The 56,593-nt window shown below is 75.0% G+C and carries 46 protein-coding genes (1 of these 46 cut by a window edge); 27 read left to right on the forward strand and 19 right to left on the reverse strand.

What is annotated here, in order from left to right:
- Positions 1-1,242: 1,242 nt before the first annotated feature.
- The gene (locus AB0469_RS08130) at positions 1,243-2,022 is read right to left on the reverse strand and encodes a DeoR/GlpR family DNA-binding transcription regulator (RefSeq protein WP_366450497.1); all 780 of its coding nucleotides are present in this window, start codon (positions 2,020-2,022) and stop codon (positions 1,243-1,245) included.
- A gap of 183 nt (positions 2,023-2,205) precedes the next feature.
- Here AB0469_RS08130 and AB0469_RS08135 point away from each other — a divergent pair, with 183 nt between their 5' ends.
- The 5 genes from AB0469_RS08135 (at position 2,206) to AB0469_RS08155 (ending at position 8,962) form a co-directional block, all read left to right on the forward strand.
- Positions 2,206-3,108 (forward strand): sugar isomerase, encoded by a 903-nt coding sequence (locus AB0469_RS08135; RefSeq protein ID WP_366450498.1) that lies wholly within the window; start codon positions 2,206-2,208, stop codon positions 3,106-3,108.
- Positions 3,105-3,941 (forward strand): class II fructose-bisphosphate aldolase, encoded by an 837-nt coding sequence (locus tag AB0469_RS08140; protein WP_366450499.1) that lies wholly within the window; start codon positions 3,105-3,107, stop codon positions 3,939-3,941. Before AB0469_RS08135 ends, AB0469_RS08140 begins: the two co-directional genes overlap by 4 nt.
- 708 nt (positions 3,942-4,649) lie before the next feature.
- Positions 4,650-5,729: a hypothetical protein gene (locus tag AB0469_RS08145; protein ID WP_366450500.1), complete on the forward strand. Its 1,080-nt coding sequence runs from the start codon at positions 4,650-4,652 to the stop codon at positions 5,727-5,729.
- A gap of 99 nt (positions 5,730-5,828) precedes the next feature.
- Positions 5,829-7,625 carry an Ig-like domain-containing protein gene (locus AB0469_RS08150; protein ID WP_366450748.1) on the forward strand — a complete coding sequence of 599 codons (1,797 nt, stop codon included), beginning with the start codon at positions 5,829-5,831 and terminating at the stop codon, positions 7,623-7,625.
- 146 nt (positions 7,626-7,771) lie between these two features.
- Entirely contained in the window at positions 7,772-8,962 is a 1,191-nt protein-coding gene (locus AB0469_RS08155) for an acyl-CoA dehydrogenase family protein (protein WP_366450501.1), read from the forward strand.
- A 536-nt stretch (positions 8,963-9,498) separates the two neighbouring features.
- On the opposite strand, the gene lysA is transcribed toward AB0469_RS08155, so the two are convergent.
- Together lysA and AB0469_RS08165 are read right to left on the reverse strand one after the other, a co-directional pair.
- Positions 9,499-10,833: a diaminopimelate decarboxylase gene (lysA, locus tag AB0469_RS08160; protein ID WP_366450502.1), complete on the reverse strand. Its 1,335-nt coding sequence runs from the start codon at positions 10,831-10,833 to the stop codon at positions 9,499-9,501.
- Between the two features lie 17 nt (positions 10,834-10,850).
- A complete protein-coding gene (locus tag AB0469_RS08165; RefSeq protein ID WP_366450503.1) occupies positions 10,851-11,303 on the reverse strand; it encodes an SAV_915 family protein in 453 nt (150 codons plus the stop codon).
- Between the two features lie 260 nt (positions 11,304-11,563).
- Between AB0469_RS08165 and AB0469_RS08170 the strand changes: the two genes are divergently transcribed.
- The 3 genes from AB0469_RS08170 to AB0469_RS08180 are packed head-to-tail and all read left to right on the forward strand — an operon-like array spanning position 11,564 to position 16,520.
- On the forward strand, positions 11,564-12,517 hold the full coding sequence (locus tag AB0469_RS08170; RefSeq protein ID WP_366450504.1) for an oxygenase MpaB family protein: 954 nt from the start codon (positions 11,564-11,566) through the stop codon (positions 12,515-12,517).
- The gene (locus tag AB0469_RS08175) at positions 12,499-14,931 is read left to right on the forward strand and encodes a tetratricopeptide repeat protein (RefSeq protein WP_366450505.1); all 2,433 of its coding nucleotides are present in this window, start codon (positions 12,499-12,501) and stop codon (positions 14,929-14,931) included. The genes AB0469_RS08170 and AB0469_RS08175 overlap by 19 nt, the downstream gene beginning before the upstream one ends.
- Positions 14,928-16,520 carry an NAD(P)/FAD-dependent oxidoreductase gene (locus AB0469_RS08180; RefSeq protein WP_366450506.1) on the forward strand — a complete coding sequence of 531 codons (1,593 nt, stop codon included), beginning with the start codon at positions 14,928-14,930 and terminating at the stop codon, positions 16,518-16,520. The genes AB0469_RS08175 and AB0469_RS08180 overlap by 4 nt, the downstream gene beginning before the upstream one ends.
- Before the next feature lie 33 nt (positions 16,521-16,553).
- On the opposite strand, the gene AB0469_RS08185 is transcribed toward AB0469_RS08180, so the two are convergent.
- Both AB0469_RS08185 and AB0469_RS08190 read right to left on the reverse strand, forming a co-directional pair.
- Positions 16,554-17,009: a nitroreductase family deazaflavin-dependent oxidoreductase gene (locus AB0469_RS08185; protein WP_366450507.1), complete on the reverse strand. Its 456-nt coding sequence runs from the start codon at positions 17,007-17,009 to the stop codon at positions 16,554-16,556.
- 100 nt (positions 17,010-17,109) lie between these two features.
- Positions 17,110-18,303, reverse strand: coding sequence for an FAD-dependent oxidoreductase (locus AB0469_RS08190; RefSeq protein WP_366450508.1), 1,194 nt, complete (start codon positions 18,301-18,303; stop codon positions 17,110-17,112).
- A 62-nt stretch (positions 18,304-18,365) separates the two neighbouring features.
- On the opposite strand from AB0469_RS08190, the gene AB0469_RS08195 reads away from it, so the two are divergent.
- The 4 genes from AB0469_RS08195 to AB0469_RS08210 all read left to right on the forward strand — a co-directional run bounded on the left by AB0469_RS08195 (position 18,366) and on the right by AB0469_RS08210 (position 21,376).
- A complete protein-coding gene (locus tag AB0469_RS08195) occupies positions 18,366-18,962 on the forward strand; it encodes a TetR family transcriptional regulator (protein ID WP_366450509.1) in 597 nt (198 codons plus the stop codon).
- An 11-nt stretch (positions 18,963-18,973) separates the two neighbouring features.
- On the forward strand, positions 18,974-19,357 hold the full coding sequence (locus tag AB0469_RS08200) for a VOC family protein (RefSeq protein ID WP_366450510.1): 384 nt from the start codon (positions 18,974-18,976) through the stop codon (positions 19,355-19,357).
- 78 nt (positions 19,358-19,435) lie between these two features.
- Positions 19,436-19,861, forward strand: a complete 426-nt coding sequence (locus AB0469_RS08205; protein ID WP_366450511.1) for a DUF6234 family protein — start codon at positions 19,436-19,438, stop codon at positions 19,859-19,861.
- A 111-nt stretch (positions 19,862-19,972) separates the two neighbouring features.
- Positions 19,973-21,376, forward strand: a complete 1,404-nt coding sequence (locus AB0469_RS08210; RefSeq protein WP_366450512.1) for an AMP-binding protein — start codon at positions 19,973-19,975, stop codon at positions 21,374-21,376.
- On the opposite strand, the gene AB0469_RS08215 is transcribed toward AB0469_RS08210, so the two are convergent.
- A complete protein-coding gene (locus AB0469_RS08215) occupies positions 21,373-23,304 on the reverse strand; it encodes a serine hydrolase (RefSeq protein WP_366450513.1) in 1,932 nt (643 codons plus the stop codon). The two genes, AB0469_RS08210 and AB0469_RS08215, sit on opposite strands and share 4 nt — an antisense overlap.
- 553 nt (positions 23,305-23,857) lie before the next feature.
- On the opposite strand from AB0469_RS08215, the gene AB0469_RS08220 reads away from it, so the two are divergent.
- Together AB0469_RS08220 and AB0469_RS08225 are read left to right on the forward strand one after the other, a co-directional pair.
- Positions 23,858-24,973, forward strand: a complete 1,116-nt coding sequence (locus tag AB0469_RS08220) for a nitronate monooxygenase family protein (RefSeq protein WP_366450514.1) — start codon at positions 23,858-23,860, stop codon at positions 24,971-24,973.
- Positions 24,974-24,978: 5 nt separating this feature from the next.
- Complete coding sequence (locus AB0469_RS08225; protein ID WP_366450515.1) at positions 24,979-26,532, forward strand: acyl-CoA synthetase; 1,554 nt, start codon at positions 24,979-24,981, stop codon at positions 26,530-26,532.
- A gap of 13 nt (positions 26,533-26,545) precedes the next feature.
- On the opposite strand, the gene AB0469_RS08230 is transcribed toward AB0469_RS08225, so the two are convergent.
- Entirely contained in the window at positions 26,546-27,097 is a 552-nt protein-coding gene (locus AB0469_RS08230) for a DinB family protein (protein ID WP_366450516.1), read from the reverse strand.
- 165 nt (positions 27,098-27,262) lie between these two features.
- Between AB0469_RS08230 and AB0469_RS08235 the strand changes: the two genes are divergently transcribed.
- On the forward strand, positions 27,263-28,369 hold the full coding sequence (locus AB0469_RS08235) for an ionic transporter y4hA (protein WP_366450518.1): 1,107 nt from the start codon (positions 27,263-27,265) through the stop codon (positions 28,367-28,369).
- Between the two features lie 110 nt (positions 28,370-28,479).
- Positions 28,480-29,979, forward strand: coding sequence for a fatty acyl-CoA synthetase (locus AB0469_RS08240; RefSeq protein ID WP_366450519.1), 1,500 nt, complete (start codon positions 28,480-28,482; stop codon positions 29,977-29,979).
- A gap of 53 nt (positions 29,980-30,032) precedes the next feature.
- Here the strand turns inward: AB0469_RS08240 and AB0469_RS08245 are convergent, their stop codons facing one another.
- From AB0469_RS08245 to paaK, 3 genes are all read right to left on the reverse strand, one after another.
- On the reverse strand, positions 30,033-30,890 hold the full coding sequence (locus tag AB0469_RS08245; RefSeq protein WP_366450521.1) for an oxidoreductase: 858 nt from the start codon (positions 30,888-30,890) through the stop codon (positions 30,033-30,035).
- Between the two features lie 70 nt (positions 30,891-30,960).
- Positions 30,961-31,815: a YhjD/YihY/BrkB family envelope integrity protein gene (locus AB0469_RS08250; RefSeq protein WP_366450522.1), complete on the reverse strand. Its 855-nt coding sequence runs from the start codon at positions 31,813-31,815 to the stop codon at positions 30,961-30,963.
- A 120-nt stretch (positions 31,816-31,935) separates the two neighbouring features.
- On the reverse strand, positions 31,936-33,288 hold the full coding sequence (gene paaK, locus AB0469_RS08255) for a phenylacetate--CoA ligase PaaK (RefSeq protein WP_366450523.1): 1,353 nt from the start codon (positions 33,286-33,288) through the stop codon (positions 31,936-31,938).
- A gap of 116 nt (positions 33,289-33,404) precedes the next feature.
- Here paaK and AB0469_RS08260 point away from each other — a divergent pair, with 116 nt between their 5' ends.
- Positions 33,405-34,253, forward strand: a complete 849-nt coding sequence (locus AB0469_RS08260) for an alpha/beta hydrolase (protein WP_366450524.1) — start codon at positions 33,405-33,407, stop codon at positions 34,251-34,253.
- Positions 34,254-34,428: 175 nt separating this feature from the next.
- Here the strand turns inward: AB0469_RS08260 and AB0469_RS08265 are convergent, their stop codons facing one another.
- Positions 34,429-36,066: an acyl-CoA synthetase gene (locus AB0469_RS08265; protein WP_366450525.1), complete on the reverse strand. Its 1,638-nt coding sequence runs from the start codon at positions 36,064-36,066 to the stop codon at positions 34,429-34,431.
- 174 nt (positions 36,067-36,240) lie between these two features.
- On the opposite strand from AB0469_RS08265, the gene AB0469_RS08270 reads away from it, so the two are divergent.
- The 5 genes from AB0469_RS08270 to AB0469_RS08290 all read left to right on the forward strand — a co-directional run bounded on the left by AB0469_RS08270 (position 36,241) and on the right by AB0469_RS08290 (position 41,506).
- Positions 36,241-37,041 (forward strand): crotonase/enoyl-CoA hydratase family protein, encoded by an 801-nt coding sequence (locus tag AB0469_RS08270; protein ID WP_366450526.1) that lies wholly within the window; start codon positions 36,241-36,243, stop codon positions 37,039-37,041.
- A 791-nt stretch (positions 37,042-37,832) separates the two neighbouring features.
- Positions 37,833-38,795, forward strand: coding sequence for an OB-fold domain-containing protein (locus AB0469_RS08275; protein ID WP_366450527.1), 963 nt, complete (start codon positions 37,833-37,835; stop codon positions 38,793-38,795).
- Positions 38,795-39,862, forward strand: coding sequence for a thiolase domain-containing protein (locus AB0469_RS08280; RefSeq protein WP_366450528.1), 1,068 nt, complete (start codon positions 38,795-38,797; stop codon positions 39,860-39,862). Before AB0469_RS08275 ends, AB0469_RS08280 begins: the two co-directional genes overlap by 1 nt.
- The gene (locus AB0469_RS08285) at positions 39,859-41,043 is read left to right on the forward strand and encodes a thiolase domain-containing protein (protein ID WP_366450529.1); all 1,185 of its coding nucleotides are present in this window, start codon (positions 39,859-39,861) and stop codon (positions 41,041-41,043) included. Before AB0469_RS08280 ends, AB0469_RS08285 begins: the two co-directional genes overlap by 4 nt.
- Positions 41,044-41,266: 223 nt before the next feature.
- The gene (locus AB0469_RS08290) at positions 41,267-41,506 is read left to right on the forward strand and encodes a DUF397 domain-containing protein (RefSeq protein WP_366450530.1); all 240 of its coding nucleotides are present in this window, start codon (positions 41,267-41,269) and stop codon (positions 41,504-41,506) included.
- A 60-nt stretch (positions 41,507-41,566) separates the two neighbouring features.
- On the opposite strand, the gene AB0469_RS08295 is transcribed toward AB0469_RS08290, so the two are convergent.
- Positions 41,567-42,136 carry a hypothetical protein gene (locus AB0469_RS08295; RefSeq protein WP_366450531.1) on the reverse strand — a complete coding sequence of 190 codons (570 nt, stop codon included), beginning with the start codon at positions 42,134-42,136 and terminating at the stop codon, positions 41,567-41,569.
- 241 nt (positions 42,137-42,377) lie between these two features.
- On the opposite strand from AB0469_RS08295, the gene AB0469_RS08300 reads away from it, so the two are divergent.
- A complete protein-coding gene (locus tag AB0469_RS08300) occupies positions 42,378-45,044 on the forward strand; it encodes an AAA family ATPase (RefSeq protein ID WP_366450532.1) in 2,667 nt (888 codons plus the stop codon).
- A 35-nt stretch (positions 45,045-45,079) separates the two neighbouring features.
- Positions 45,080-45,898, forward strand: a complete 819-nt coding sequence (locus AB0469_RS08305) for a maleylpyruvate isomerase family mycothiol-dependent enzyme (protein ID WP_366450533.1) — start codon at positions 45,080-45,082, stop codon at positions 45,896-45,898.
- A gap of 19 nt (positions 45,899-45,917) precedes the next feature.
- Here the strand turns inward: AB0469_RS08305 and AB0469_RS08310 are convergent, their stop codons facing one another.
- From AB0469_RS08310 to AB0469_RS08320, 3 genes are read right to left on the reverse strand one after another with little or no spacing between them, the layout of a single operon-like run.
- The gene (locus tag AB0469_RS08310; protein WP_366450534.1) at positions 45,918-47,123 is read right to left on the reverse strand and encodes an MAB_1171c family putative transporter; all 1,206 of its coding nucleotides are present in this window, start codon (positions 47,121-47,123) and stop codon (positions 45,918-45,920) included.
- Between the two features lie 2 nt (positions 47,124-47,125).
- On the reverse strand, positions 47,126-47,656 hold the full coding sequence (locus AB0469_RS08315) for a toxin-antitoxin system, toxin component (RefSeq protein WP_366450749.1): 531 nt from the start codon (positions 47,654-47,656) through the stop codon (positions 47,126-47,128).
- 14 nt (positions 47,657-47,670) lie between these two features.
- The gene (locus tag AB0469_RS08320; RefSeq protein WP_366450535.1) at positions 47,671-48,294 is read right to left on the reverse strand and encodes a hypothetical protein; all 624 of its coding nucleotides are present in this window, start codon (positions 48,292-48,294) and stop codon (positions 47,671-47,673) included.
- A 326-nt stretch (positions 48,295-48,620) separates the two neighbouring features.
- Here AB0469_RS08320 and AB0469_RS08325 point away from each other — a divergent pair, with 326 nt between their 5' ends.
- Positions 48,621-49,121 carry a hypothetical protein gene (locus AB0469_RS08325; RefSeq protein WP_344168321.1) on the forward strand — a complete coding sequence of 167 codons (501 nt, stop codon included), beginning with the start codon at positions 48,621-48,623 and terminating at the stop codon, positions 49,119-49,121.
- A 36-nt stretch (positions 49,122-49,157) separates the two neighbouring features.
- Here the strand turns inward: AB0469_RS08325 and kstD are convergent, their stop codons facing one another.
- Complete coding sequence (gene kstD / locus AB0469_RS08330) at positions 49,158-50,957, reverse strand: 3-oxosteroid 1-dehydrogenase (RefSeq protein ID WP_366450536.1); 1,800 nt, start codon at positions 50,955-50,957, stop codon at positions 49,158-49,160.
- Between the two features lie 189 nt (positions 50,958-51,146).
- Positions 51,147-52,274, reverse strand: coding sequence for an aminoglycoside phosphotransferase family protein (locus AB0469_RS08335; RefSeq protein ID WP_366450537.1), 1,128 nt, complete (start codon positions 52,272-52,274; stop codon positions 51,147-51,149).
- 232 nt (positions 52,275-52,506) lie between these two features.
- Here AB0469_RS08335 and AB0469_RS08340 point away from each other — a divergent pair, with 232 nt between their 5' ends.
- Positions 52,507-54,003 carry a hypothetical protein gene (locus AB0469_RS08340; RefSeq protein ID WP_042812970.1) on the forward strand — a complete coding sequence of 499 codons (1,497 nt, stop codon included), beginning with the start codon at positions 52,507-52,509 and terminating at the stop codon, positions 54,001-54,003.
- Between the two features lie 105 nt (positions 54,004-54,108).
- Here AB0469_RS08340 and AB0469_RS08345 read toward each other — a convergent pair whose 3' ends face one another.
- Positions 54,109-55,533, reverse strand: a complete 1,425-nt coding sequence (locus AB0469_RS08345) for a SpoIIE family protein phosphatase (RefSeq protein ID WP_366450538.1) — start codon at positions 55,531-55,533, stop codon at positions 54,109-54,111.
- A gap of 267 nt (positions 55,534-55,800) precedes the next feature.
- Positions 55,801-56,049: an SCO4226 family nickel-binding protein gene (locus AB0469_RS08350; RefSeq protein ID WP_366450539.1), complete on the reverse strand. Its 249-nt coding sequence runs from the start codon at positions 56,047-56,049 to the stop codon at positions 55,801-55,803.
- Positions 56,050-56,343: 294 nt separating this feature from the next.
- Between AB0469_RS08350 and AB0469_RS08355 the strand changes: the two genes are divergently transcribed.
- Positions 56,344-56,593 carry the 5' end (the start) of a molybdopterin cofactor-binding domain-containing protein gene (locus AB0469_RS08355; RefSeq protein ID WP_366450540.1) on the forward strand. 1,997 nt of this gene lie beyond the right edge of the window, so 250 of the gene's 2,247 nt are visible here — the first part of the coding sequence; it begins with the start codon at positions 56,344-56,346; its stop codon lies off the right edge, out of view.

The raw sequence follows: 56,593 nt of genomic DNA on the forward strand, positions 1-56,593 counted from the left end.
GCCACCCTTGACAGGCCGTCCCGCCACGAAAAGCCGAAGACTGCCGGGAAACCCCCAAAGGAACGGCACGGTCCAGAGTCGGACAACCGGCGGGATCAGAGACCAGGCGAGGTCGTCGGGGGCCGGCAGACCGCCCATCCGGGCCCGCCACCCATGCGGTCGGAGCCTCCCTCACGCATCAGATCGCTACGCGCTCCTCATTCCCCAGCGTCAGCAGCCCGTCCGGGGCCGATACCCGCACCACAGGACGACCAGGACGCCATCCGGCGACGCCGGGCGCCTGAGATCGCTCCGCGCTTCTCTCTTCTCGGCGCCTTCCGCCCGTCTGTGGCTGGAATGCCCTGTAGGTCGTTCTTCGGTGCGGGTATTGGCCCCGGACGGCGGCCGGACGCCGAAATCAGGGCAGCGCGTGGCGATCTGAGGCGCCTGACCTGCCCGGATGCCCATCTCGTCGTCCTTTGGTGCAGGTAGCAGCCCACAACGGGCGGCGGACGCTGATAAGACAGACGCGCGTAGCGATCTGACGCGCCCGCTGTCGCCGCATGCTCCTCTGGTCGTCTTGTGGTGCGGGTAGCAGCCACAGGCGGGTCGCAGACGCTGAGAACCGAGGAGCGCGTAGCGATCTGCGGCGCCTGGCATGCCCGGAGGCCCATCCGATCGTCCCTCGGGTGCGGGGATCAGCCCCGGATGGGCCGCGGACGCCGAGAAGAGGGAAGCGCGTAGCGATCTGCGGCGCCTGTCGGACGCGAATGCCCCTCTCGTCGCCCTTTGGCGCGGGGATCGACCCCAGACGGGGGCCGGACGCTGAGGAAGGGGAAGCGCGTAGCGATCTGATGCGTGAGGGCGGTCCCGATCGCTTGGGTGGCGGGCCCGGATGGCCGGTCTGCCGATCCCCGACCACCCCGTCTGATACCTGGCCACCGCCGCATGTCCATCAATGGACCGTGCCGTTCTTTTGGGGGTTTCCCGGCAGTCTTCGGCTTTTCGTGGCGGGGCGGCCTGTCAAGGGTGGCCGAAGGCCATCGCGCAGCGACGCGACCGAAGGGAGCGCCCTTGACAGGCCGTCCCGACGCGGAAGGACGATGAGACTGACGGGAAACCCCCAAGCCCTCCCCGTACCGCCCCGCCGAGGTCCCGCCCACCCTGGTACCGCTCGGTTTCTCTCGTCCGCCCGACCGATGCCCGCCGAACCTCCGACCCCTCCCTCCCTCCCGCCCACCCCACCCCACCCCACCCCACCCCCTAAACCCGTATCAGCTCCACCCCCGCCCCCTCGAACGCCGCTGCCAACGGGGCGGCCAGGGCGGTGTCCGTGACCAGGGTGTGTACCGAGGCGGTGGGGCAGATGCGGGCGAAGGCGCGGACGCCCAGCTTCGTGGAGTCCGCCGCGACGACCACGCGGCGGGCGCGGGCGCACAGGAGGCTGTTGACGGCGGCCTCGTCCTCGTGGCGGGTGGCCGCGCCGTCCGCCGGGTCGAAGGCGTCGACCCCGACCACCGCCGTGTCCACCGTGAGCTGACCGAGCGTCTGCTGGGCAAGTGGGCCGGTGAGTTCGTAGGACTGGGGGCGGGCGACCCCGCCCGTCAGCACGATCTTGAACTGGGGCCGGATCACCAGCTCGCCCGCGATGTTCAGGGCGTTGGTGACCACCGTCAGCGCGGGGGAGCCGCCGGCCAGGTCCGGGCGGGCCGCCAGGGCGCGGGCCACCTCCGTCGTGGTGGTGCCGCCCGTCAGGCCGACGACCTCGCCCGGCGCGATCAGCTCCGCGACGGCCTCGCTGATCCGGCGCTTCTCGGCGGCCCGCCGCGAGGTCCGGTAGCGCAGGGGGAGTTCGTACGAGACCCCGTGCGGCACCGCCCCGCCGCGCGTGCGGACCAGGAGCTGCTGTTCGGCCAGCTGGTCGAGGTCGCGGCGGATGGTCGCGGCGGACACGCCGAGCGCCTCGGCGGCCGACTCCACCTCCAGCCCGTCCCGTTCCACCAGCAGGTCCAGCAGTCTCTGCCAGCGTTCCGTGCGGGTCATGGCGCCCTCCCGTGTCGTCCCCGGGTTTCCTCCCCGGCCCCGCCGTCGAGATTAACCCAGGCGGACACCCGGTAGATGCTTGAAGTTGCGCGAAACTGCCCGCTACCTTGCAGGAACACGCACAGGAACGCACCAGCACGCAGGAACCGCCAGGATGACGCATCCAACGCGCAGGGAGCCCGCATGAGTCACGTCGCGTACGAGTTGGCCACGCAGCCCGAGAGCTGGGAACGGGCCGCCGAACTGGCCCCGGCCCACGGGGCGGTGCTGCCGACGCCGGGGGAGCGTACCGCGATCGTCGGGTGCGGGACCTCGTACTACATGGCCCAGGCCGCCGCCGCCCTGCGCGAGGAGGCCGGGCAGGGGGAGACCGACGCCTTCCCCGCCTCGGAGTTCCCCCGCCACCGCCGCTACGACCGGGTGGTGGCGCTGACCCGCTCCGGGACCACCACCGAGGTGCTGGACCTGCTGTCCGGGCTGCGCGAGGCCGGGATCCCGGCCACCGCCGTCGTCGGGGACCCGGCCACCCCCGTGACCACCCTCGCGAACGAGCTGGTCGTGCTGGACTTCGCCGACGAGCGGTCCGTCGTCCAGACCCGCTTCGCCACCACCGCCCTCACCCTGCTCCGGGCCCACGTGGGCGCGCACACCCCGGACGTGGTCGCCGACGCCCGGGCCGCGCTGGCCGAACCGCTGCCGGCCGGGCTGGAGGCCCGGGGGCAGTTCACCTTCCTCGGGCGGGGCTGGAGCGTGGGCCTCGCCCACGAGGCGGCCCTGAAGATGCGCGAGGCCTCGCTGTCGTGGGCCGAGGCCTATCCGGCGATGGAGTACCGGCACGGGCCGGTCAGCGTCACCGGTCCCGGCTCGGTGACCTGGTCGCTGGGCGGCACGCCCGAGGGCATCGCCGAGCAGGTCCTGGGCACCGGGGCCGAGTGGGTGGACGGCACGCTCGACCCGCTCGCGGAACTGGTGCGGGTGCACCGGCTGGCCGTGGCGGTCGCCGCCGTGCGGCAGCTGGACCCGGACGCGCCGCGCAACCTCACCCGCTCGGTGATCCTCACCAGCGGCGAGGGGGCCGTCCGATGACCCTCGCCCCCGCCGGGGTCCTCGTCGCGGAGGCGGCCGCCGCCGGACGGGCCGTCGCCGCCTTCAACGTCATCACCCTGGAGCACGCCGAGGCCGTGGTCGAGGGGGCCGAGCGGGCCGGTCTGCCCGTCATCCTCCAACTCAGCGAGAACGCCGTGAAGTTCCGCAGCGGGGCCCTGCTGCCCATCACCCGGGCCGCCGCCGCCTGCGCGGAGGCCGCGCGGGTCCCCGTCGGGCTGCATCTGGACCACGTCAAGAGCACCGACCTGCTGCGGCGGGCCGCCGACGCCGGGTACGGCTCGGTGATGTACGACGCCGCGCACCTGCCCTACGCCGAGAACCTGGAGGCCACCCGGTCCGCCGCCGACTGGGCCCACGCGAACGGGCTGTGGATCGAGGCGGAGCTGGGCGAGGTCGGCGGGAAGAACGGGGCCGCGCCACCCGACCCGCACGCGCCGGGCGCGCGTACGGATCCCGACGAGGCGCGGCGGTTCGTCGCGGACTCCGGGGTGGACGCCCTGGCGGTGGCCGTCGGCAGCACCCACGCCATGACCAGCAGGACCGCCTCCCTCGACCACGCCCTGCTGGCGCGGCTGGCCAAGGCGGTGGACGTGCCGCTGGTGCTGCACGGCTCGTCCGGACTGCCCGACGGGGAACTCGCGGCGGCGGTGGCCGGGGGCATCCGCAAGGTCAACATCGGGACCGCGCTCAACGTGGCCATGACCGGGGCCATCCGCGCCCATCTCACCCCGGCCGACCCCCGCCCGTACCTCACCGCGGCCCGGACGGCCATGGCGGCGACGGCCGAGGCGATGATCGCGGCCCTGAACTGACCCGCCCCGCCCCGCGGTCCGGCGCCCGGCTGCGGCCGGGCGCCGGCGCGTGCGGCTCCTCCCCACACGGCCTCAGACAGCGCCCGGGCCATCCCGGCCGGTTCGGTGCAGCTCCAGCCGAACGGGCCGGAGCGCGGGGCCGGCCGTCGGGGCCGGCGGGGGTGCCCCGCTCGCACACCCATGCCGCGTCGGACGCCCGCCGGCGGAGCCGGAACGGGACCGGGGCCCCGCCCGTGTGGCGGTGCGTCAGCCCGGAGCGCTCGACGACCGTCTCGCTTCCCCCCTTACGTCCCGCAGCGCTTCCCGCGCGTCCGCCATGGGGGCCCTACCGGCGCCCGGGACGGCCGGCGAGCTACTTGCGAGTACCGCATCTGCAAGGCGAAGTCGGCATTCCCGGCTTACATGCAGGCTTATCTGACTGCTACATTCCGCAAGTGCCATCCGCGTGCCAAGCGGGCGGGGCGGTCCACGACCTGGTCCGTCCCGTCCGCCGCGCGCGGCACCCGCTCCCGCGAGGCCCCGTCCATCCGCTGATCCAGCGCGCAGCCCACCGCGGCACCGGCCCACGCCGCTCCGGCGTCCGCCGACACCCCAGAACAGGGCGAACGCCCCCGCACGCCGCACCGGACGTCCGTACGGACGCCTCCCGGTGCCGCCCGTGCGCGCCTTCGCCTGCCCGAGCTCCACCTCCGAAAGGGAGACGACCCGATGGACAAGTTCCTGCGCCGGCGCCCGCTGGCCGGAAGGGCGCTGATCCTTGGCGCCCTGCTGGCCCTGGCGATACCGGGCACCGCCTACGCCAACACCGTGGGCGTGACCGTGAAGACCCCCGGCGCCACCTCCGGACCCGGCTCCGCCTTCGCCGAGATATCCACCAACGCCCACTGTTCGAGCGGCCTGATCTCCGGCGGCGGCATCAACCAGGCCATCGGCACCGGCACCTCGTCCAACGGCAACAAGATCAACGGCACGTCGCCCAGCCCCGACGGCAGCACCGAGTACACCGGCTCCACCGGCGTGGTCGGCACCGACGTCGCCTACTGGCTCGGCATCGGCGGCAGCGGGGGAGCGGTCAACGCCTCCTTCTCCAGCACCCCGTACGCGATGTGCTTCAGCAGCAACCTCGTCAACCACACCCAGGTGGTGATGAACAAGGTCGCCGGACCCGTCACCAGCTCGACGGTCGGCCTCGTCACGGCCACCTGCCCCTCGGGCACCCGCCTGCTCGGCGGCGGAGCCCGCATCACCCCGGCCGTCGTCGGCAGCCTCAAGCCGATCGCCAGCTTCCCCACCTTCAACGACTCGGCCCACGGCTACGGCCAGAAGGCCGCGGCCGACGGGGAGACCAACCCCGACTCCTGGAGCGCCGTCGGCTGGAACGGCGGCGGCGGCGACAGCGGCAACACCACCTACGCGTACGCCATCTGCAGCGGCAACAACATCAACATCAGCGGTACGACCGTCAAGGTCCGCTTCAGCGAGGTCAGCGGCCCCACCGCCGGCACCGCCGGCGCGACCGTGACCGTCGGCTGCGGGCAGAACGACGGGAAGCTGGTCAGCGGCGGCGCCGCGATCAGCGGGGGCGGCGTCACGACCACGAACTTCACCGGTCCGGGCTCCCCGGGCGACCACCTCAACGGCAGCTACCCCAGCGACTCCGGAGGCAGCGCGGTCTCGGACGGCACCACCAACGCCGCCTACTGGTCCGCCTTCACCCACACCGGCGCCCCCAGCTCCCCGAACACCTACTCCGACGTCTGGGCGCTCTGCGCCGACGACGGCGTCTGATCCACCCGTAGCACATGTCGCCGCGGCCGTGGCCCCCGCCACGGCCGCGGCCCGGCACGTCCCGCATCCCGAGTACCGTCGTTTGGAACCCCCTTGAGCATGTACCGATCGAAGATCCTGAAGGCGGCCGGCGCGGCCGGCCTCGTGGCCGCCGCGATGGCGCCGCTCCCCGCGACCGCCGACCCCGCGGCCCCGGCCGCCCCCTGCGGCGCGGGCGGAGTCTTCACCGCCGCGACCCCCGGCTGCACCTACGCCACCGTCGGGACGGACACGTTCACCGTCCCGGCCGGGGTGACCGAGGTGACCGCCGACCTCTTCGGCGCCGAGGGCGGCAGCGCGGCCGGCTTCGTCCTCCCCGCCCCTGCGAACGCCGGCGCGCCCGGCGGTCTCGGCGGCGAGACCCGCGCCACCCTGGCCGTGACCCCCGGCCAGCAGCTCCAGATCACCGTCGGCGGCGTCGGCAGCTCCGGCACCTCCCGGCACGGCGAGTACGCCCGCCCCGGCGGCCGCGGCCACGGTTCCGGCGGAGGCGGGGCCCACGGCGGCGGAGGCTCCGGCGGCGGGGCCAGCGACCTGCGCACGGGCGCCTTCGGCGCGGCCGACCGGGTCCTGGTGGCCGGCGGCGGCGGAGGCGCGGGCAACGGCGGGCCGCTGCTGCACGGCGGCAACGGCGGCGGGCTCGAAGCCGAACCCGGCGGCCAGGGCGGCGGCCCGGAGGGCTCCGGCCTCGCGGGCGGCGGCGGAACCCAGTCCGCCCACGGGGCGGGCGGCCCCCGCAACTCCAACTACGGCGCCCCCGGCGGCGCGGGCAGCGACATCGACCAGTACACCAGCCTGCCCAACCCCGGCAGCGGCGGGACCGGGGGCAACGGCGGGGCCGGCGGCCCCGGCGGTGGCGGGGGCGGGGGCGGCTGGTTCGCCGGCGGCGGAGGCTCCGGCGGCGGCAACCCGGGCAACCTGTCCGGTGCCGGCGGCGGCGGGGGCAGCAGCTTCGCGGCGCCGTCCGCCACGGCCGTCACCCTCGCGCGGGGCGTCCGCCGGGGCGACGGCGCGGTGGTCCTGTCGTTCCGGTACGGGACCTCGGTGACCGTGGCCGCCGACGACGCCACCCCGCTGTTCGGGCGGCCCGCCACCCTCACCGCGACCGTCACCCCGGCGAACCCGGCGGGCGGCACCCCCGGCGGCGAGGTCACCTTCTACGACGGGACCACCCCACTGGGCACCGCGACGCTGCGCGACGGCCGTGCGAGCCTGCGCACCGGTGTCCTCCAGCCCACCACGCATCCCGTCACCGCCCGCTACGGCGGCGACGCGGCCTTCACCCCGGGCAGGACGGACGCACCCACCGTCGTCGTCGTCGGCTTCACCGGCCCCTGCCTCACCACGGCCCACGAGGGCCCGCTGACCGTCTCCGCCGGAGAGGCCGTCTGCATCGGCGCCGGCGGCAGCCAGAACGGCCCGGTCACCGTCCGCCCGGGCGGCGCCCTCGCCGTCACCGGCGCCTCCCTCACCGGCCCGGTCTCCGTCGACGGCGCCCTCGCCCTGACCGTCTGCCGCTCCGGGCTCACCGGCCCGGTCGGCGTCCGGCGCTCCACCGGCCCGGTGGTCGTCGGCTCGGACCGCGAGGGCGCGGACTGCGCCGGCAGCACCCTGCGGGGCCCGCTGACGGTCGAGGACAACACCGGGGGCGTGGAGGTGTCGGCCAACACCGTCACCGGCACCGTCCGCATCACCGGCAACAGCGGCGCCGGCCCGCTCCCGGAGGCCCTGGCCCCGGCGTTCCGCGCCAACCGGGTCACCGGCCCCCTGCGCTGCGAGGACAACGACCCGGAACTCCTCCTGTCCGGCACCACCGCGACCGGCGCCCGCACGGGCCAGTGCCGCCGCGCGGACTGACACCGCACCCCCCTGCCGGACCCGGACCGGGCCCGGCAGGGGTCCCCCCGTCCCGCATCCGGCCCTTCCCTATTCCTGTAACGGGTTCTACTCTGACCGCCGCCGTTCGCAGCGACCGGCTGGACCGCGAGGATCCCGGAGGGGCCGTGCACCTCGAATACACGCCCGAGCAGCAGCAGTTGCGCGCCGAACTGCGTGCCTACTTCGCCGAGCTCGTCCCGCAGGACGTCTACGCCCGCTACGAGGACCCGGCCGCGCAGAAGCGCTTCTACCGCGAGACCATCCGCCGCCTCGGCGCGGACGGCTGGCTCGGCGTCGGCTGGCCCGAGGAGTACGGCGGGCGCGGCATGTCGCCCATGGACCAGTTCATCTTCTTCGACGAGGCCGCGCAGGCCGTCGTCCCGCTGCCGCTGATGGCCCTCAACACGGTCGGGCCGACCCTGATGCAGTTCGGCACCGAGGAGCAGAAGGCGTACTTCCTCCCGAAGATCCTCTCCGGTGAGATCGACTTCGCCATCGGCTACAGCGAACCCGACGCGGGCACCGACCTCGCCGCCCTCAAGTGCCGGGCCGTCCGAGAGGGGGACCAGGAGACCGGCACCTACGTGGTCAACGGCCAGAAGATCTGGACCACCAACGGCGACACCGCCGACTGGGTCTGGCTCGCCGTCCGCACCGATCCGGACGCCCCCGCGCACAAGGGCATCACGATGCTCCTCGTCCCGACCTCCGACCCCGGGTACTCCTGCACCCTCATCAACACCCTCGCCTCGCACGACACCACCGCCAGCCACTACGAGGACATCCGCGTCCCCGCGAGCCGCCGCGTCGGCCAGGAGAACAAGGGCTGGCGCCTGATCACCAACCAGCTCAACCACGAGCGCGTCACCCTGGCCGCCCACGGCACGATGGCCGTCCGCGCCCTGCACGACGTCCAGCGCTGGGCCGCCGCGACCGGGCTCGCCGACGGCCGCCGCGTCATCGACCTGCCGTGGGTACGCGGCCGGCTGGCCCGCACCCACGCCCGCCTCGACGCGATGAAGCTGCTCAACTGGCAGATGGTGGGCGCCGTCGAATCGGGCACCCTCACCCCCCAGGACGCCTCGGCGGTCAAGGTCTACGGCTCCGAGGCGCGCCGGGACGCCTACGCCTGGCTGATGGAGGTGGTCGGTGCGGCGGGCGCCCTCAAGGACGGCTCGGCGGGCGCGGTCCTCCACGGCGAACTGGAACGCGGCTACCGCAGCGCCGTGATCTTCACCTTCGGCGGCGGCAACAACGAGATCCAGCGCGAGATCATCTCCTGGATCGGCCTGGGCATGCCGAGGGTCCGCCGCTGAGGGGCGCCAGCCTGGCGGGCTCCTGGCCGGGGTGGTTCCATGGAAGTGCGGAAGGAGTCCTTTTACCAGGATGCGGAGAAGCGGTCCCCGTGCCGCGCACCGCACAATCGGGATCCGCGAGAAGCGGACGGACTCTTTCCGCCCGGGGGCACGCCACGCCGATGAGGACGTCAAGGGCACGTCAAGGATCGGTGAACCAACGGAAGGAACACGTCAAGGGTGTCCTGGGGGCGCCCGGGACGGCAGCAGACTGGAGGGGCGACGGAGCGGAATGGCAGTTCCGCGGCGCAGGGCCGACGACGGGGGACCGAACCCCGTCCGAGGGCGCCGTTTCCGGCCCGTGGGGGGCCCGGATCGAGGCGACCGACCGGCACCGGCACTCGTCGCGCATCACATGAGCCGTTCGGCTCCCGGTGTGGGGATACCGGGACCGGACGGCTCACGTGCGGAGCGGACCGGGGACACCCGGCCCGTGGCGCGGGTCCGGCGGACGCCCCGAACGGGGGGCGCCCACCGGACCGTTGCGCGGCGGCGGCTCAGCGCCCGACGTCCCGGCTGCGGAAGTCGTCCAGCGTCTCGCGCCGCACCAGCAGCCGCGCCGCGCCCTCGTGGACGGCGACCACCGGCGGCCGGCCGACCATGTTGTACCCGGAGGCCATGGACAGCTGGTAGGCGCCGGCCACCGGAACGGCCAGCAGGTCGCCCGGGTGCACGTCCTGCGGCAGTTCGGCGTCGACGGCCAGGACGTCGCCCGCCTCGCAGTGCCGGCCGACGACCGTGGCCGTACGGGAGCCCGCGGTGGAGTGCCGGCCGACCAGCCGGGGCGCGTAGCGCACCCCGTACAGGGCCGGCCGGGGGTTGTCGCTCATCCCGCCGTCCACGGCCACGAACACCTTCCCGCCGGAGTGCTTGACGGCGAGCACCCGGTACAGGGCCACCCCGGCCGGCCCGGCGATCGCCCGCCCCGGCTCGACGATCAGCCGGGGCACGGGCAGTCCCGCGGCCGCGCAGCGCCCCGCCAGCGCGGTGCGCAGCTCGCGCGCCAGTGCGGTGAGGTCCAGGGCCGGCTCGCCGGGCCGGTAGGCGATGCCGTGCCCGCCGCCGAGGTCCAGCTCGGGCAGGGCGATCCCGTGCGCTGCGTGCACGGCGGTCATCAGCTCCACCATGCGCCCCAGCGCCACCAGGTAGGAGTCCACGGAGGTGATCTGGGAGCCGATGTGGCAGTGCAGGCCGGAGAGTTCGAGCTGCGGCTGGTCCAGGATCCGGGCCACGGCCCGCTGGGCGCTCCCGTCGGTGGCGGACAGCCCGAACTTCTGGCCCTCCGTACCCGTGCGGATCTTCTCGTGGCCGCCGGCGGCGACTCCCGGCACCACCCGCACCAGCACCCGCTGGCGCCCCCGGGGCCCGACGGCGGCCGCGATGCGGGCGATCTCGGAGGGGCTGTCGATGACGATCCGGCCGACCCCGAGCCGCAGGGCGGACGCGATGTCCCGGGGGGACTTGGCGTTGCCGTGCAGCACGATGTGCTCGGGCGGGAACCCCGAGGTGACGGCCAGCTCCAGTTCCCCGGCGGAGCACACGTCCAGGCCCAGGCCCTCCTCCCGCACCCAGCGCACCATCGCGCGGGAGAGGAACGCCTTGGCGGCGTAGAGGACCCCGGCGTCGGGGAAGGCGTCCCGGTAGGTGCGGCAGCGCCCGCGCACCTCGCCCTCGTCCAGGACGTAGACGGGGGTGTCGAACCGCTGGGCGACCTCCGTCAGCGACACCCCGCCGACGGCCAGGCCGCCGTGCGGGAGCCGGGCCGTGGAGGCGGGCCACACGGAGAGGTCGCCGGCGCCTGCCGCGGCCTCGGGGAGTACTTCGACGGTCATGGCGGTACCCGGCCCCTTCAGACGGCCCTGGCGGAGACCCCGGAGGCCCCCGGCACCCCGGAGGCCCCCGGCACCCCCGGCGATCCGGATCCGGACGCCCCGGACCCCCGTCCGCCGGAGACCGTGCCGGCGCCCGGTGCGGCGCCCGGTGCGGCGGCCGGCGGTGCGAGCCGCTCCGGGACGGCCGCCGGTGCGGTCAGGGTCGGGTCGACGGTCAGCGGCCCCGCCCCCAGCGGCTCGGCCAGCGCGCGCAGCGCCGACTCGGAGAGCCGGATCCACGGCTGCTCCGCCCCGAGCGTGGCGGCGAGCCTCTCCGCGGTGGTGAAGCCGACGGCGGTACGAGCGCCCAGCGGGGTCCGGAACATCCGCACCACCACCTCGCCGGCACCCGGCCGGACCGGGACGTACAGGGGTCCGGCCGGGACGCGTTCCTCGGGCTCGGGGTCGTCGTCGTACTGGAACAGGCACATGGGGTCCTCCCAGGGGGAACCACGGGTGACGGGCTCGGGGCCCCGGGCTGCGGGGAGGCGGTCCGGGGCGCGCCACCGAAGCTATCCCCGGCGGAACGGGCCCGGGGACCGCCCCTGACGGGACCTTGACGCCGGACGGCCCGGTCCTGACGGACCGCTGACACCCCCCCGCCGCCCGCGCCGGGCGGTTTCGCGCCGCGCCGCGCCGCGGGCGGTCGGGCGCGCACCCTCCTGGGTAGGCTCACCGCGGGAGGCGGGCGATGAGCGGAGCTCCGTACGAGGGCGCCGACCCGGGACTGTACGGGCCCGGGTCCGTGACCTGGCACTGCCACGGCGACCCGGTCATGTGGATCGCCGGGGTCCGTGCGCTCTACCTCCAGGCCCTGCACCCGCGTGCCGTCCGGGGGGTCATGGAGAACTCCGCCTTCGCCGACGACGCCTGGGGGCGGCTGCTGCGCACCGCCGACTTCGTCGGCACCGTCACCTACGGCACCGCCGGGGCGGCCGAGCGGGCCGGCGCCCACGTCCGCGCCGTCCACCGCCGGCTCTCGGCCACCGACCCGGACACGGGGGAGCGGTTCCCCGTGGACGACCCCGAACTCCTCCTGTGGGTGCACTGCGCGCAGATCGGCAGCTTCCTGCACGTACTGCGCCGTTCGGGTGTTCCTCTCACCCCCGCCCAAGCCGACCGGTACGTGGACGAGAACCGGGTCAACGCCCGCCTCGTCGGCCTCGACCCGGCCGCCGTGCCCGCCGGCACCGCAGGGCTGGCCGCGTACTTCGAGCAGGTCCGGCCCCGTCTCGCCGCCGGGGCCGACGCCCGGGCCGTCGACGCGTTCCTGCGCTCCCCGCCCGTCGCGCCGCTCCTGGTTCCTGGCCGAAACCTGCTGTGGAGACCGCTCGCCGGGCTCGCCTACGCCACGCTTCCCGGCTGGGCGCACCAGCTGTACGGCCGCCCCGCAGCGCCCTCACGCACGGTCACCCGGCGCCTGCGCCTCACGGGTCGCGTACTGCGCACTGTTCCCGCAGGTCTACGCTGGCAGCTGCCTCCAGGTCACATCTTGAGAGCGATGCGCCGACTGGGCCCCGGGAGCCGCCCCTCCGCGTACACACTGCGTAAGTCAGCGGCCATACTGGACCGGCTGGGGAGGGCGCGATACGACGACGGGCACGATGACGGGGGCGGCTTTAAGACATGGCGGAGTCCAGACTGATCCAGGGCCGGTACCGGTCACTCGATCTGATCGGGCGCGGCGGCATGGGCGAGGTGTGGCGCGCCCGCGACGAGTCGCTGGGCCGGCAGGTCGCCGTCAAGTGCCTCAAGCCGGTGGGCGCCGAGCAGGACGCCCACTTCACCCAGGTGCTGCGCGAGCGCTTCCGCCGCGAGGCGCGCGTCGCCGCCTCCCTCCAGCACCGGGGCGTCACCGTCGTCCACGACTTCGGCGACGACAGCGCCGCCGGCGGCCCCCTCTACCTGGTCATGGAGCTCCTGGAGGGCCGCAACCTCAGCCAGCTGATGGAGGAGAACGAGGCGCGTCCGCTCCCCGTCGACGTGGTCCTCGACATCGCCGAGCAGATGGCGGCGGCCCTCGGCTACACCCACGACCAGGGCGTCGTCCACCGCGACCTGAAGCCCGCCAACATCATGCGGCTGACCGACGGCACGGTGAAGATCTGCGACTTCGGCATCGCCCGCCTGGCCCACGACATCGGCTTCACCGCCAAGCTCACCGGCGGCGGCATGGCCATGGGCACCCCGCACTACATGTCGCCCGAGCAGATCGCGGGCGGTGAGGTCGACCACCTCAGCGACCTGTACTCGCTGGGCTGCGTCCTCTACGAGATCGCCACCGGGGCCCCGCCGTTCGACCTCGGCGACTCCTGGTCCGTGCTGGTCGGCCACCGCGACGCGGTGCCGGTGCCGCCCCGCGACCACCGGCCCGAGCTGCCCGAGTACTTCGAACGGATCGTCCTGGAGCTGCTGGCCAAGCGCCCCGAGGACCGGCCCGGCGACGCCCGCCACCTGCACCGGCGGCTGGTCGACGCCCGGTTCGGTGCCGCCGGCGCGGCCCACGGCCAGGCCCCGCTGCCCGCCTGGGCCGCGGGGATGACCGCCGGCCGCAAGGCGGGCATCGACGCCCGGCCGGCCAGCGGGGAATGGGCCGTGCTCACCGGCTCCTGGACGGCCGCCCGCCACCCGCAGGGAGCGGGTCCCGGCTTCGGCGGAGGGCATCCGGCGACCGGCCCCGTCCCCGGTACGGTGACGGCGCCCGCATCCGGCACGGTCTCCCTGCCCCTGTCCGGCCACCCGGCCCCCTCCGGCCACCCGGCCCCCTCCGGCCACCCCGGCGCGCCCGGCCCCGGCCGTGCGGACGCCCACGGGTCCGGCCATGCCCCTTTCCCCGGGGCGGACCGGGCGGACGCGTCCGGTACCGGCCATGCCGCCGTACCCGGCTGGACCGGCCACACCTCCGTTCCGGGGACCGGCCACCACGCCGCCGGGCCCGGGCCGGGTCACGCCCTCGGCCCCGGTCACGGGTACCCCGGCGCCGGAGGTCCGTCCGGTGAGCAGCGGATCCTGCGGCCCGCCCCCGCCGACGACCCCCGGCTCACCGCCGACTACGGGCCGGCGGAGGTCCGCGCGCACGCCCCGACCGACCCGGGCCGGCCCGACTCCCTCGACGCAGGCCACATCCGCGCCTTCGCCCTCAGCCGCGCCGGCCGGCCCGAGGAGGCCCTCGCCGTGTACGCGGCCGTGGCCGAGGGCCGGGCGCGGGTGCTCGGCCCCGACCACGCCGACACCCTGGCCGCCCGCCAGGAGGAGGCGTACGAGCTCGGGCGCCTCGGCCGCCACGGCGAGGCCTACGAGATGTACCGGGAGGTGCTCGCCGCCCGTGTCCGCACCGAGGGCCCGCGCCACCCCGACACCCTGCGCTGCCGCCACAACCTGGCCTGCGCGCTCGGCGCCCTCGGCCGGCACGCCGAGGCCCACGAGGCCGCCGCCGAGGTGGCGGCCGACCGCGCCGACGTACTCGGGCCCGAACACGTGGACACGCTCCTGACCCGGTACGAGGTCGGCTACGCCCTCGGCCGGCTCGGCCGCTGGAACGAGGCGCTGACCGTGTTCCGCCAGGTCGCCGCCGCCCGCGAGCGCGTCCTGGGCCGGGACCACCCCGACGCCCTCGCCGCCCGCTACGAGACCGGGATCGCGCTCGGCCGCACGGGCCGCGCCGCCGAAGCCCTCGACCTGTTCCGGGCCCTGGTCCGCGACCGCACCCGGGCCTACGGCGCGGCCGACCCGGAGACCCTGCGGGCCCGGCACGTCCTCGGCGTCAACCTGGGCCGCCTCGACCGCTGGGAGGAGGCCGTGGCCGAGGCCCGCGAGGTGGGCGCGGCCCGCGCCAAGGCCCTGGGCGCGGAACACCCGGACACCCTCGTCAGCCGGCGGGAACTCGCCGTCGGCCTGGGCCGGCTCGGGCGCTGGGACCAGGCGCTGCCCATCTACCGGGACCTGTCCGGGATCCGCGAGCGCTCGCTCGGCGACGAGCACCCGGACACCGTCCTGGCCCACGCCGACGAGGCACACTGTCTGGAGCGGCTCGGCCAGGTGTGCTACCAAGAGCCATGACCGCCAACGCAGGCTCCCGGGGTTTCGCGCACGACGTCTACGACGCGGTGATCGTCGGAGGGGGCCACAACGGCCTCGTCGCCGCCGCCTACCTGGCCCGCGCGGGCCGTTCCGTCCTCGTCCTGGAACGGCTCGGGCACACCGGCGGCGCCGCCGTCTCCACCCGGCCCTTCGCCGGGGTCGACGCCCGGCTCTCGCGCTACTCCTACCTCGTGTCCCTGCTCCCCGAGAAGATCGTCCGCGATCTGGGGCTGCGGTTCCGGGTGCGCCGGCGCACGGTGTCCTCGTACACGCCCTTCGAGCGCGGCGGCCGCCCCGGCGGACTCCTCGTCGGCGGCGGGGAGGACCGTACGCGGGAGTCCTTCGCCCGGCTCACCGGCTCCGACCGGGAGTACGAGGCCTGGCGCGCCTTCTACGCCACCACCGGCCGGGTCGCCCGGCGCGTCTTCCCCACCCTGACCGAACCGCTGCCCTCCCGCGCGGAGCTGCGCGCCCGGATCGACGACGAGCAGGCCTGGCGGATGCTGTTCGAGGAGCCGCTCGGCCGGGCGGTGGAGGAGCGCTTCACCGACGACCTGGTCCGGGGCGTGGTCCTCACCGACGGCCTGATCGGCACCTTCGCCGAGGCCCACGACCCGTCCCTCGCGCAGAACCGCTGCTTCCTCTACCACGTCATCGGCGGCGGCACCGGCGACTGGGACGTGCCCGTCGGCGGCATGGGCGCGCTCACGGACGCGCTGGCCGGGGCCGCCCGCGCGGGCAGCGCGGAGATCGCCACCGGGCACGAGGCGCTGCGGATCCGCACCGACGGCACCTCCCCGGCCGAGGTGTCCTTCCGGACGGCGACGGGCGAGGGCACCGTCGTCGGCCGGACCGTCCTGGTCAACGCCTCCCCGAGGGCGCTGGCCGAACTCCTCGGCGAGTCCCCGGAACCGGCCGCCGCGGCCCCCGAAGGGGCCCAGTTCAAGGTCAACATGCTGCTGCGCAGGCTGCCCCGGCTGCGGGACGCCTCGGTGGACCCCCGCGAGGCCTTCTCCGGCACCTTCCACATCGCCGAGGGCTACGAGCAGCTCCACCGCGCCCACGCCGAGGCCGCCGCCGGGGAACTGCCGTCCGTGCCGCCCTCGGAGATCTACTGCCACTCGCTGACCGACCCCACGATCCTCGGGCCGGAACTCACCGCGCAGGGCTGCCAGACGCTCACCCTCTTCGGACTGCACACCCCGGCCCGGCTGTTCGAGAAGGACAACCGGCAGGCGCGCGAGGTCCTGCTGACCGCCACCCTCGCCCAGCTGGACGCCCACCTCGACGAACCGCTCACCGACTGCCTGGCCTTCGACGCCGACGGCCGGCCCTGCATCGAGGCGAAGACCCCGCTGGACCTGGAGCAGGAACTGCGCCTGCCCGGCGGGCACATCTTCCACCGCGACCTGTCCTGGCCGTACGCGGAGCCGGGGCGCGAGCCGGGCCGGTGGGGGGTGGAGACGCGGCACGCCAACGTCCTGCTGTGCGGGGCGGGGGCGGTCCGCGGCGGCGGGGTCAGCGGGATCCCGGGGCACAACGCGGCGATGGCGCTGCTGGGCCGCTGACCCGGGCCGCCCCCGGGCCGGGCCCGCGGGAGGTCAGCCGACCCGCGCCGGCTCGATCACCACGATCGGGATCGCCCGGTCCGTCTGCGCCTGGTACTCGTCGTACGCGGGCCATTCGCCCACCATCACCGGCCAGTACGCGCGCTGTTCCTCGGCGGTCGCGGTGCGCGCGGTGCCCTGCATGACCTCGGGTCCGACCTGGATGCGGACCTCGGGGTGGGCTGTCAGGTTCCGGTACCACAGCGGGTGTTCGGGGGCGCCGCCCTTCGAGGCGACCAGGAGGTAGCGGCCGTCGGCCTCCCCGTAGATCAGGGGCGTCCGCACCGGCTTGCCGGAGACCCGGCCCACGGTGGTGAGCAGCAGGGTGTGCGTGCCCCGCCACTCGTGTCCCTCGGACCCGTTCGAGTCCACGTACTGGCGGAGGTGGTCCAGCTGCCAGGTTCCCGGCCTGGGGTCGGCGGGGTGGTCCCAGTCGATGTCGGTCGGCACGTCGGTCTCCCTAGCGTTCGTGTGAACGGTCAACACCTGCGACAACGAGTCCCAACGCCCCCGGGCACGCCGGGCATTCCGCCCCCGCCCCGTTCGGCCCCTACCCGGCCCGTCCCGGGAGGGTGAATCCGTCGAACAGGTCGTCCAGGGCGCGCAGCGAGGCGCGGGCGGGGAGGGCGCGGAAGGCCAGGTCGCGGGCGGCGGCGGCCAGCGGGTGCCCCAGGGCCGCGACCCGGCCGGCCCGGCGGGCCCGGACCCGGATGGCGTCCGTACGGGCGAGGCGCGCGCGGCTGTAGGCGGCCAGGGCGGCCGGCACGTCCGGGCCGGACAGCAGATGGGCCAGGACGACGGCGTCCTCGACGGCCTGGCAGCCCCCCTGTCCGAGGTTGGGGGTCATGGCGTGGGCGGCGTCGCCGATCCAGGCGGTGCGGCCGTCGTGCAGGCGGGGCAGCGGGGCGGCCAGGTCGTAGAGGTCGTGCTGGAGCACCCGGGCGGGGTCGATCCGCTCCAGGAGGGCGGGGACCGGGTGGTGCCAGGTGCCGAAGCGGCGCAGCAGTTCGGTGCGGACGTCGGCGGGCCGGTACCCCTCGGGGACGACGGCGGTGGCGTACGCGTAGAGCCCGCCGTCGGCGAGCGGCACCGTTCCGAAGCGCTCGCCGCGCCCCCAGGTCTCGGCGGCCTCGATGCCGGCGGGCGCCGACCCGGCGGGCAGGACGGTGCGCCAGGCGGTCTCGCCGCTGTAGCGCAGGCCGGGGTGGCGGGGGAAGCGGTGGCGGCGCAGCGGGCTGTGGATGCCGTCCGCGGCGACGACGGCGTCGGCGGTGAGGTCCCCGGAAGCGGTACGGACCACCGCGTGCCCGTCGGCCTCGTCCACGGCGGTGACGGCGGTCCCGTACCGCAGGGTGCCCTCCGGCAGCTCGGCGGCCAGGGCGGCGGTGAGCGCCGAGCGGTGCAGGGCGACCGGGGTCCGGCCGTAGCGGGCGGCGAGCACGGCGGGGTCGGCCCGGTCGAGCCAGCCGCCGCCCGGGCGGCGCAGCCCCATCGCCATCGCCGTTCCGGGCGGGCGTCCGGCCTCCGGGGCGGGGTCGAAGCCGACGGCGTCGAAGGCGCGCAGGGCGTTGGGGGCGAGGACGATGCCGGCGCCGACGGCGGAGGGACCGTCGGCGCGTTCGCAGACGGTGACCTTCCATCCCTGGCGGGCCAGGGCGAGGGCGGTGGTGAGCCCGCCGATCCCGGCTCCGGCGACGACGGCGTGGCGCTGGCGTACGGGCATGGCGCGGCCTCCTGCGTTCACGAACGATCCTCTACGTCTGTAGAGGCTTCCTGGCGCCCACTCTACAGCTGTAGAGTGACCTCATGTCCACCCCCGAACCCGCCCCCGCTACCGCCCGCCGGACCCTGATCGCGGACACGGCGATCGGCCTCGTCGCCTCCGGCGGCCTGCGCGGCCTCACGCACCGCGCCGTCGACGGCGCCGCCGGGCTCCCGGCGGGCAGCACCTCGTACTACTTCCGCACCCGGACCGCCCTGATCGCCGCCTGCTACCGGCGGCTGGCCGAACTGGACGTCGCCGACGGCCCGCAGCGCCCGCCGGCCGACCGGGACGAGGCCGCCCGGGCGCTCGGCGCCCTGCTGCACCACTGGCTGACGGCCGGCCGCCAACGCCAGCTGGCCCGCTTCGAGCTGAGCCTGGAGGCCGCGCGGAACCCGGAGCTGGAACCCGACCTGCGCGAGGCCGGACTCGCCGTCCGGGCGCGCGGAGCGGCCGTCCTGGCGGCGCTCGGCGCGCGGGAGCCGCAGGAGGCCGCCGAACTGCTCGCCGCCTGGGCCGACGGCCTGCTCTACGACCGCCTCGCGGGCGCCCTCGCCCACTCCCGTCCCGCCCCGGACCCGGCCGAACTCGCCGCCACCGCCCGCCGCATGCTCGACGCGGTACTGGACACGGCGGTCTAAGCTCTCCCCTCGTGATCGCTGAACTGCAGTGCGTGGTGCTCGACTGTCCCGACCCCCTCGAACTCGCCTCTTTCTACGCGGCGTTGCTGGGCGGCGAGGTCAACCGCCCCGACCGCCGCTGGACCTGTGACGACCACTGGGCCACCCTCCACACCCCCGCCGGCGCGGTCCTCGCCTTCCAGCGGGTCCCCGACCACCGCCCGCCGCGCTGGCCCGACCCCGCCCACCCCCAGCAGGCCCATCTGGATTTCGCCGTGGCGGACTCGGACGAGGCCCAGACCCACGCCCTGGCAGCCGGCGCCACCCTCCTCGACGCCACCCCGGACGCCCAGGGCTGGCGCGTCTACGCCGACCCGGCGGGCCACCCGTTCTGCCTGATCAGGGAATCCGCCTGAACTACCCACCGCCGCCCGCCGGGGCGTTGAGTACGCGTACTCATGTGCGCCCCGGAGCCGCCCGGGCAGGGTGACGGCATGACACACGCACCCGCCGACATACCGCGCCGCCGCCGGCCCTGGTCCAACCGGACCCCGACCGGCGCGGACGTCACCATCGCCGTCCTCCTGTTCCTCCTCGAAGCCGTCGTCGTCGTGCTCGGTCTCTTCGGGCACGGCATGGAGGAGTGGGCCGCCCAGGGGGACCGGGAGCGGATCGAGGCGGCGGAGCTCGCGGGGCGGGTGTGGCTGTCGCGGTGCCTCGTCGCCGCGATGCTCCTCGCCGTCGTCGCCATGGTGTCGCGGGCCCGCTGGACGGTGGTGTCCCACCTCCTGGTCGCCGCCGGCATCGCCGCCCTGCTCGTCCTCGACCAGCACGACCGCGACCGCTCCCACCCGACCCCCGAGCCCCGCCCGGCCCTGGAGTTCTCGCTCTGTCTCAGCGGCGGCGACAGGTGCGGCTGACCCGTTGGACGTTCCACCGAAGCGGGACCTCCCCGATGGTCGGGACGGCGCATTGCCCGGCCCGGGGGAGGGGGGCTTGGCTGGGCGGGACCAACGGGGAGGGGTAGGAACGTGACATCGCTGCTCGACGGGTGTACGCCCTGGCCGGAGGAGTTCGTCGACCACTACTGGGCCTCCGGCCACTGGCGGGGCAGCACCCTGGACAACCTGCTGCGCGGCTGGGCCCTCCAGTACGGGCCGCGCACCGCGCTCGTGCACGGCGACGCCCGGCTCACGTACGCGCAGCTGAACCGGCGCGCGGACCGGATGGCCGCCGGGTTCCGGGGACGCGGGCTGCGGCCCGGGATGCGGGTGGTCGTCCAGCTGCCGAACGTCCCGGAGTTCGTCGTCACCGCCTTCGCGCTGATGCGGGCGGGGCTGGTCCCCGTGTTCTGCCCGCTCTCCCACCGCGAGCCCGAGGTGCCCGAGCTCGTACGGGCCGCCCAGGCCGTCGGGTACGTCGGGCCCTCGACGGACCAGGACTTCGACCACACGGCGATGGCCGCGGACATCGCGGCCCGGTGGCCCTTCCTGCGGCGGGTGTTCACCTACGAGGCGCCGGGCACCGAGTCCCCGTTCGGCGGCCTGACCACCGACCCGTCGAACTGCCAGTACGCCCCGCTGGGCTCCCTCGACGCCCCGCCCTGTCCGGCGCTCCCGCAAAGAGCCGGCCAGGTGGCCTTCCTGCTGGTCACCGACGGGACCGCGCTCGTCCCGCGCACCCACGACGACTTCGCCCACCAGGCGACGGCCGCCGCCGCGCTGCTGCCGCTCACCGAGGAGGACGTGTACCTCGCCGCGCTGCCCGCCGACCGCGACCTCGCACTGGGCGGCCCCGGCATCATCGGCGCCCTCTCCGCCGGCGCGACCGTGGTCCTGGCCGACAGCCCGGACCCCGCCGACTGCCTGCCGCTCCTCGCGCGGGAACGGGTGACCGTCACCGCCCTGACCGCCGACGCGGCCGCGCGCTGGCTCGACGCCGGGGCCGCCCCGGCCACCCTGCGCCTCGCGCAGCTCATCGGGTCGCCCCCGGACCCGGCGACCGCCGAACGGCTCGGCGCGGCCCTGGGCTGCCGCGTCCAGCAGGTCTTCGGCACCCCCGAGGGCCTCCTCACCCTCACCCGCCCCTGCGCCCCGGACGCGGCCGCCCTCGCCACCCACGGCCGCCCGCTCTCGCCCGACGACCAGATCCGCCTGGTCGACGCCGCGGGCGACCCCGTACCCGACGGCACCACGGGCGAACTCCTGGCCCGGGGCCCGCACACGGTCCGCGGCTACTACCGCGCCCCCGACCGCGACGCCCGCGCCTTCACCCCCGACGGCTACCTCCGCACGGGCCACCTCGCCCACCGCACCCCGGACGGCGACCTGGTGGTGACGGGCCGCCGCGACGACGCCGGCCGAACCCCGCCCGGACACCCGCGCCCGCCGATCCGGCCGGCGCGGCCCCGGCCTGATCCGAAGGGCACGGCCTAGTCCGAGGAGCGGGTCCAGCCCGTGGACTCGATGCGCGCGGCGTCCCCGGGGCGGTCCTCGGAGAAGAGGAGGGCGCGGGGTTCGGAGACGCGGATGACGTCCACGTAGACGCCCCGGCCCACGTAGCGGCCCGTCGCGGCGTGGCGGAAGCGGAGTCTGACCTCGCGGCCCGCCCAGGCGGGGAGGGGGGCCTCCAGGCGGTGCCAGATGCGGCCCGACCAGCCGCCGGCCGAGCCCTGCGGCCACTGCTCCGGGGTGCCGCCCGTCGTGCGGACCGTCGAGAAGGGGACGGGCTGCCAGGCGGCTCCGTCCGGGGAGGCCTCCAGATGGAAGGCCCCGGCGCCGGGGACGGTGTCCCACCAGACCGCGCAGCGCAGGCGCGCCCCGTCGGTGGCCGGGGTCAGCGGGGGGAGGGTGAGGGTGCCCGAGCCGCCGGTCTCCATGCCGGAGAACCAGGCCGGCCCGCCGTGCCTGGTCCGGACGGGCACGGCCCGGGCGAAGCGGTTGCCGGTGGCCACGCGGGGGGCGCTGCCGGCCCGCCAGGTCCGCACCGGGTGCACGGAGTTGCCGAGGAGGACCAGGAAGGAGTCGGTGGAGGGGTCCAGGACCAGGGAGGTCCCGGTGAAGCCGGTATGGCCGGCCGAGTGGGGGGTGGCCAGGGCGCCCATGTACCAGTGCTGGTAGAGCTCGAAACCGAGGCCGTGGTCGTCTCCGGGGAAGGCGGTGTTGTAGTCGGTGAAGAGGAGCTCCACGGACGCGGGGCGCAGGATGCGGCGGCCCGCGTAGACCCCGCCGTCGAGGAGGGCGCGGGAGAGGACGGCCAGGTCCCAGGCCGTGCCGAAGACGCCGGCGTGGCCCGCGACCCCGCCGAGGGCGTACGCGTTCTCGTCGTGGACCTCGCCCCACACCAGTCCCCGGTCCAGCCCCGACCACGGGGGACGCTGCACCTCGGTGGCGGCCACGGCGCGGCGCCAGGTGCGCGGGGGGTTGTAGCGCGTGCGGAGCATCCCGAGCGGAGCGGTGATCTCGTCGTGGACCAGGGTGTCCAGCGTGCGTCCGGTGATCCGTTCCAGGAGCAGCTGGAGCGTGATGAGGTTGAGGTCCGAGTAGCGGTAGACCGTCCCGGGGGTGTCCTGCGGCCGCACCGACCACAGCAGCCTCAACTGCCCCTCGCGGGTGGACTCCTGGTAGAAGGGCGCCCAGGAACGCAGGCCCGAGGTGTGCGTGAGCAGCTGCCGGACCGTGACGGCCTCCTTGCCGCCGCCCGTGAACTCCGGCAGGTAGCGGTCGACGGGCGCCTCCAGCTCCAGCCGTCCCCGCTCCATCTGCTGCACGGCGATGACGGAGGTGAACAGCTTGCTCAGGGAGGCCAGGTCGAAGACGGTGTCCTCGGCCATCGCGATCCGCTCGGCGGCGGGGAACTCCCGGGGCCGGTCGGTGCGGCCGTCGTAGTCGGCGTAGCGGACGGCGTCCCCCATGGCCCGGTGCAGGGCGACCGTGCGGCCCCGCCCGGCGAGGACCACGGCCCCGGCGTAGTAGGGGTGTTCGGGAGAGGGGCCGAGGAAGCGCCGGGCCTCCTCCGCCACGCCCTCCAGGTGCCGCTCCAGCAGCCCGGCCTGCCGCGCGGACCCGTACCGCAGGCGCAGCCCCTGGAGGGCCCGCCGCTCGGCCGGCCCGCCCGCCGCCCCGGCGGACGCGCCCGGCAGTGCCGCGTGCAGCACGAGCACCCCGCCCAGCGCCAGCAGCCGCGCCCCGAGCCGCCGCCGGCTGGGTCCGCCGGCGGCCCGGTCCGAACCCCCGTCGCCCTTCCCGGCCCCGTTCCCGGTTCCGGCCCAAGCCCCCGTTTTGCTTCCGCCCCCGGCGCGGGCCGCTCCGTCGTCGGTCGCCCGGCCGTCCGCCGTCGCGCCCGCCCCCGTCGCTGCCACCATGATCGGTCCTCCTGTCCACTCCGAACCACCCACCGAGCACCGTCTCCGGCCGCCCGCCGTTCTCCCGCCGCCCTCAGGCGCCGCGCCCCTCTCTCGCACCGCCCCTCTCTCGCACCGCACCGCCCCTCTCTCGCACCGCCCCTCTCTCGCACCGCACCGCCCCTCTCTCGCGCCGCGCCGCGCCGCACCGCACGGCGCCTCACCGCACGGCACCGCACGGCATCGCGTCGCACCGCGCTGCTCTCCCGCGCCGAGCCGTTCTCCCGTGTCGCACCGCACCCCGCCGCACCGCTCTCCCGCGTCGCTCCCTCCGTTCGCCGGCCGTGCCGTCCGCCGGTCGTCGCCAGTGGGGCCACCGTGGCGCGGGCCGGCCCGTGCCCCGCGCGTCCCGGCCCGGCTGCCGGATCCGCCGAGGCCCGCCGCAGGCGCTCCGCACGCTACTGGGTATCTGCCCGCCCGCCGCGTACCCTCCGCACGGGCCGGGGCGCAAGAATCTGACACTGCATCAGAAAATCTCTTCCCTCGGCCGCCCCGCTGCGGCATCCTCACGCCCATGGAGACGGAGCTCAGCAAGAAACTGGGAGTCGAGCACGCCATCTTCGGCTTCACGCCCTTCCCGGCGGTCGCCGCGGCCATCACCCGCGCCGGCGGGTTCGGGGTCCTCGGGGCGGTCCGCTACACCGCCCCGGACGACCTCGCGCGCGACCTCGACTGGATGCAGGCGCACACCGACGGCAAGCCCTACGGCCTCGACGTCGTCATGCCCGCCAAGAAGGCCGTCGACGGCATCGGCGAGGCCGAGATCGAGGCGATGATCCCGCCCGGCCACCGCGCCTTCGTCCGCGACACCCTCGCCAAGCACCACGTCCCCGAGCTCGCCGAGGGGGAGGCATCCGGCTGGCGGATCACCGGCTGGATGGAGCAGGTCGCCCGCAGCCAGCTCGACGTCGCCTTCGACTACCCCATCAAACTCCTGGCGAACGCCCTCGGTTCCCCGCCCGCCGACGTCATCGCGCGCGCCCACGACCACGGGGTCCTCGTCGCCGCCCTCGCCGGCAGCGCCAAGCACGCCCGCCGGCACGCCGAAGCCGGCATCGACATCGTCGTCGCCCAGGGCTACGAGGCCGGCGGCCACACCGGGGACATCGCCACCATGGTCCTGGTCCCCGAGATCGCCGAGGCCGTCTCCCCGCTCCCCGTCCTCGCCGCCGGAGGCATCGGCAGCGGCGAGCAGATCGCCGCCGGGCTCGCCCTCGGCGCCCAGGGCGTCTGGCTCGGCTCCCTGTGGCTCACCACCACCGAGGCCGAACTCCACTCCCGCGCCCTCACCGAGAAGCTCCTCGCCGCAGGCTCCGGCGACACCGTCCGCTCCCGCGCCCTCACCGGCAAACCCGCCCGCCAGCTGCGCACCGAGTGGACCGACGCCTGGGACGACCCGGCCGGCCCCGGCGCCCTCCCCATGCCCCTCCAGGGCCTGCTGGTCGCCGAGGCCGTCTCCCGGATCCAGAAGTACGAGGTCCGCGCGCTGCTCGGTACCCCCGTCGGCCAGATCGTCGGCCGGATGAACAGCGAACGCAGCGTCCAGGCCGTCTTCGACGAGCTCACCGGCGGCTTCGAGCGCGCCGTCGACCGCATCGACCGCATCGCCGGCCGGTCCCGAGAGGTGTGATCAGCATGAGTGACCAGCCCCCCAACGGGTTCTGGGCGCAGGCCGCCGCCGACCCCGGCCGCACCGTCCTCGTCGCCCCCGACGGCGAGGAGTGGACCGCCGGACGGCTGCACGCCGACGTCAACCGCCTCGTCCACGGCCTGCGCGCCGCGGGCCTGGAGCGGGGCGACGTCTTCGCCGTCGTCCTGCCCAACGGCGTCGAGTTCCTCACCGCCTACCTCGCCGCCTCGCAGGCCGGCTTCTACCTCGTCCCCGTCAACCACCACCTCGTGGGCCCCGAGATCGCGTGGATCGTCTCCGACTCCGGCGCCAAGGTCCTCATCGCCCACGAGCGCTTCGCCGGGCCCGCCACCGCCGCGGCCGACGAGGCCGGACTCCCGGCGGAGCGCCGCTACGCCGTCGGAGCGGTCCCGGGCTTCCGGCCGTACGCCGAACTCCTCGACGGGCGGAGCGCGGAGCCCCCCGCCGACCGGACCCTCGGCTGGGTCATGAACTACACCTCCGGCACCACCGGGCGCCCGCGCGGCATCCGCCGGCCCCTGCCCGGCAAGCTCCCGGAGGAGACGTACCTCGGCGGGTTCCTCGGCATCTTCGGCATCCGCCCCTTCGACGGCAACGTCCACCTCGTCTGCTCGCCGCTCTACCACACCGCCGTGCTCCAGTTCGCGGGCGCGTCCCTGCACATCGGCCACCCGCTGGTCCTGATGGACAAGTGGGGACCCGAGGAGATGCTGCGACTGATCGACCGGCACGCCTGCACGCACACCCACATGGTGCCCACCCAGTTCCACCGCCTCCTCGCCCTCCCGCAGGAGACCAGGGACGCCTACGACGTGACCTCCATGCGGCACGCCATCCACGGCGCCGCCCCCTGCCCCGACCACGTCAAACGGGCGATGATCGACTGGTGGGGGCGGTGCGTGGAGGAGTACTACGCGGCCAGCGAGGGCGGCGGGGCCTTCGCCACCGCCGAGGACTGGCTGAAGAAGCCGGGAACCGTCGGCAGGGCCTGGCCGATCAGCGAGCTCGCCGTCTTCGACGACGACGGCAACCGGCTGCCGGCCGGCGAGCTCGGCACCGTCTACATCAAGATGAACACGGGCGGCTTCAGCTACCACAAGGACGAGGGCAAGACCCGCAAGAACCGCATCGGCGACTTCTTCACCGTCGGCGACCTCGGCCTGCTCGACGAGGAGGGCTACCTCTTCCTCCGCGACCGCAAGATCGACATGATCATCTCGGGCGGGGTGAACATCTACCCGGCCGAGATCGAGTCCGCCCTCCTCACCCATCCGGCGGTGGCGGACGCCGCGGCCTTCGGCATCCCGCACGAGGGCTGGGGCGAGGAGGTCAAGGCGGTCGTCGAGCCCGCAGAGGGCTTCGAGGCCGGAGAGGCGCTGGCCGCCGAGATCCTGCGCCACTGCGAGGGCCGGCTGGCCGGCTACAAGCGCCCGAAGTCGGTCGACTTCATCGAGGCGATGCCCCGCGACCCCAACGGCAAGCTCTACAAGCGCCGGCTGCGCGACCCCTACTGGGAGGGCCGCGAGCGCGCGGTGTGAGGAGCCCCTCCCGTCACATCCCGACGGCCCCGTCGATCCGCTCCCGCAGCAGATCGGCGTGGCCGTTGTGCCGCGCGTACTCCTCGATCATGTGGATCAGCACCCACCGCAGCGACACCCTCCCCCGCCAGGGGTCCTCGCCCTCGACGTCCAGGTCGGGGGCCCCGGCGGCGAACCGGTCCGCGAACCCCACCTCGTCGCGCCAGGCCGCCCAGGCCTCCTCCACGGCCCCGGGAGCGGATCCCGCGCCGTCGAAGTCCCCGTCCGGGTCGGCCGCCGAGGAGAAGCGCGGGCGCACGTCCTGCCCGGCGAGCACCCGCCGGAACCACTGCCGCTCCATGTCGGCCAGATGGCGGACGATGCCGAGCAGCGAGAGGGTCGAGGGCTCCACCGCCCGCCGGGACAACTCCTCGTCCAGCCCGACGCACTTGAGCTCCAGCGTCGTGCGCTGGGCCGCCAGCACGGACAGCAGCATCGGCCGCTCGTCGCCCGTCGCGGGAGCCTCGAACCGGCCCTCGCTCCCCGCGGCCCCGATGAGTTCGGCTCTTCTCGTACGGCTCGTCATGTACGGATCATGTGCCACCCGGAGGGTGCCGCGGAAGCCCCCGGCCCGGCCGCGCCCGACCCGACCGGGAGGGCAGGTCCGAAATGTCGTGAGAAAACCCACTCCAGGGCCCCGGACGCGCGCCTCACGCCGCACCCGGGCGGCCGGTCTGGCAACTTGGCAGACATGAGTACGGCGACGCACCGATCCCCCCTGACCGACTGGACCTTCCTCGTCCCCGTGGTGGCGCTCTTCGCGCTGGTCCTCAGCTGGGGCCGCGACCTGCCCGGCCCCCTGGTGGCCCTGGTCGCCCTCTGCCTCGCGGGCGCGGTCCTCGCCGCCGTCCACCACGCCGAGGTCGTCGCCCTCCGGGTGGGCGAACCCTTCGGCTCCCTCGTCCTCGCCGTCGCCGTCACCGTCATCGAAGTGGCCCTGATCGTCACCCTGATGGCCGACGGCGGCGACAAGACCGCCTCCCTCGCCCGGGACACGGTCTTCGCCGCCGTGATGATCACCTGCAACGGCATCGTCGGCCTGTCCCTGCTCGTGGGCGCCCTGCGCAACCGGGTCGCCGTGTTCAACGCGGAGGGCTCCGGCGCGGCCCTGGCCACCGTCGCTACCCTCGCCACGCTGAGCCTGGTCCTGCCGACCTTCACCACGAGCAAGCCCGGCCCCGAGTTCTCCAGCCCCCAGCTGGCCTTCGCGGCCGTGGCCTCCCTGGCCCTGTACGGGCTGTTCATCGCCGTGCAGACCGTTTGCCACCGGGACTACTTCCTGCCCGTGGCCACGGAGAGCACGCCCGCCGGCGCCGCCGAGGAACACGCCGAACCGCCCACCACCCGCGCCACCCTGGCCAGCCTCGCCCTGCTGTTCGTCGCCCTCGTCGCGGTCGTCGGCGACGCCAAGTCCGTCTCCCCGACCATCGAGAAGGGCGTCGCCGACGCCGGACTGCCCCAGGCCGTCGTCGGTGTGATCATCGCCCTGCTCGTCCTGCTCCCCGAGACCCTCGCCGCCGTCCGCGCCGCCCGCCGCGACCGGGTCCAGACCAGCCTCAACCTGGGCTACGGCTCCGCCATCGCCAGCATCGGCCTGACCATCCCGGCCATCGCCCTCGCCTCCGTCTGGCTGGAGGGACCGCTCCTGCTCGGCCTCGGCCCCACCCACATGGTGCTGCTCGCGCTGACCGTGGTGGTCGGCGCCCTGACGATCGTCCCCGGCCGGGCCACCCTCCTCCAGGGCGGGGTGCACCTCGTCATCCTCGCCGCCTACCTCTTCCTCGCCGTCAGCCCGTAGCGGACCGCCGGCCGCCGCCCCGGCGGACCGCGCGGGCCGGCGGCCGGGAGCGCCCGGCGGACGCGGACGCCGATCTTGACCCGGCCGCGCGGCGGGGCGAGGATCGCGCCATGACGGCAGTACGGCACCACACGGTCGACGGACTGGTACGGGCCTCCGCGCGGCGGCACCCCGGCAGGACGGCCCTGCGCTACCGCGAGCGGACCTGGACGTACGCGGAACTCGACGCGGCGGTCTCCGCCGGCGCCGCCGTGCTGCGGGAGCGGTACGGGCTCGCCGCCGGCGACCGGGTCGCGACCTTCGCCCACAACTCCGACGCCTACCTCATCGCCTTCCTCGCCTGCGCCCGCGCCGGCCTCACCCACGTCCCGGTCAACCAGAACCTCACCGGCGAGGACCTCGCGCACCTCCTCGGCGACAGCGCGAGCGCCCTGGTCCTCGCCGACCCCGGCCTGGCCGACCGGGTCCCCGACGGCTACCCCGTACGCGCGCTGCGCGACGCACCCGGATCCTTCCTGGCCGACGCGGCCGAACCGCTCCCCTTCGAGCCCTCCGCCGACGCCTCGGCGGTGGTGCAGCTGCTGTACACCTCGGGCACCACCGCCCTGCCCAAGGGCGCGATGATGACCCACCGGGCCCTGGCGCACGAGTACGAGAGCGCGATCGACGCCCTGGACCTGGCGGAGGAGGACCGGCCCGTCCACTCCCTGCCGCTCTACCACTCGGCGCAGATGCACGTGTTCCTGCTGCCGTACCTGGCGGTGGGCGCGGACAACACCGTCCTGGACGGGCCTGCGGCCGAGGAGATCTTCGACCTGGTGGAGGCGGGCCGCGCGGACAGCCTGTTCGCACCGCCGACCGTGTGGATCGCCCTCGCCAACCATCCGCAGTTCGGGGCGCGGGAGCTCGGCGCGCTGCGCAAGGCCTACTACGGGGCGTCGATCATGCCGGTCCCGGTACTGGAGAGGCTGCGCGAGCGGCTGCCGGGACTGGGCTTCTACAACTGCTTCGGACAGAGCGAGATCGGCCCGCTGGCCACGGTCCTGGGACCGGAGGAGCACGAGGGGCGCATGGAGTCCTGCGGGCGGCCGGTGCTGCACGTGGAGGCGAAGGTGGTCGACGAGTCCGGGGCGGAGGTCCCGGACGGCACGGCGGGGGAGGTCGTGTACCGCTCGCCCCAGCTGTGCCTGGGCTACTGGAACGACGCGGAGGCCACGGACAGGGCCTTCCGGGACGGCTGGTTCCGCTCCGGCGACCTGGCGGTACGCGACGCGCAGGGGTACTTCACCGTCGTCGACCGGGTCAAGGACGTCATCAACTCGGGCGGGGTGCTGGTGGCCTCCCGGCAGGTGGAGGACGTGCTCTACACCCACCCGGGGGTGGCCGAGGCGGCCGTCGTGGGGCTGCCCGACGAGCGGTGGATCGAGGCGGTCACGGCCGTGGTCGTCCCCCGCGGCCGGGTCACCGAGGCCGAGCTGATGGCGTACGCCCGCGCGCGGCTCGCCCACTTCAAGGCCCCGAAGCGGGTCCTGTTCGTGGAGGCCCTGCCGCGCAACGCCAGCGGGAAGATCCTCAAACGCGAACTCCGCGACCGCCTCGGCAGCTCCTGAGACCCCGCCGGCCGGCCCCGCGGAGGGCGGGACCCGGCCGGCGGGGGCGCGGGTCAGGCGTCGAAGTCCGTGCCGCGGCTGACGGGCTCCCAGGTGCGGGCCTCCTCGCGGGCCGCGTCGGAGTGGGCGAGGATCGCGTCGAAGGCGTCGTTGCCGAGGGCGAGCCGCAGCGGGGTCTCCTCCGCGTCCAGGGCGGCCAGGATCGCTGCGGCTGCCTTGACCGGGTCGCCGGGCTGCCTGCCGTCGCTGTCGGGCAGTCCGGTGCGCACCGCGCCGACGGTGTCCGCGTAGGCGGGCAGGACGGCGGCCGACTGCTGGAGCGCGGCGCCGCCCGCGAAGCCCGTGCGGAAGGACCCGGGCTCCACGATCAGCGTCTTGATCCCGAAGGCCGCGACCTCGCCCCGCAGCGCCTCGGTGAGGCCCTCCAGGGCGAACTTGGTCGCCGAGTAGGCGCCGACGCCCGGGAAGGACAGCCGGCCGCCCATGCTGCTCATCTGCACGATCGCACCGGACTTGCGCTCCCGCATGTGCGGCAGCACGGCGCGGATCAGCGCGGCCGGGCCGAAGAAGTGCAGCTCCATCAGATCGCGGAGTTCGGCCTCGGAGGTCTCCTCCACCGCCCCGATCAGACCGCGGCCGGCGTTGTTGACGAGGACGTCGATCCGGCCGAACCGCTCCACGGCCTCGGCGACCACCGCCTCGACGCGCGCCGCGTCCGTCACGTCCGCCGCGACCGGTACGAGCCGCTCCGGGTGGGCGGCCGCCAGGTCGTCGAGCGCGGCGGGCCGGCGGGCCGCCGCGACGACCGTGTCCCCGGCCGCGAGCGCGGCCTGCGCCAGCGTCCGCCCGAAGCCCGAGGAAGCCCCGGTGATCAGCCAGACCCGGCCGGTGACCTGATCCTGTGCAGACATCAATCCCCCTGATATCAAACGGTGTTGTGGATGTACGGGCGTGATCCTGCCATGGGTCCGGCCGCCGTGCTCACTCCTGTCCCGCATCCTGGGAAGGGCCGTCGCCGGAGTCGAGGACTCCGCCCGCCCGCAGCCGCCGCAGGGTGAGGTGCTCGTGGACCAGACGGCCCACCAGTGCCCCGCCGTAGACCACGAAGCCGACGCCGACCAGCCAGGACTGGACGACCAGCAGCGTGCCGAACGGGCCGTACGTCACGGCGTTCGAGGCGATCAGCGGGGAGAACACCAGCTGCGAGAAGATGCGCAGGCCCAGCAGGCCGAGGGTGGTCGCCACCGCCCCCGGGAACAGTGCGGCCCAGCGCACCCGCCCGCCCAGCAGCAGCCGTCCGGAGCCCCAGAAGAACAGGCAGGTGCCGACCATGTCGCTGACGGTGCCGAGGAGGGTGCCCGCCGTGCTGGGGGAGGGCGGGGGGATCCCGACCAGCAGGCCCAGGTAGCAGACCAGCAGGGCCAGCCACACGACGTGCCGCCACATGGTGTGCCAGCGGGCCGTCGGCAGGTCCCACACCTTCTCGTAGCCGGTCTGGACGGCGGAGCCGAACGTCAGGCCGAACACCGCGAGCGCCGCCAGTCCGAAGGCGGTGGTCCGCTCCAGCGCCAGGTCGGCCGCCCCGAAGAGCATCTCGACCTTGGCCCGGGAGGCCGCGGTGACCCCGAGGGCCTGGCCCAGCCAGCGGCCGAAGCCGGAACCGCTGCCCGGCGCGGCCGCCGCCACGACCACCAGCAGCGGCACCAGGGTGAGGAAGCCGAGGGCGGCGAAGCCCATGGCCCGGTGCATCAGCTCGATCTCGCGGCCGCGGCTCCAGGCCAGCCCGGCGGGGGAGCCCAGGAACCGGTCGTGCAGCTGCCGGAGGGTCGAGGTCACACCCCATCCCCTACCCGGACGGCCCCGCCGGGTCCCGGAAGCCGCGCCGAAGTGGGGCCGAAGGGGTGGCCGCGGCGGCCGGCGGACGCGCGACCCGCACGGGGCGGCCCCCGCCGCGCCTCAGCCCTCCCCGGCGCCCTCCCGGACCTCGCGCAGGTCCTTCACCCGCTTGATCTTGCCGACCGAGCGCTCCAGGCTCTCCGGCTCCACCACCTCCACCCCGACGGACACCCCGACGCCCTCCTTGACCGCGCGCGCCAGCTCCGCTGCCGCCGCGCGCCGCTGCCCGGCATCGGCCTCCCGGCGCGCCTCCACCCGTACCGTGAGGGCGTCCATCCGCCCCTGCCGGGTCAGCCGGAGCTGGAAGTGCGGGGCCAGGGCGGGGATGCGCAGGAGTATCTCCTCGATCTGGGTCGGGTAGAGGTTCACCCCGCGCAGGATGATCATGTCGTCGCTGCGGCCCGTCACCTTCTCCATCCGGCGGAAGGCGGGCCGCGCGGTACCCGGCAGCAGCCGCGTCAGGTCCCGGGTGCGGTAGCGGATCAGGGGCATCGCCTCCTTGGTGAGGGAGGTGAACACCAGCTCGCCGAGTTCGCCGTCCGGCAGCACCGCCCCGGTCAGCGGGTCGATCACCTCCGGGTAGAAGTGGTCCTCCCAGATGTGCAGCCCGTCCTTGTGCGAGGCGAACTCCTGGGCCACGCCGGGCCCCGTGACCTCCGACAGGCCGTAGATGTCGACGGCGTCGATGCCGAGCCGGTCCTCGATCTCCCGGCGCATCTCCTCGGTCCAGGGCTCCGCGCCGAAGACCCCCGTCCGCAGGGAGGTCGAGCGCGGGTCCACGCCCTGGCGCTCCATCTCGTCGAGCAGGGTGAGCATGTAGGAGGGGGTCACCATGATGACCTCCGGCCGCAGGTCCTGGATCAGCCTGACCTGGCGGTCCGTCATCCCCCCGGAGGCGGGGACGACCGTGCACCCCAGCCGCTCCGCGCCGTAGTGGGCGCCGAGGCCCCCGGTGAACAGGCCGTACCCGTACGCGATGTGCACGATCTGGCCCGGCCGGGCGCCCGCCGCGCGCAGCGACCGCGCGACCACGTCGGCCCAGGTGGCGAGGTCCCCGTCGGTGTAGCCCACCACGGTCGGCCGGCCGGTGGTGCCGCTGGAGGCGTGCAGGCGGCGGACGTCGGGGCGGGGGACGGCGAACATCCCGAAGGGGTACTGGCCGCGCAGGTCCGCCTTGGTGGTCAGCGGGAAGAGCGCCAGGTCGGCCAGGGAACGGCAGTCGTCGGGATGCACCCCCGCCTTGTCGAAGGCCTCCTGGTAGAAGGGCACGCGGTCGTAGACCCGGTGCAGGGTCGCCCGGAGCCGCTTGAGCTGGAGCGCCGCCAGCTCGTCGCGGCCCAGCCGCTCTCCTTCGTCGCCGTCGGCGGCCCCGTCGGGACCGCCGTGATCGTCGAGATCCGTGTACGCCGCCATTGCCGTCACCTCACCAAGGACCGATCAATCCAACCGAACGTTCATTCGGTAGAGTGCCGGACTCCGACCCGCAAATCAATGACTCGAACGAGTGATCGTCTGTTGGGATGGGGTCCATGCATGTATTCACCACCTACGACGGAACTGAACTCGCCCACCACCTCCAGGGTGACGGCGAACCGCTGGTCTGCCTGCCCGGCGGGGCCATGCGGGCGTCCCGCTACCTCGGCGACCTCGGCGGACTGGCCGCCGGCCGCCGGCTGATCCGCCTCGACCTGCGCGGCACGGGCGACTCGGCCGTGCCGACGGACGAGTCCACGTACCGCGCCGACCACCAAGTCGCGGACGTCGAGGCGCTCCGCCTCCACCTGGGCCTGGAGCGCATGGACCTGCTGGGCCACTCGGCGGCCGGGAGCCTCGCCATGATGTACGCGGGCGCGCACCCCGAGCGGGTGGGCCGCCTCGTCCTGGTCACCCCGGTGCCCTGGGCGGTGGGCCTGGACATCACCGCCGGACAGCGCCTGGGCGCGGCGCGGCTGAGGGCGGGCCGCGAGCCGTACGACACGGCGATCGGGGCCTACGGGCGGATCCTCGCGGACACGGCCCGGGACGGGGACTGGGACCTCACGGCCCCGCTCTTCCACGGGCGCTGGGACGGGGCCGCCCGGGCCCTCCACGCCGCCGGGGCGGGCGAGCGCAACGCGAAGGCCTCCCTGGCCTTCGCGGGCGAGGGGGCCTTCGACCCGCCGGCCCTGCGCGCCGCGCTGGCGCGGTTCACGGGGGAGGTGCTGGTCCTGGCGGGCGAGCTGGACGGCAGCCCGCCGCCGCAGGTCGCGGCGGAACTGGCGCGGCTCTTCCCCGCCGGGGTCCTCGACGTCCAGCCCGGCGCCGCGCACTTCCCCTGGCTCGACGACGCCCCCCGCTTCGCCGCCCGCGTCGAACGCTTCCTGGCCACGGGGACGTGACAGGGGTCTGACGGGGGCCCGGCGGGGGTCTGGCAGGGGGGGGCGGACCGGGCGGGGGACCGGCCTCCGTCAGGCCGCCTCCGTCAGGCCGCCCCCGTCGGGCCGCCTCCCTCGGGCCGCGGGTCCGGCGCGGGGGCGTCCGCCCGCTCCGGGCCGACGGCCGCTCCGGCCGCTGCTACGCCCGCCCCGCCGCGTCCGCCTCGCTGGCCACCGCCTTCGCCCAGCGGTAGTCCGCCTTGCCGCTCGGCGAGCGCTGGATGGCCGGGGCGATCACCAGCTGGCGCGGGATCTTGTACCCCGCCAGCCGGGTCCGGCAGTGCCGCTGGATCTCGTCCAGCGAGGGCTCCGGGGCGCCCGCCCGCACCTGCACCACGGCGGCCACGTGGCTGCCCCAGGTCGGGTCCGCGACGCCCGCGACCAGGGCGTCGTACACGTCCGGATGGGACTTCAACGCCTGCTCGACCTCCTCCGGATACACCTTCTCGCCCCCGGTGTTGATGCACTGCGAACCGCGCCCGAGGACGGTGACGATGCCCTCCTCGTCGACCGTCGCCATGTCGCCCAGCAGCACCCACCGCTCGGCGCCCTTCCGGAAGAAGGTCTCCGCCGTCTTCACCGGGTCGTTGTAGTAGCCCAGCGGAACGTGCCCGCGCTGGGCGAGGCGCCCCGGCACCCCCACCGCCACCGGCTCGTGCGTCACCGGGTCCACCACCTGCGTACGGTCGTTGACCTGGAGCCGGAACCCCTTCTCGGGGCCGGAGTCGTCCGTGGCCCGCCCGTTCGAACCCGACTCGGACGAGCCGAAGTTGTTCAGCAGCACCACGTTCGGCACGAGCCGCCGGAACTCGGCGCGCACCGACTCCGACATGATCGCCCCCGAGGAGGAGACGCTGAACAGCGAGGAGAGGTCCGTCCCCCTCAGTGGTCCGTTCAGGGCGTCGATCAGCGGCCGGAGCATGGCGTCGCCCACCAGTGACACGCTCGACACCTTCTCCTTCTCGATGGTGCGCAGCACCTCCTCGGGCACGTACTTGCGGTGGATCACCACCCGCTGCCCGTAGTTGAAGGCGATGAACGAGGTCAGGGTCGACGTGCCGTGCATCAGCGGGGGAGCGGGGAAGAAGGTGAGCCCCGCGCCGCGCGCCGCGACCCGCTCGGCCAGCTCCTCCGGGCGCTTGACCGGCTCCCCGGAGGGCTCGCCGCCGAACAGGCCGGCGAAGAACAGGTCCTCGGCCCGCCACATGACCCCCTTGGGCATGCCGGTCGTGCCGCCGGTGTAGATGATGAACAGGTCGTCGGGGCTGCGCGGCGGGAACCCGCGCTCCGGGGACCCGGCCGCCTCGGCGTCCCCGTACGCCACGGGCGTGATCGCCGGCTCCGGCGCGCCCGGCGGCGTGGCACCGACCCGGACCAGGTGGCGCAGCCCCGGCGTCTGCGGCAGGGCCGCCGCGACCCGCTCCGTGAACTCGCCCTCGAAGACGAGCGCGGCCAGGTCGGCGTCGTTGTAGAGGTAGACCAGCTCCTCCTCCACGTAACGGTAGTTGACGTTCACGGGTACGAGCCGCGCCTTGAGGCAGGCCAGCACGGTCTGGAGGTACTCGACGCCGTTGTAGAGGTGCAGTCCCACGTGCTCGCCGGGCGCCAGGCCGCTGTCCGCCAGGTGGTGCGCGACGCGGTTCGCGGCCGCGTCCAGCTCCGCGTACGTCAGGCGGCGCTCGGCGCCGGTCCCGGGGTGGTCCACGTACACCAGGGCCTCGCGGTCGGGGACCACGTCCACGACCGATTCGAACAGGTCGGCAAGGTTGTACTCCACCGTTCCTCCTCCTGACCCGGACCGGGCGGCCGGTCTGCTCGGCGGTCATTAGAGCGCCGCCCGGCCCAACTGGGAAGGGTGCCCGGCAAGAAAACTGACTGGTCGTCAGAAAACCCTTGTACTGCACCCGGCCCTCCTGCAACCTGTTCTAGGTCTCGAGACGGGAGGACGGCAATGGGTGGGACGGAACACCTCACCGTGGACCGCCACGGCGCCACGCTGGTGCTCACCATGAACAGGCCGGAGGCGAAGAACGCGCTCTCGCTTCCGCTGCTCGTGGGGCTCTACGACGGCTGGCTGGAGGCGGACGCGGACGACGGGATCCGGTCGGTGGTCCTCACGGGCGCGGGCGGGGACTTCTGCGCCGGAATGGACCTCAAGGCGCTGGCCGGGCGGGGCATGGCGGGCGACGCGTACCGGGACCGCCTCAAGGCCGACCCCGACCTCCACTGGAAGGCGATGCTCCGCCACCACCGGCCGCGCAAGCCGGTGATCGCGGCGGTGGAGGGCCACTGCGTGGCCGGCGGCACCGAGATCCTGCAGGGCACGGACATCCGGGTCGCCGGGGCCGGGGCCACCTTCGGGCTCTTCGAGGTCAGACGGGGGCTGTTCCCGATCGGCGGCTCGACCGTACGGCTGCCCCGGCAGATCCCGCGCACGCACGCCCTGGAGATGCTGCTCACCGGGCGCCCCTACTCGGCCGAGGAGGCGGCGCGGATCGGGCTCGTCGGGCGGGTGGTGCCCGACGGGACGGCGCTGGAGGCCGCGCTGGAGACCGCCGAACGGATCAACGCGTGCGGGCCGCTGGCCGTCGAGGCGGTGAAGGCCTCCGTCTACGAGACGGCCGGGATGACGGAGGCGGAGGGGCTGGCCGCCGAACTGGCCCGGGGCTGGCCCGTCTTCGACACGGCCGACGCGAAGGAGGGGGCGCGGGCCTTCGCGGAGAAGCGGGCGCCGGTCTACCGGCGGGCCTGACCGGCCCCCGCGCCGAGCACGTCCACCCCTACGGGGCCGCACCCCGACCCGCCCTTCCCCGTTCCCCGGGGGCGCGCCCCGGAATCCCGCGGGACCGCGCCCCGGCCCCCCCGGGGGGGGCGGCCCGGAACCCCGCGGGGTGCACCTCGGCCCGCCCGGGGCTGCGCCCCAGCCCCGGGCGGGCGTGTCCTCTCCGGGATCGCACCCCGCCCTCCGCGCCCGCGGCCCGAATCCAGGGGCGGTGCCCGAATCCAGGGGCGGCGCCCGAGCCCAGGGGCGGTGCCCGAGCCCAAGGGGCCGCGCCTCAAGCCAGGGGCGGCGCCCGAGCCCAGGGGCGTTGCCCGAGCCCAGGGGCGGTGCCCGAACCCAAGGGGCCACGCCTCAAGCCAGGGGCCGCGCCCGAGCCCAGGGGTGGTGCCCGAGCCCAAGGGGCCGCGCCTCAAGCCAGGGGCCGCGCCCGAGCCCAGGGGTGGTGCCCGAGCCCAAGGGGCCGCGCCTCAAGCCAGGGGCCGCGCCCGAACCCACGGGCCGCGCTCCGAGCCAGGGGCCGCGTCCGGACCCGCACGACCCGACCCCGGACCGGCCCACCGCCCGGGCCCCGGCCCCCGAGGGCGCGGACCACCCGGCCCCCGCCTTTCGGGGTGGTGCCCGGGGTCGGGGCACCACCCCGGCGACCCCGCCCACGGGGGCGCGCCCCGCGCCCGGGCCTCCGGGCAAGGGGGCGGGTCCGTGCGTCGGCCCGGGCCCGCCCCTTCCGTCCCGTACCACCGTCCGAGCATCGGAGACCACCCATGACAGCCGCGTCCCCGCCCGAGGTGCTGCGTGCGCCCCTCGTCGTCGAGTTCCCCTTCACCCGGTCCCTCGGGCCCGTGCAGAGCGCCTTCCTCACCGGGCTCCGCGAGCGCGTCGTCCTCGGGGTACGGACCTCCGGCGGCGGTGTGATGGTGCCGCCCGTCGAATACGACCCCGTCACCGCCGAGGAGCTCCGCGAACTCGTCGAGGTCGCGCCCACCGGGACCGTCACCACCTGGGCCTGGAACGGCGAGCCCCGCCCCCGGCAGCCCCTCGCCACCCCCTTCGCCTGGGTGCTGGTCCGGCTCGACGGTGCCGACACCGCCCTCCTGCACGCCCTCGACGCCCCCGGCCCCGACGCCGTGCGCACCGGCATGCGGGTCCGCGTGCGCTGGGCGGCCGAACGCACCGGGGCCATCACCGACATCGCCTGCTTCGAGCCCGACGGGGAGACCGGCGCCGAGGGCACCGCCGCCCCGCACGACGGCGTCTTCGCCGACCCCGTCACCGGCATCGTCGCCGAGGCCCGCCTGGACTACACCTACAGCCCCGGCCGCGCCCAGACCGCGTACATCAACGCCCTCTCCGAGCGGCGGACCGTCGGCGAGCGCTGCCCCGACTGCCACAAGGTCTACGTCCCGCCGCGCGGCGCCTGCCCCACCTGCGGGGTCGCCACCACCGACCGGGTCGAGGTGGGCCCGGCCGGCACGGTCACCACCTTCTGCATCGTCAACATCAAGGCGAAGAACCTCGACATCGACGTCCCCTACGTCTACGCACACATCGCCCTCGACGGCGCCGGCCTCGCCCTCCACGGCCGGATCGGCGGCATCCCGTACGACCAGGTCCGCATGGGCCTGCGCGTCGAACCCGTGTGGACCGACGGCGGCCGCTACCCCGACCACTACCGCCCCACCGGCGAACCGGACGCGGACTACGACGCGTACAAGGAGCTCATCTGATGCCCGGGAGCACGCGCCACGCCCGCGAGGTCGCCGTCGTCGCCTTCGCCCAGAGCGACCACCTGCGCCGCACCGACGAACTCAGCGAAGTCGAGATGGTCATGCCGGTCCTGCACCGGGTGCTGGCCGACACCGGCCTGAAGACCGGCGAGATCGGCTTCACCTGCTCCGGCTCCAGCGACTACCTCGCCGGCCGCGCCTTCTCCTTCACCATGACCCTCGACGGCGTCGGCGCCTGGCCGCCGATCTCCGAGTCGCACGTCGAGATGGACGGAGCCTGGGCCCTCCACGAAGCCTGGGTCAAGATCCAGACCGGCGAGGCCGACACCGCGCTCGTCTACGCGTACGGGAAGTCCTCCCCGGGCTCCGTCCGCGACGTCCTCACCCGCCAGCTCGACCCGTACTACCTCGCACCCCTGTGGCCCGACTCCGTGGCCCTGGCCGCCCTCCAGGCGCAGGCGCTCGTCGACGCGGGCGAGACCGACGAAACGGCACTCGCCGCCATCGGCGCCCGCAGCCGGGCCGCGGCCGCCGGCAACCCGCACGCCCAGCTCCGCGGAGCCGTCCCGCAGGGCGGCTACCAGGTGGCGCCCCTGCGCACCGGGGACTGCCCGCCCATCGGCGACGGGGCGGCCGCCGTCGTCCTGGCCGCCGGCGACACCGCCCGCCGGCTGTGCCGGCGGCCCGCCTGGATCACCGGCATCGACCACCGCATCGAGGCCCACGGCCTGGGCCTGCGCGACCTGACCGACTCCCCGTCCACCCGGACCGCCGCCGAGCACGCCGGGCTCTTCGACGCCCCGGTGGACACGGCCGAGCTGCACGCGCCGTTCTCCTCGCAGGAGGTCGTCCTGCGCAAGGCGCTCGGCCTCGGCGACGGGGTGGCCGTCAACCCCTCCGGCGGCGCCCTCGCCGCCAACCCCGTCATGGCCGCCGGCCTGATCCGCATCGGCGAGGCCGCCGCCCGGATCCACCGCGGGGAGTCCGACCGGGCCGTCGCCCACGCCACCTCCGGGCCCTGCCTCCAGCAGAACCTGGTCGCCGTCCTGGAAGGGGACCGAGCATGAGCGCACCGGGCACCACGGGCAAGGAGCCGGTGGCCGTCGTCGGCGTCGGCCAGACCCGGCACGTCGCCGCCCGCCACGACGTCTCCCTCGCCGGCCTGGTCCGCGAGGCCGCGGTCCGCGCCCTCGCCGACGCCGAACTGACCTGGGCGGACATCGACGCGGTGGTCATCGGCAAGGCCCCCGACTTCTTCGAGGGCGTGATGATGCCGGAGCTCTACCTCGCCGACGCCCTCGGCGCAGTCGGCAAGCCGATGCTGCGCGTGCACACCGCCGGCTCGGTCGGCGGCTCCACCGCGCTCGTCGCCGCCAACCTCGTCGCCGCCCGCGTCCACCGCACCGTCCTGACCCTGGCCTTCGAGAAGCAGTCCGAGTCGAACGCCATGTGGGGGCTCTCCCTCCCCGTCCCGTTCCAGCAGCCGCTGCTGGCCGGGGCCGGCGGGTTCTTCGCCCCGCACGTGCGCGCGTACATGCGGCGCACCGGCGCGCCCGAGACGGTGGGCTCGCTCGTGGCGTACAAGGACCGGCGCAACGCGCTGAAGAACCCGTACGCGCACCTGCACGAGCACGACATCACCCTGGAGAAGGTCCAGGCCTCGCCCATGCTGTGGGACCCGATCCGCTACTCCGAGACCTGCCCGTCCTCGGACGGGGCCTGCGCGATGGTCCTCACCGACCGGGCGGGCGCGGCCCGCTCGCCGCGGCCCCCCGCGTGGGTGCACGGCGGCGCGATGCGCAGCGAGCCGACGCTCTTCGCGGGCAAGGACTTCGTCTCGCCGCAGGCCGGCAAGGACTGCGCCGCCGACGTCTACCGGCAGGCCGGGATCACCGATCCGCGCCGGGAGATCGACGCGGTCGAGATGTACGTCCCCTTCTCCTGGTACGAGCCCATGTGGCTGGAGAACCTGGGCTTCGCGCAGGAGGGCGAGGGCTGGAAGCTCACCGAGGCCGGGGTCACCGAACTCGACGGCGACCTCCCGGTCAACCCCTCCGGGGGCGTCCTGTCCACCAACCCGATCGGCGCCTCCGGCATGATCCGCTTCGCGGAGGCGGCCCTCCAGGTCCGGGGCCTGGCGGGGGAACACCAGGTGCCCGGCGCCCGCAGGGCCATGGGCCACGCCTACGGCGGCGGCGCGCAGTTCTTCGCCATGTGGCTGGTGGGCGCGGAGCGGCCGGGCACCTGAGCCGGCCCGGACACGGGGCCGCACACAGGGCCGCACACGCGGCCGCACGCGGCAGGCCACCGGGCGCCCCGCACGCGGCAGGCCACCGGGCGCCCCGCACGCGGCCGGCCGCCGGGCCGGATCCGGCCCGGCGGCCACGCAGACCACGCCGTGGTCTGTGCGGCGCCCGCCGCGGTGGCTACCCTGGGCCACCCAACGACGACGTACCGGGAGGAGCAGGCAGATGGCCGAGAGCACGACAGCGCGGACCCCCGCTCACTGGGGCAGGCCCGACCTCGATCTCAGCGGGGCGGACTGGCAGCCGAGCAGCCGGGGCGCGGGCGACCTCCAGATCGCCTTCGTGGAGGGCTTCATCGCCATGCGCGACAGCGACCGTCCCGACGACCCGTCACTCGTCTTCGCCCCGAACGGATGGCGCAAGTTCGTCCTGGGCGCCCGGGCGGGCCGCTTCGACCTGGCCTAGGGGGTGCCCGCAACGGAGCGCCGGCCGCCCGCGGGGCAGGCGGGACTTTGCGGACACCCCCTAGGCCGGACCGCCGGCCCGGTCGCGGGGCGCGTCCCGGGCGCTCAGCAGCAGGGCGACCTGGACCTCGTGCTCCCCGGAGACGGTGCCGAGGTGCTCGCCGGCGAAGGCCTCCTCCAGGACGGCGCGCACCTGGCGCACCGATGCGGCCGCTCCGTCCAGCTCGGCCCTCACCGGCGAGGCCGGCCGGGCCTCCGGGCCCGTTCCGGGCGCACGGCGGCGGACGTCCACCGTCACCGCCCAGATGCTCGGGTCCGCCGCCGGACCGGCGGCGGCCCGCGCCGGCACCGGGGCCGGCGCGGTCATACCGGGGAACGCCTCCGCCAGCACGTCCAGCACGGCCCCGGCACCCGCCCGGTCGCAGTGGCTGACCAGGACGCTCACCTCCGCCGCGGGCCCCTCCGCGGTGCGCGCCGCGGCCACCCGTGCGGGATCGGCCGCGGGGCCCGCGCCCGTACCCGTACGGGACGGCGTGCCGGGCGCCCGGCCGTGCTCGTCCACCATCGCCCCCGCGTCCGGGAGCGGCACGCCGCGCCGCTCCGCATCCGCCTGACCGCGGTCCGTGTCCATCGTTCGCCTCCGGGTCGTGGGGGCCCCGCACGGTGCCCGGGGCCGTCCGGTGACCGGCACGTCAGGGTGCCTCACCTGGCGGCTGTCCGCTGGAGGCCGCGTCAAACCCGTCGCCCGCCCCGCGACGCCCCCGCGGGGGCGAGGCCCGGAAGAGAAGATCAGATTCTTTCCCGATAGCGGGCGCCCCGGCACGCGCGCGGGCGTAGGCTGAACCCCCGAACCGGCCTGGGGGGTACGAGCCATGACGGACCGCCGGACCCGCACACGGCGCTCGCTCTTCGAACGCGAGACGGAACTCGCCGGCGTCGACGAGGCCCTGGACCGGCTCACCGGCACCGGCCCCGACGCGGCCGGCGGCCTGCTCGCCCTCTCCGGCCCGGCCGGCCTCGGCAAGACCACCCTGCTCGCCGAAGTGCGCCGCCGCGCCCTCGCCCGCTCCTGCACCCTCCTCGCCGCACGCGGCGGCGAACAGGAGCAGAGCCAGCCCTTCCACGTCGCCCGCCAGCTCATCCAGCCCCAGCTGGCCGGCCGCCCCGAGGCCGAGCTGCGCGCCGCACTCGGCAGCTGGTACGCGATCGTCGGGCCGGCGCTCGGCCTGTGCGCCCCCGAACAGGGCGCACCGCCCGACCCCCAGGGCCTGCGCGACGGGCTGGACTGGGTGCTCACCCACCTCACCGTCCAGCGCGCCCCCGTCGTCCTCGTCCTCGACGACGCCCACTGGGCCGACCCCGAATCCCTCGGCTGGCTCGCCGCGTTCGCCCCGCGCGCCGAGCACCTCCCGCTGCTCCTCGTCGTCGCCTACCGCCCCGACGAACTCCCCGCGCACGCCGAGGCCTTCCGCACCCTGCCCGGCCGGGCCGGCCGGCGCCCCCTCAGCCTGGCCCCGCTCACCGAGGCCGCCGTCGCCACCCTGGTCCGCGAGACCGTCGGCGCGCACGCGGAGGACGCCTTCTGCCACGAGGCCTGGGCCGTCACCACCGGCAACCCCTTCGAGGCCGTCGAACTCACCGCCAAGGTCCGCGCCCGGGGCATCACCCCCGTGGAGTCCAGCGCCCCGCTGCTGCACGACCTGGCCGCCGCCCAGCGCGGCAGCGGCCTGGTCGCCCGCCTCCAGAGCCTCGGCCCCTCCACCGTCCGCTTCGCCTGGGCCTGCGCCGTCCTGGGCACCGCCATCCCCCGGCAGATCGCCGCCCGCGTCGCCGGACTCGGGGTCGAGGAAGCCGCCGGCGCCACCTGGCGGCTGCGCGACGCCCGCATCCTGTCGGCCGCCCCGGCGGACGCCGAGGACGGGGACACCGGGCTGGAGTTCGTCCACCCGCTCATCGCCACCGCCATCTACCGGGCCATCCCCGACGCCCTGCGCGTCGCCCTGCACGGCAAGGCGGCGGCCGCCGTCGTCGACGCCGGACTCGGTTCCTCCGCCGCCGCCCGCCACCTCCTGGAGACCCACCCGGAGAGCGACCCCTGGGTGGTGCGCACCCTGCGCGAGGCCGCCGCCGAGAACCTCCGGGCCGGCGCCCCCGAAGCCGCCCGCCGCCAGCTCGCCCGCGCCCTCCAGGAGCCCCCGGACTTCGGCGAACGCGCCGCCGTCCTCTACGAACTCGGCTGCGCCTCCCTGCTCACCGAGCCCGCCACCACCGTCAACCACCTGCGGGCCGCCCTCGCCGAACCCTTCGACGACCCCGCGCTGCGCCAGGGGATCGTCATCCGGCTCGCCCAGGTCCTCGCCCACAGCGACCACCTGCGGGCCGCCTCCGAACTCCTCGCCGGCGAGATACCGCGCGCCCACGACCCGCGCGCCCGGCTGCGCCTGCAGTCCGAGCAGTTCATGTGGGACGCCTTCGACGCCGCCGAACCCGACTCGCCGGCCCGCTCCCGGCGCCTCGCCAAACTCGCCGACCGGCTCACCGGCCGCGACCTCACCGAGCGCTACGTCATCGGACTGCGCGCCTGGGACGCCTGCCTGCGCGGCGAACCCCTCGACGTGGCCCTCCACCACGCCGGGCGGGTCCTGGAACAGCCCTTCAGCTGGGCCCAGGAGGACCGCGGCTTCGAGGTCCCCGTGCTCGCCGCGATGGTCCACATGTACGCCGACCGGCCCGGCCGCGCGGAGGAGCTCTTCGAGGCGGGCACCGCCGAGTTCGAACGCCAGGGCTGGCACGGTGCCCACCTGTCCTTCGCCTACAGCCTGCGCGCCTACATCCGCTACCGGCGCGGCCGCCTGACCGAGGCCGAGGAACTGGCCCGGGCCGGCCTGCGCCTCGCCGAGCGCGTGGGCCGCCGCACGCCCGTGCACTGGTACGCGATCACCATCCTCATCACCACCCTGCTCGGCCGCGGCCGGACCGAGGAGGCCTGGGCGCTGGCCCGGGAGCACGAGTACGGGGAGCCCTTCCCCGCCGCCGTCGTCTTCCCCGACTCCCAGACCGTCTACGCCGAACTCCTCCTGGCCGCCGGGGACCGCAAGGCGGCCGCCGTCGAACTGGAGGCGGTGGACCGGCGGCTGACCCCGCGCGGGATCCAGAACCCCGCCTGGTGCCCCTGGCGGCTGCACCTGGCCCGCACGGTGGCCCCCGAGGACCCCGCCAGGGCCCGCGCCCTGGCCGCCGAGGCACTGCACCGCGCGAGGGCCTTCGGCGCCCCCTCCGCCATCGGACAGGCCCTGCGCGTCTCGGCCGAGGTGGCGCCGCCGGAACAGCGCGCCGCCCTGCTGGCCGAGGCCGTCACCCAGTTGGAGGACTCCCCGGCGGCCTACGAGCTGGCCCGCGCCCTCGCCGCGCTCGGCACCGAGCTGCGCGACCCCGACCTGCTCACCCGCGCCCACCTGACCAGCCGCGCCTGCGGGGCCGACGGCCTGGAGGCACAGACCGCCGAGGCCCTGGGCGCGTTCGCCCGCGGCGCAAGCTGAGGCGCGGGCCGCCCGCCCGGGGCAGGGTGGACCGCATGGACCACCCCACCAGGCTCAGCGTCTTCCGGAGCGAGGCGGCGGCCTTCGACCGGGCCCTGCGACGGGCCGCCGAAGGCGGCCGGGACGCACCACCGGTCCCGTCCTGCCCCGGCTGGTCCGTCGCCGACCTCGCCGGCCACCTCGGCAGCGTCCAGCGCTACCTCACCCACGTCCTGCGGGGGCGGCACACCGAGCCCCCCGACGCGACGGACCCGGCGCTCTACGCGCTCCCCGAGGACCCCGGCGTACGGGCCGCCTGGCCCCGGCACGACGCGACCCCGCACCGCGGCCCCGTCCCCGCGGAACTCCTCGACTGGTCGGCCGCCGCCGCCCGGGAACTGGCGGACACGCTGGACGAACTCGGCCCCGGCGTACCGGTGTGGAGCTGGTCGCCCGAGCGGACCAGCGGCTTCTGGGCGCGCGTGCAGACCGTCGAACAGGCCGTCCACCGCTGGGACGCGGAGTCCGTCACGGGCACGCCGGCCCCCTTCGACCCGGCCTTCGCCGCCGACGCGGTCGCCCAGACCTTCGAGGTCATGGTCCCCGCCCGGCGCGGCTGGAAGCCGGCCCCGGCCGGAGCCGGGGAGCGCTACCGCTTCCGCCGCAGCGACGGCCCCGGATCCTGGACGCTGGAGTTCACCGGGGACCGGGTGCGCCTGGATCCGGGCGGCACCGGCCCGGTGGCCGTCGAGGCGGCGGGCACGGCCTCCGACCTCACCCTGTTCCTCTGGCAGCGCCTCCCCGCGGCCGGCCTGGAGGTCACCGGCGACCCGGCCCTGCTCGACCGCTGGTTCGAGCTCGTCCCCCCGGCCTGAACCGGGACCGGGGCACCGCTCAGCGGCGCACGCCCTCCGGCCGGACCGGAGGGTCCGGCCGGGTGCGGAAGGAGGAGACGACGGGGGAGCGGCGCAGGGCCCGGGACACGGCGACGAGGTCCGGGGTGCCAGCCGGGGCCGCCCCGGCGACGATCGTGCCCTCCGCCCCGCTGCCGGGTCCGGCGGCGCGGCCCAGGCGCAGGCCGCCCACCGCCGCGACCACCGCCACGGCGTCGGCGGTCGCCGCCGCCCGGGCGGGCGTCTCGCCGCGGGCCAGCGCCTCGGCGAGGGCCCGTGCGCGGACGTCGGGGTCCATGTACGGCTGGAGCCGCAGCAGCCCGTCGCTGATCTGCGTCCGGCGCTGGACCAGGCGCCGGCTCACCGGGGTCCGCCGGGGCAGCCGCAGCGGGGCCTCCAGTCCGGCCAGCTCGCGCACGAACGGGGCGAGGGAGCGGTACTGGCGGTAGTCCGTCCACAGCGCCTGTGCGGCCTGGCCGGCGTGCGGGAGAATGAAGCCCACGGCGATGAACAGGGCGCACACCGAGGCGATGGGCGGGGCCACGTAGGTGCTGAGCCAGTCCAGGTCGTGGCCGGTCCAGCGGGTGACCACCGCGACGAGCTTCACGGTGTCGTAGCAGAGGTTCAGGATGAACCCGACGACCAGGAACACCAGGCCCGCCCGCAGCCAGCCGGACACCTCGCGCAGCCACGTCCAGGTGACCGCCGAGGTGACCAGGCAGGCGGCCGTGTGCGCCCCGAGATAGAGCAGGATGTGCTCGCGCATCCAGGGGGTGTTGGCGTAGTAGGTGTCCAGGTCCCGCAGCCGCTCGACCGGCACGTCGGCGAAGGCGAAGGTGATCCACAGCCCGGCGACCACGGCCGCGTAGACGGCCCCGATCGTCCAGATGGTCCGGCGGACCCGCCGGGGATCGCCCCCGCGCCAGTGGATGATCATGATCAGGCAGGAGGCGCAGAACAGCGTCAGCAGCGAGTAGACCAGCGGCGCCGCGAAGTTGCTGACGCCCGTGGAGCTGTTCAGCAGGGCGAGCGTCTTGGGGCGGCCGAAGTAGAACACGGCCGAGCCCAGCACGAGCAGCCCGCCGAGGGAGCGCACGTTCGGGTCGATCCGCCAGAACCTCATGATCACCGGCAGGCGGATGGCCAAGGCCAGGGTGAGGATCGCCGCCGGGATGAGGTACGGGATGTAGAACCTGTCCGAGGTCAACGTCAGCCGATCGGTCCGCGGTAGCCGAGGGCGTTGCCTATCCGGCCCGCCACACCGTTCCTGCGTCCCGCCCCGGGGGACTCCCCGCCCGCCAGCCAGGGCCGGCACCGGTCCCCGAGCATCAGCCCGAACCGCTCGGCCTCGATCTCCTGGGCGTCCTCGTAGTGGGACCGCGCGGCGACGCTCGCGTACGTCAGCGAGGAGGCGTCCGGCAGGGAGCGGGCCGCGTCGGCCGCCCTGTTGCCGTGCTCGCCGCAGTGTCCGGCGTTCATGTGCCACAGCTCGTGCCCGAGGATGACCAGTTGGTGGTCCGGGGTCGTGTACTTCTCCACGACGACGATGTCGTACTTCTCCATGTTCAGCCACAGGCCCGAGGTGGTCAGCTCGGTGGGGAAGCGCTCGAAGCGCAGCACGATGGGGCGGCCGCCGCGGGTCCGGCTCATCGCGTCGCACAGGGCGCGGAAGAGGGTCTGCGGATCGGCCGGCGCCTCCAGGTCGAGCGAGGACGTCAGCGCGGTGCACAGCTTGCGCATCGAACGGGACAGGTTCACCGGGCCGCCCCGGCGTGCCGCTCGGCGGAGAGCATCCCCGTGATCATGCCCAGCAGCAGGGTCTCCTGCGTGCGGGTCAGGGGTCTTCCCCGGGTGGAGACGGAGACCAGGCCGTACTGGTCCACGAGGTCGGCCATCAGGTTGCCCGATCGGTAGTCGAGGGATTCGAGGGTGGGCCGCAGGGCCCGGCTCACCGCCTGCGCCGGGGTGTCCGTCAGGAAGGAGGCCTCGCGGCCGAAGAAGGCGGCGAACGCCTTGCAGTACCGCAGGTGCGGGGGCCTGCGCCCGGACACCAGGGCGTCGACCCAGCGGGTCGGGGCGCCGATCGCCGCCGCGATGTCCGCGACGCGGTAGGGGCGGCCGTGGACGTCGCGGGAGACCGCGTAGAGGAACGCCGCCCGCCGGCGGACCCTCTCCCCGGTCCCCCCGGGCCCGGGATCGGCCCCCTCCTCGCCGCGCAGCAGCGCCGCCGTCACCTCCGGGGGGACGCCGGCCCGCTCGGCGAGGGCTTCCGGGTCCAGGATCTCGTCCAGCTCCAGTCCCCCCTCCTCGGCGAGCGCCCGGATCCGGTCGAGCGTCACGGCGAGGGGAAGCGGCGGATCGCCAACAGACACGGTCATCCGTCTGTGCTCCCATACGTCCGAGGCCGTCTGCGCACCCGGGATGGCGGTAGGCCCCCCGGCCATCGAGATCCCCACCTTCGGATCGTAGCCGCCGATTCGAAAACGATCGCGGACCGGTGGCGGGGACGGACAGCAAGATACAGCCAGGAGGGCCGGTGGTGGCAGAAAAAGGCGCACGCCGGAAGCTGCCCGGCCGGTAAGGAGCACGGCGTGAGGACGCGCCGTACCCGCAGGTCCGCGATCTCCGCGGCCCCCCGGCCCGCCCCGGCGGCGGAGGCACCCCCGGGGCCGGAAAACCCGCGCGGCCACGTACCATGGGCCGCATGTCCTTCCTCCGCCGCCACCGCGCCGCCACACCCGCCGGCCCGGACTTCGACGTCCTGGCCATGGACCCGGGGGACTGGCCGGGCAACCTCGGGGCCGGGCTGCTGCCCGCCCCCGACGGCAGCTGCCAGGGCGTCTTCCTCCGCTACGACCTCTTCGGCGGACGCGGCCCCGCGATGATCATCGGCAACCTCCCCGAAGGCTCCCCGGCCCGGGACCTCGCCGAGGGCCAGGTGCCCTTCGAGGTGGCCCAGCTCCTCGACGCCCTCGAGAACGACGAGGAGGTCGAGGTCACCGGCACCGAGGACTGCCCCGTCATGCAGGGCGACAACCTCCTCATCGTCCGCAAGGTCAAGCTCTCCGAGAGCCGGATCTCCTGCGTCCAGTTCGACCGCAGCGACAACGTCCTCGTGACGATCGCCAGCTGGGACCGCCCCATCACCGACGACCTCTACGCACTGCTGAAGCCGCTCCCGGCCGAGCTCTTCCAGCAGGGCTAGGCGGCTGGGCGCCCGCGCCCGGGTGCCGCCCGGCCGTCAGGCGCCGTCCGCGATGTCGTTCGCCGCCACGTAGCCGAACGTCATCGCGGGCCCGATCGTCGAACCGGCCCCCGCGTAGCTGTGGCCCATCACCGCCGCGCTCGCGTTGCCCGCCGCCCACAGGCCCCGGATCACCGAGCCGTCCGCCCGCAGTGCGCGGGCCCGGGCGTCGGTGACGATGCCGCCCTTGGTCCCCAGGTCGCCCGGCACGATCCGGAAGGCGTAGAAGGGCGGCGCCCAGATCGGGGCCAGGCAGGAGTTCGGCAGCACGTTCGGGTCCGTGTAGTAGTGGTCGTACGCCGTGTCCCCCCGGTGGAAGTCGGGGTCGGAGCCGCTCCACGCCTGGGCGTTGAACCGGTTCAGCGTCGCCCGCAGCGCAGCCGCCGGCACCCCGATCTGCCCCGCCAGCGCGTCCCAGGTCCAGGCCTTCTTCGCGGCCCCCGCCTCGTACCAGGCGTCCGGGAAGGGCAGCGTCGGCAGCACGTCCTTGAACAGGTACCGGTTGCGGTAGTTCTGGTCCACGATCAGCCACGCCGGGATGTGCGACCCCGTCGCGCCCCGGTCCTTCTCGTACATCACGTGCACCACGTCGCTGTACGGCGCCGCCTCGTTCACGAACCGCGTTCCGGCGCGGTTGACGACCAGACCGCCCGGCAGGGTCCGCTCCGCCAGGCAGAAGTACGGCTCCCCGGGCAGCGGGATCGACGGCCCCCACCAGGCGTCCTCCATCAACGCCAGCGCAGCGCCCGCCCGCTGCCCCGCGAGGATCCCGTCGCCGGTGTTCTCCTTGGCGCCCACCGACCACTCGGTGCCGATCGGCTGCTGCTGGTAGCGCTCCCGCATCGCCGCGTTGTGCTCGAAGCCGCCGGAGCCGACCACCACGCCCCGGCGGGCGCGCACCACGCCCCGTACGCCGTCCTTCTCCACCACCACCCCGGTGACCGCCCCGCCCTCCTGGAGCAGGTCGACGAGCGGGCTGTTCAGCCATACCGGAACCCCCGCCCGCATCAGCCCGGCCCGCAGCCCGGCGGCCAGCGCCTGCCCCATCGTCAGAGGCTTCTGCCCCAGCAGCGCCGCCTTCGTGCCGCGCGCCAGGCACTCCGTGGACACCGCGAGCCCCTTCGCGGTGACCGCCGCGAGGTTGAGCCACTTGTAGTCCTGGCTGAACACCACCATCCCGGCCGGCACGGGCATGTACGCCGGGTTCAGGTGCGCCAGTTCGGCCCCCAGGACGTTCCCGTCGATCTGGTCCGGCTCGATGGAGCGGCCGTTCGGCAGCCCGCCCGGCAGGTTCGGGTAGTAGTCGCTGTACCCGTCCATGAAGCGGAACCTCAGCGGGCTGTTCGCCATGACGAAGTCCAGCATCCGCGGGCCGTTGGCCAGGAACGCCCGCTGCCGGTCGGCCGGCACGTCGGGCCCCACCACCGCCGACAGGTACGCCGCCGCCTTCTCCGGGGTGTCCGGCACCCCCGCGCCCAGGATCACCGAGTTGTTCGGCAGCCAGATGCCGGCCCCCGAGCGCGCCGCCGAACCGCCGAAGGTCGGGGCCTTCTCCACCACCAGCACGCTCAGCCCCCGCCCGGCGGCGGTGAGGGCGGCGGTCATCCCCGCCGCCCCCGACCCGACCACCACCACGTCGTACTCGCCGAACGCGGCCCCCTCGGCCCGGGCCGCGGCCCCCGGCAGCACGGCGGCGGTGAGCACCCCGGCCCCCGCGCCGGCGAGGACCGTCCGGCGGGAGGGCGGGGCGGGACGCGGCGCGTCGGCGCTCGCGGATATGGACACGGCCTCGGTCATGGGCGGGCTCCAGGGGTGTGGGAGGGGCGGGCTCCGGGCGTCTGATGCTGAGTCAGAAAAGGTGTTCGGGGGATCATGTGATGTCAAGGCACGCGCACCCGGGCGATCCGCCCCGGACAGGCCGAATCCCGTGGTCCCCCCACCAGGTGGAGGGGCCACGGGATTCCGGCCGAAGGGGCGCGCGCGGGGTCAGCGGGTGCCGACCGCCGCCCGGACCGCTCTGCGGGCCATGCCCGCGTCGTCGTGGAGGCGGCGCAGCAGCAGGCGCTGCTCCTCCCCCGAGGACAGGGCCCCCGCGGGCAGCGGCCGGCTCGCCGGGGACGCCAGCATCGACCGCTGCACGGCCGTCTCGCACATCCGGATCTCCCTGGTCAGCACCAGCATCAGGTTCACCAGGAAGGCGTCCCGGGAGGCCGCGCCCGCCGACTGCGCGAGCCGGCTGATCTGGCTGCGCGCCGCGGGGGCGTCGCCCAGCACCGCCCACAGCGTGGCCAGGTCGTAGCCCGGCAAGTACCAGCCCGCGTGCTCCCAGTCCAGCATCACCGGCCCGGCCGGGGACAGGAGCAGGTTCGACAGCAGCGCGTCACCGTGGTTGAACTGCCACGGGATCCCCGCCGGCCGCAGCCCGTGCAGCAGCTTCTGCAGGTCGCCGAAGTCCCGGTCGGTCAGCAGCCCCAGGTCGTGGTCGCGCGAGATCCGCCGCGCGTAGTCCACCGGGTGCCCGAACAGGTCGGCCGACGGACGCCACTGGTTGACCCGGCACACCGCGCCCAGCGCCGCCCGTACGTCGGCCCTCGGAGGTGCCTCCACCGGGTGCCGCTGGAGGGCGGCGACCCGGCCGGCCATCCGCTCGACGACCAGGACGCAGTTCTCCGGGTCGGCGGCGATCAGGCGGGGCACCCGGACCGGCGGGCGGTGCCGGACGAAGGTCCGGTACGTCGCTATTTCGTGCCGGTACCGCTCGCGCCACTCGGGCGAGTGGTCCAGTAAAACCTTCGCGACCGCGGTCATCCGTCCTGTCGTCCCGACCAGGAGGACCGACCGGCCGCTGCGCCGCAGCACCTGGACCGGAGCGAACTCGGGACAGATCCGCTGCACCGACGCGAGCGCGGCGCGCAGCTGCGCGCCCTGCGGCCCGGACAGGTCGATTCTTCCGCTGAGCGGCTGCGATCCGGCCGCCGGCAGCCGCCGCGCCCGCACGGCGCCCTGCGCCGGGACCGGCTGGCGGCCGGTTTCGAGGGGGATGCCGCCGCCCCCCGCCTGAAGGGTGCGGTGGGGGCGGACCGGGGCGGACACGGAGGACGTGGCTGCGTACATGGCGTTTACGGTTCCCTTCGTGCGCCGACGAGTTGCGTACGCCGCCCCGCCGGATCCCGTACTTCACCCTGGGGAGCTCCGCCGGTGAACCGGGTCGGGGAGGCGCATTCCTACCTGACACCCGGCGGCAGGTGGCGAACCACGGGGCGTGCCCTGGCGAACCCTGGCGAATAGTCCACGGGGAACTGACAGGGGGTTACTGTCAACTCAGCCGAGAACCTGGGGGCTTGACGTGAGCAAGGGTCCAAACACCCGTCTGAACGACCTGTTCGGCCTGGCCGGCTGGTCGAAGGGCGAACTCGCGAGGATGGTCAACCGGCAGGCGGCCGCGATGGGCCACCACCAACTGGCCACCGACACCTCGCGGGTGAGGCGCTGGATCGACATGGGGGAGACCCCGCGCGAGCCGGTGCCCACGGTACTGGCAGCACTGTTCACCGAGCGGCTCGGTCGTGTCGTGACCATCGAGGACCTCGGGTTCGTACGGCAGCGGCGCACCACCAGACGGCAGCCCGACGGGGCGAAGGAGAACCCCGACGGCGTGCCCTGGGCGCCCGAACGCACGGCCGCGGTCCTCACCGAATTCACGGGAATGGACCTCATGCTCAACCGTCGCGGCCTGATGGGCGCGGGAGCCGCGCTCACCGCCGGCTCAGCCCTCAGCAACGCCATGTACGACTGGCTGCAAGGCGATCCCGCCACCGCCAAGGACCCGCAGCGCTTCGGCGACCCCTACCAGGCCGACCCGGCGGGCTACGACCGCTACGAGGCCGCCCCGATCGGCTCTCAGGAGATCGAGGCCCTGGAGCGCTCGGTCGAGGTCTTCCGGGCCTGGGACGCCTCCAGAGGCGGCGGCCTCCAGCGCAAGGCCGTCGTCGGCCAGCTGAACGAGGTCGGCGGTATGCTCGCCTACCACCACCCCGACCACCTCCAGCGCAGGCTGTGGGGGGTGGCGGCCAACCTGGCGGTCCTGGCGGGCTGGATGTCGCACGACGTCGGCCTGGAACCCACCGCGCAGAAGTACTTCGTCATCGCCGCGCACGCGGCCCGCGAGGGCGGCGACCGCCCGCGCGCCGGCGAGGCGCTGTCGCGGGCCGCCCGGCAGATGGTCCACCTGGGCAAGCCCAACGAGGCCCTGGACCTGATGAAGCTGGCCCAGGCGGGCTCCGGGGACCAGACCCTGCCGCGCACCCGGGCCATGCTGCACACCATCGAGGCCTGGGCCCAGGCCGCCATGGGCAAGGGCCAGGCCATGCGCCGCACGCTGGGCGAGGCCGAGGACCTGTTCGTGTCCGACAAGGGCGACGTGCCGCCGCCGTCGTGGATGCAGCACTTCGACGAGGCCGACCTGCACGGGATGCAGGCCCTGGCCTACCGCACGCTCGCCGACCACGACGCCTCGGCGGCGCCGGTCGCCGCACGGCACGCGCGCGAGGCGCTGCGGCTGCGCGGCGACGGCTACCAGCGCTCGCAGATCTTCGATTACATCTCCATGGCCTCCGCCTGCTTCATCGCGGACGAGCCCGAACAGGCCGACCGCTACGCCCGCCTGGCCCTGGTCTCGATGAACGAGACCTCCTCCCACCGGACGTGGGACCGCCTGCGCGAGATGTACCGGCTCACCGGGCAGTACGCCGGGTACGCGCGCATCGAGGACCTGCGCGAGGAGATCGAGCAGGTGCTCCCCGACGGCCCCGCCCCGCGCGCCGCGCGCGGAACCGGCGTCTAGGGGGCCGGTGTCGCGGAGCGTGTCGACGGACGCGGACGGGAATAGACGACGAACGGGGCCGCGCCTCGGGCGCGGCCCCTCGGAACCGATCGGGTGCGGCGTCGGTCAGCCGCCGATACGGGCCACCAGCACGCAGGCGTCGTCCTCACGCCGGCCCTCACCGAACTCCTGCGTCACCAATCGCACGCAGTCCCGCGCCGACCGCGCGGCCGAGAACCGCGGCGCCAGCGCGAGCAGCCGCTCGGTCCCGTCCGCCCGGCTGAACCCGACGCCGCGCGGGGTCAGTCCGTCGGTGTGCAGGACGAGCACGTCACCCGGTTCGAGCAGCTCCTCGGCCTGCCCGTAGACGGCCCCCGAGGTGGCCCCCAGCAGCACCCCCTCCGGCGGCTGGAGCGCGCGTCCCTGGCCGCGGCGGAAGAGCAGGGGCGCGGGGTGTCCGGCCTGCGCCCAGGACAGCAGCCGGCGGTCGGGGTCGTAGCGGCAGCAGACGGCCGAGCCGAGGGCCGGCTGCGCGGAGGTCTCCAGCAGCTGGTTGAGCCAGCCCATCAGCGGGCCCGGCTCGATGCCGGCCATGGCCATCCCGCGCAGGGCGCCCAGCAGCATGGCCATGCCGGAGGTGGCGCTCACCCCGTGCCCGGTCAGGTCACCGACCGTCAGCAGCGAGCGCCCGTCGCCCAGTTCGAGCGCGTCGTACCAGTCGCCGCCGATCAGCGTGCTGGTCGCGGAGGGCAGGTAGTGCGCGGCCACGTCCATCGCGCCGGCGTTGTCGTGCGGGAACCGCAGGGAGCCGCGCCACGGGGGGAGCACGGCTTCCTGCAGCTCGACCGCCAGCCGGTGCTCGGTCTGCGCGATCTCCCGCTGGCGCAGGAGCGAGTCACGGGACTCGCGCTCCGCCCGCTGGCTCCGGCGCAGTTCGCTGACGTCCCGCAGCAGGGCCCACATCGAGGCCGTGCAGCCGTCGGCGTCGAGGACCGGCTCGCCCCTCATGTGCAGCGTCCGGACGCGGCCGTCGGTCCGGACGATGCGGAACTCGCCGTCTATCGGCTTGCCGTCGACCAGGCAGTCGGTGACCATCGCGGTCAGCAGCGGCTGGTCCTCGGAGAACAGGGTGGATCCCAGCTCGTCGAGGGGGAGCGCGCCCGCCTCCGGGGAGCGGCCGAAGATCTGGAACAGCTCGTCGGACCAGGTGACCTCGTCCGTCAGCAGGTTCCACTCGGCGCTGCCGACGCGGGTCTGGCGGTCCTCGGGCGCGGCCTCCGGGGGGACCGCGGGGAGCCCGGTGTCCTCGGGGGTGGGCGGCAGGCCCTCCTTGAGCTGGCCCAGGTGCTGGCCCAGGTCGTCGAGGTGGTGCACCGCGAGGTCGCACAGGGCGCGCTGCCAGCGGCCCTGGGCGTCGTCGTCGTCCACGACGGTGTCGCGGCGGACCGCGTCCACCTCCCCGCGCAGCCGGCGGGTCTGCGAGATCAGCGCGTCCACGGATCCCGGCTCGGGCGGCTGCGCGGAACGGTCCGCGTACAGGTGGGACGGCATGAGCACTCCGATACAGGCGCGGCGATACGGGCTCGGCACGGCCAGGTCTGAAAGAAGGACCGCTCACGACTGTGGCACAGCGGGAGACGGCCTGTAAGGCGTTTGGCAACATCCGTAACGTTCTTGCATACGGCATATGCCGAAGGCCTCCCGGCCGTCTCCCGTCCGTGCGAACATTTCCGGTCGGCCGTGGCGGCCGCTCCCGCGGCGGCCCCGCCGCCCCGCCCGTTCCGTTCCCGGGCGCCGCGCGTGCTGCGGTGCCGGCCGTCAGACGCTCAGGGGCACCGGGTGGATCTCGTCGGCCGGGTGTCCCGCCCGCTCGTGGACCTTCTGGACCGCCGCCGCCGAAGGCGCCTCGGACAGGCAGTAGACCTCGCCGGACGCGGGGTCGGCCCAGGCGCGCTGGAACGTGACCTTCTCCTCCGACTGGATCGCGAGGTCCGCCCGGTGGGCTTCCATCAACTGGTCCGCGGTAATGCCCTTCATGCCGTGGTGGACATCCATGAACTGGCCCATCTCCGCACACCTCCTCGTGCATGGCAAACGCGTACGGATCTGTTTCCATCGTCCGCCCGCGGCCGGAAATCGGCCTTCCGGGCGGGGCGGCTCGATCGTACGGGCGAGGCGTGCGAGGCCCCGGGTCCGGTGCGGCCACCCGGACGGCGGGGCGGGTGCCCCACCCGAACGGAGGACCCCGTCCGTCACTTCCGCTTCCCAGCCCACCCGGTGATCGCTACCCTACGTGTCGGTAACGAGCCGGGGCGGTCCGCTGGACGAGGGCGGGCCGGGGGAGGGCGGGGACAGGTCCAGATGGCCGAAGAGAGCAGCACGCCGACGGGGCGGCACGCGGGCGGCGGCAGCCGCAGGTCCTTCCTGACCTACCTCGTCGCGGCCCCCACCCTGGCCCTCGTCACCCGCGCCGGGGCCGACGCCCTGGCCCCGCAGCCCGCGCACGCGGTGGTGCCGAGCCTGCCCGAGGTGGCCGACCTGGTCGACCTCGGGGACCTGTTCATCCTGGCCGGCGCCCCGACCTCCGCCCTGCTGGTGCTCGTCGTCCAGG

It is taken from the genome of Streptomyces sp. NPDC093801 (assembly GCF_040701585.1).
GTDB lineage: Bacteria > Actinomycetota > Actinomycetes > Streptomycetales > Streptomycetaceae > Streptomyces.

What these genes read in the sequence shown, in the direction of transcription:
- AB0469_RS08130 (WP_366450497.1), bottom strand. Translation starts at nt 2,022, where the DNA reads ATGACCCGCACGGAACGCTGGCAGAGACTGCTGGACCTGCTGGTGGAA.
- AB0469_RS08135 (WP_366450498.1), top strand. Translation starts at nt 2,206, where the DNA reads ATGAGTCACGTCGCGTACGAGTTGGCCACGCAGCCCGAGAGCTGGGAA.
- AB0469_RS08140 (WP_366450499.1), top strand. Translation starts at nt 3,105, where the DNA reads ATGACCCTCGCCCCCGCCGGGGTCCTCGTCGCGGAGGCGGCCGCCGCC.
- AB0469_RS08145 (WP_366450500.1), top strand. Translation starts at nt 4,650, where the DNA reads ATGGACAAGTTCCTGCGCCGGCGCCCGCTGGCCGGAAGGGCGCTGATC.
- AB0469_RS08150 (WP_366450748.1), top strand. Translation starts at nt 5,829, where the DNA reads ATGTACCGATCGAAGATCCTGAAGGCGGCCGGCGCGGCCGGCCTCGTG.
- lysA (WP_366450502.1), bottom strand. Translation starts at nt 10,833, where the DNA reads ATGACCGTCGAAGTACTCCCCGAGGCCGCGGCAGGCGCCGGCGACCTC.
- AB0469_RS08165 (WP_366450503.1), bottom strand. Translation starts at nt 11,303, where the DNA reads ATGTGCCTGTTCCAGTACGACGACGACCCCGAGCCCGAGGAACGCGTC.
- AB0469_RS08170 (WP_366450504.1), top strand. Translation starts at nt 11,564, where the DNA reads ATGAGCGGAGCTCCGTACGAGGGCGCCGACCCGGGACTGTACGGGCCC.
- AB0469_RS08175 (WP_366450505.1), top strand. Translation starts at nt 12,499, where the DNA reads ATGGCGGAGTCCAGACTGATCCAGGGCCGGTACCGGTCACTCGATCTG.
- AB0469_RS08180 (WP_366450506.1), top strand. Translation starts at nt 14,928, where the DNA reads ATGACCGCCAACGCAGGCTCCCGGGGTTTCGCGCACGACGTCTACGAC.
- AB0469_RS08195 (WP_366450509.1), top strand. Translation starts at nt 18,366, where the DNA reads ATGTCCACCCCCGAACCCGCCCCCGCTACCGCCCGCCGGACCCTGATC.
- AB0469_RS08205 (WP_366450511.1), top strand. Translation starts at nt 19,436, where the DNA reads ATGACACACGCACCCGCCGACATACCGCGCCGCCGCCGGCCCTGGTCC.
- AB0469_RS08215 (WP_366450513.1), bottom strand. Translation starts at nt 23,304, where the DNA reads ATGGTGGCAGCGACGGGGGCGGGCGCGACGGCGGACGGCCGGGCGACC.
- AB0469_RS08220 (WP_366450514.1), top strand. Translation starts at nt 23,858, where the DNA reads ATGGAGACGGAGCTCAGCAAGAAACTGGGAGTCGAGCACGCCATCTTC.
- AB0469_RS08225 (WP_366450515.1), top strand. Translation starts at nt 24,979, where the DNA reads ATGAGTGACCAGCCCCCCAACGGGTTCTGGGCGCAGGCCGCCGCCGAC.
- AB0469_RS08230 (WP_366450516.1), bottom strand. Translation starts at nt 27,097, where the DNA reads ATGACGAGCCGTACGAGAAGAGCCGAACTCATCGGGGCCGCGGGGAGC.
- AB0469_RS08235 (WP_366450518.1), top strand. Translation starts at nt 27,263, where the DNA reads ATGAGTACGGCGACGCACCGATCCCCCCTGACCGACTGGACCTTCCTC.
- AB0469_RS08240 (WP_366450519.1), top strand. Translation starts at nt 28,480, where the DNA reads ATGACGGCAGTACGGCACCACACGGTCGACGGACTGGTACGGGCCTCC.
- AB0469_RS08245 (WP_366450521.1), bottom strand. Translation starts at nt 30,890, where the DNA reads ATGTCTGCACAGGATCAGGTCACCGGCCGGGTCTGGCTGATCACCGGG.
- paaK (WP_366450523.1), bottom strand. Translation starts at nt 33,288, where the DNA reads ATGGCGGCGTACACGGATCTCGACGATCACGGCGGTCCCGACGGGGCC.
- AB0469_RS08260 (WP_366450524.1), top strand. Translation starts at nt 33,405, where the DNA reads ATGCATGTATTCACCACCTACGACGGAACTGAACTCGCCCACCACCTC.
- AB0469_RS08270 (WP_366450526.1), top strand. Translation starts at nt 36,241, where the DNA reads ATGGGTGGGACGGAACACCTCACCGTGGACCGCCACGGCGCCACGCTG.
- AB0469_RS08275 (WP_366450527.1), top strand. Translation starts at nt 37,833, where the DNA reads ATGACAGCCGCGTCCCCGCCCGAGGTGCTGCGTGCGCCCCTCGTCGTC.
- AB0469_RS08280 (WP_366450528.1), top strand. Translation starts at nt 38,795, where the DNA reads ATGCCCGGGAGCACGCGCCACGCCCGCGAGGTCGCCGTCGTCGCCTTC.
- AB0469_RS08285 (WP_366450529.1), top strand. Translation starts at nt 39,859, where the DNA reads ATGAGCGCACCGGGCACCACGGGCAAGGAGCCGGTGGCCGTCGTCGGC.
- AB0469_RS08290 (WP_366450530.1), top strand. Translation starts at nt 41,267, where the DNA reads ATGGCCGAGAGCACGACAGCGCGGACCCCCGCTCACTGGGGCAGGCCC.
- AB0469_RS08295 (WP_366450531.1), bottom strand. Translation starts at nt 42,136, where the DNA reads ATGGACACGGACCGCGGTCAGGCGGATGCGGAGCGGCGCGGCGTGCCG.
- AB0469_RS08300 (WP_366450532.1), top strand. Translation starts at nt 42,378, where the DNA reads ATGACGGACCGCCGGACCCGCACACGGCGCTCGCTCTTCGAACGCGAG.
- AB0469_RS08305 (WP_366450533.1), top strand. Translation starts at nt 45,080, where the DNA reads ATGGACCACCCCACCAGGCTCAGCGTCTTCCGGAGCGAGGCGGCGGCC.
- AB0469_RS08315 (WP_366450749.1), bottom strand. Translation starts at nt 47,656, where the DNA reads ATGCGCAAGCTGTGCACCGCGCTGACGTCCTCGCTCGACCTGGAGGCG.
- AB0469_RS08320 (WP_366450535.1), bottom strand. Translation starts at nt 48,294, where the DNA reads ATGACCGTGTCTGTTGGCGATCCGCCGCTTCCCCTCGCCGTGACGCTC.
- AB0469_RS08325 (WP_344168321.1), top strand. Translation starts at nt 48,621, where the DNA reads ATGTCCTTCCTCCGCCGCCACCGCGCCGCCACACCCGCCGGCCCGGAC.
- kstD (WP_366450536.1), bottom strand. Translation starts at nt 50,957, where the DNA reads ATGACCGAGGCCGTGTCCATATCCGCGAGCGCCGACGCGCCGCGTCCC.
- AB0469_RS08335 (WP_366450537.1), bottom strand. Translation starts at nt 52,274, where the DNA reads ATGTACGCAGCCACGTCCTCCGTGTCCGCCCCGGTCCGCCCCCACCGC.
- AB0469_RS08345 (WP_366450538.1), bottom strand. Translation starts at nt 55,533, where the DNA reads ATGCCGTCCCACCTGTACGCGGACCGTTCCGCGCAGCCGCCCGAGCCG.
- AB0469_RS08350 (WP_366450539.1), bottom strand. Translation starts at nt 56,049, where the DNA reads ATGGGCCAGTTCATGGATGTCCACCACGGCATGAAGGGCATTACCGCG.